Below are 57,671 nucleotides of genomic sequence, written 5' to 3' on the forward strand. Positions count from 1 at the left end.
AAGCTATCCTTTAGGGTTGAACCTCGAACCATACCCCGTTTTGCGAGGCACTCTATCTCAATTAACCCCGGCACGCGAATTCTTCACGAATCTTGATTCCCTCATCAGTGAGACACATTCTGATACGATCAAACTATACCGGACAGGTGATGAAAAAACGACGACCCAATACCTCGTCCGGCAAAACGACGATGGCGAGCAGGACTTGATGGTCGCTGTCATCGTCCTGGACCCCTATGAAACGCTACTTGACGGAGCACAGCCAGAATTTTTATCTCCTATAAAACCAGTCGACAATGAACCGAAGACTCAACACTTTCTCGCATCTCAACAATTTGCTAGAGGCGAAATCGCCCTCTTTGAATCTTGTCCTGGCAAAAAGCCTGATATCGCGATAGACGCCTACAGTCTAGCCATCAAATTTGGCCTCGGCGATGCCAAACAAGTCGCTGAAGCCCATCATCGCCTGGGGCTTGCCTTGCGGGATGAAGGAAAACTGACAGAAGCACGGGAAGCCATCGAAGAATCATTAACGATCCAACCCTATTCGCCTCATGTATTAAATAGTCTGGGCATCGTCCTCATACAATTGAAAAAACCTTCGCAAGCGATTACGACGTTCGAAAAAGCCATCACCTTACAACCCAACTACGCGCGAGCACGGTTTAACTTGGCGCAGGCCTATGAACAGACCAATCCTCGTCGGGCCATCGATGAGTATGAAACCTATCTCGCTCTCGTCCAACATATCCCCGAAGAATCCACTCGCGCCGCGCTCGCCAAAGACCGTCTTGAGAAATTGAAGTGAAAAAAAAATATTATGCCGTTCGACGGGGCCGTCAGGTTGGTGTCTTCCTGACATGGCCGGAATGTCAACGACAGATCGCCCAGTTCTCCGGGGCCGAATACCAATCATTCCCAACCAGGGAAGAAGCGGAAGCGTATGCTTTTCCCGATTCTTCAAACATTGTTGAAGACTCGGAGGATATTCAAAATACGATTGACATTTGGGTGGATGGATCGTGCATACCGCGCACTGACGGCTCACTACGTCTCGGATGGGCCTACCTTGCTCGTAAGAATGGACAGGAAATTCATCGTGATCGCGGAAATGACATCCCTCAGAGCGCCTGTCACCATCGAAACGTCGCTGGCGAAATCATGGCTGTTCGTAAGGCGATCGAATGGTGCCAAACTCAACCTATCACCAACCTCCGCGTTCATTATGATTACCAAGGACTAGCCAGCTGGCCAACCTACGCCTGGAAGAGGAATACTCCGTTCACTCAGGAGTATGCAGAAATGGTTCGAACGTCAGGGATGACCATAGAATGGGTTAAAGTTAAGGCGCACAGCGGAGATCTCAATAATGAACTCGTCGACCAAGAAGCGAAGAAAGCTGCCTTAGAGTGACAGTCATTCCCATGAACTTCACCACATGTGAGGTTGGAACTGCACAAAATGGATTGATGCGTGTCAGCTAAATCTTATGGGAATTCACGAGAATTGAGGGGAAGGGGTAAGGGGAAATCAAAGGTATGTCAGAGAGGAACGTACTAAAGCTTGCCTTCACCCTTGAGATAACTACGGAAGCGTCCCATGAGTTCTTCACCGAGAACGCCAACGTCTGGCTTGGTCTTCATGTAATCACGAATTTCTTCTAACCGGTGTTCGGCTTGGTCATTCCCTTTCAAACGTTTGACCTTCACCAACGCATCATCAAACGCATCAAACGTCAGCTCTTTGTACCCGAACGCGCGAATACGTTTCACTGCTTTCATCATGGCTTCGTTTCGAAACACGGTGAGGTGTTCCGAGTCGATTTCTTCAAGCCCTAGCTTTCGCGCTCGCCGTTCCGCGGCTTTTCGAATGCCGCTTCGCACAAAGTCCGGCGAGGTCTGAAGCCGTTTCCAGGCCTCATCTGACCATGCCACTCGAGATTGCGGAGCTTCCCATAGACAAAGCAAAGACTCTGCGTCAATGAGCGTGATGCCTTGCTCTCGGGCCAGATCTTCGGCATCATGCTTCAACATGTCCGAGACAAACTCCTTAGCCATGGGGGGAGAATCCTCGATTTTTTTACCCAACAGCGCCACCGCATCCTCGGTCCATTCCAATGGGGGACCAATCTGCTCCTGTATATCGCCTAAAGCCTCTACTTTCTCAAAGAGCTCGACGTTCACTTCCATGTGCCCACGTTCTTTTGCGATATCTGCCGCAATTCGCTTAATCATATCCCGCATAAACTCGGGGACTGTTTCAAGCCGTTTTTTCGCTTCAGCCGTCCATGGAAGTTGACCCTGTTCTATATCTTGAGCAGCCTGACTGAGACCCGCTTCGCCACCCATCTGCCCCATCATCTGCTGTTTAAACTGATCGAGAATCTCGACCGTAATTTGAGGATAGCCAAGTTCTTTGGCTTTTTTGATGGCCAACCGCTTGACCATACCTCTCAAAAAGAATGGAGCACGCTCCAGACGCTTCAGCGCATCATCCGTCCAGACGACTTCCTGGTCAGTGATGTTTTGATCAGATGAACTCATGTTTAGACATTCTCAACTTACGATTTATTTTATTGGTTTAATAATTCCTTGATTTCTTTCCCGGCTTTAAAGAATGGCATACGCTTCTCCGGCACTTCTACCGTTTCCCCGGTCTTCGGATTACGACCTTCCTTCGTTTGCCGAACTCTCAGGCGGAAGCTACCGAACCCGCGTATTTCAGTTTTTTCACCATTTTTCAACGAATCCCGAATGGAATCAAACAGGGTATTGACCACAAGCTCCGCTTGTCGATGGCTAAGCGTGGGAGCCTGCTCACTTAACCTTTCAATCAGGTGAGCTTTTGTCATTCATGCCTCCTTCAATAACATTCAGGCACACGCTGATTCAAGAACTTCCGAGAAGCATACCAGACCAATCCGTCAAAAAACCATTAAGTACATCAATGGATTCCAAGATGTTTGCAAAATGACCGATGACGCGTTTCCAAGAAAAGAGCTTTCCAGGAAATCTCTGAAAGAAAACTGCCTGGTCGGCTCCACGACCCGAGGTTCACCTTCAATTCCGCTGAGTTTACCTGCGAGCTGGATCGCGTCAGTCAGATCACCCAGTTCATCAACCAATAAGGAATCTTTGGCTTGACGTCCGGTAAAAACCCGCCCATCCGCCAACAGTTCGACATCCGCGATATCCAAGGACCGCCCCTCCGCCACCGCTTCAATAAACTGCTGATGCACATCATCCATGACCGACTGCAAAATTTGGCGATCTTCGGGCTTCATTTCTCGAAAGGGTGAACCAAGATCCTTGTAGCGTCCACTCTTGATGACAAAATTTTTGACCCCGACTTTCTTGAGCAATTCTTCAAAATTCGCCATTTGCATGATCACGCCAATGCTTCCAGTCAACGTGCCCGGGTTGGCCAGCACACGATCACTCGCGACAGCGATATAATATCCTCCGGAAGCCGCCACAGTTCCCATGGACGCCACAACGGTTTTGTTGTAGTCAGATTTCACGCGTTTGACCGCGTTATAGATCTCCTGGGATGGCGCCACTCCCCCACCAGGACTATCGATTCGAACCACGATAGCCTTCACCATAGGGTCTTGGCTGAAATCCTGCAGTTCTGTGATCGTTTGCTTGGAGTCAAGGATCGGACCTTCGACCCGAACGACAGCAACCTGCTCTTTCCCATAGGAGGCCATGTCGGGCAAGAGCGCTTTTCCCAGCCACGTCAAGACGACCGCCGCAAGAAAAATCCACAGCACGCGCCTCCACCAGGAATGGCGTGGTCGTTCATGGGGATGAGAATCAGACATAAGTGCTGCAGCCCCTTCTTTTGTGTTTTGTGGCCCTGATAATCCAATCGGATCGGCTACTCTTTATCCTGCGTCATCCGACCAACACTTTGGTCTATTTCTCCCTGAGAAGAATGAAACGCATCCAGCTGATCTTGATCAGACTCTCGAAGATGCTCCGACAAACTCAAGGCGATTTTTCTTTCATCACAGTCAACTTTGACGATTTTGGCCGTGACTTCTTGCCCTATTTCAAACTTGCCCTCAACACGTTCTTGTGGGTCAAGGTTAATCTCACTGACATGAATCAACCCCTCAACACCGCCATCCAACTCAATGAACACACCAAAATCAGCAATCTTGGAGACTTTGCCCGTTGCATTGCTCCCTATTTGGAAGCGAGAGGGAATCTCAGATTCCCACGGATCAGCGACGAGCTGCTTATAGCCCAACGATAAGCGTTCCTTGTCTTTATCGATCCGAAGGATCACCGCTTGGACGGATTGACCTTTTTTAAATAATTCCGACGGATGTTTAATATGTTTAGTCCAGGACATATCCGAAATGTGGATCAACCCGTCAATGCCTTCGTCCAGACCGATAAAAGCTCCGAAGTCCGTGACGCTTTTCACTTTTCCTTCAATATGCGTCCCTTCGGGATACTTCGCTTCGATCACATCCCAAGGATTGGGAGCGGTCTGTTTCATACCTAGCGAGATCTTCCGGCTTTGCTGATCGACATGGAGAACTTGTGACTCAATCTGATCCCCGATAGAGACCACTCGCGAGGGATGCCGCACTTCATGCGTCCATGACATTTCCGATACATGCACCAACCCTTCGACCCCGGGTTCGAGTTCCACGAATGCGCCATAATCCGTCAGGCTCACGACTTTGCCTGGCACACGACTTCCTTCGGGATATTTCTCTTCGACCTTGCTCCAGGGGTCAGCGGTTTTTTGCTTGAGCCCCAGGGAAATGCGTCCCGTCTCTCGATCATACTTTAAGACCAACACTTCAATTCGATCGCCGATCGAAAACATATCCGAGGGATGACCAACTCGGCCCCACGAGATGTCCGTAATGTGGAGCAATCCGTCAATCCCGCCAAGATCCAGAAACGCGCCATAGTCAGTAATGTTTTTCACTGTCCCCGTAATGAGTTGACCTTCCGTCAATGTTGACAGTGTCGTTTGACGTTTTTTATCACGGGTTTCTTCAAGAAGTGCGCGGCGGGAAACCACGACATTGCCTCGACGATGGTTCACCTTGATGATTTTAAAGTTAAACGTCTTACCCACCAATCCATCGAGGTCACGAACCGGGGTTAGATCAATCTGTGAGCCCGGGAGAAAAGCTTTGACTCCAATATCCACCATCATTCCACCCTTGATGCGGGAGAGGACTTTGCCTTCGACCTCTCTATCATCGCGATGAGCCACCTCAAGGTCTTCCCACACTTTCATCTTATCGGCTTTTTCCTTCGACAACAGCAAATTGCCTTCGGCATCTTCACACTGTTCAATATACACCTGCACAGGGTCGTTCACGGCAAGGGATCGTAATTCCTCACTGGAAAATTGATCAGCCGGAATCATGCCTTCAGACTTGTACCCGATATCCACGACCACGCGCTCACGCTGGATGTTCACCACTCGACCTTCGGTGATGGTTCCTTCTTCAATATTGCGAAAGGTCTCTTCGTACAGCGCGGCAAGGGCCTCTCGGTCCAGTTGTTCGGGTTCTTCTGAAACGGTATTCATGATGTGCTTACGCCTCCACTCTGTTCAAAACACGGCTGAAGTTAACAATAATGCCTTGCGCAAACCCTTCAGCTTAGGTTCGCGCAAAGAACGCCTTCTCTTCTCTAATCATCTATTCGTTATGAATGACTTTCTTTCGACTGATGTCCATTTTCCAATCGAGCAATGTGAGTCATCACGGTTGAACTCACCGTATGATAATACTCTTTGGCCTCTTGCTCCTTTGAATACGGAAACATCATCGGTTCCCCGAAAAACACTTGAATGGGGTTCAACCGAAGCCAAAACGAACCCATGGGCAACACCTGATACGTTCCATTGATGTACGCCGGTACTACCGGACATTGCGCCTGGGCCAGGATCAATCCAATTCCAGGCCTGCCCTCTTGCAGCCGTCCATCCGGAGTCCGAGTCCCTTCAGGAAATATCACGACACATTTACCCGCCTTTAACCGAGTCACCGCTTCATCCAATGCCACCCGATCAATACGATTGGTTTTGAGTGGAATCCACGCTATTTTTTTGAACATCCAGTTAATCACTGGATTCGCAAACAGGTTCGCCCGCCCTAAAAACGACACGCGTCTGGGGATACCGCATCCCAAGAATGGAATATCGACATAGCTGGCGTGATTGGCTGCGAATAGAACCCCTCCAGTTTTCGGAATGTGCCTGACTCCATGGGCACGATATCGAAAAAACAATCGACCAAGAATGTTGAAAACCGCCCAAATACAGGCGTACACAAGCCCGCTCACAGGCGTGTGGCGACAACGGCTGTCATTCGGTCCAACACCTGATCAATCGACAAATTGGAGGTATCAATCATCATCGCATCAGTAGCTGGAAACAGTGGAGCAACGGAACGAGAACGGTCGCGTCTATCTCGACTAGCTATCTCCTCTTGAACATCGGCCCAATTCTTATTGCGATCCTGGTCCTGCAATTCTCGATACCGACGGCTAATTCGGACATCGAGGTCGGCATCAAGAAAAAATTTCACCTCAGCATCAGGAAAGACAGTCGTACCCATATCCCGCCCCTCGACAACAATTCCCCTGGCGTGGGCAAATTCACGCTGTATGGGCAACAACCAAGCACGCACTTCGGGGAGTGCAGCAACTTTTGAGGCTAATTGTCCAACTGCCAAGCTTCGTATTTCATTAGTCACGATTTCCCCGTCCACCAGGACGGATAGACTGCCCTCACAGGTTGAAAGCTTAAGTGAGGTCGCCGCCAATAACTCGCCAACCTGTTCGTGATCCTTAAGATCAACGGCTTGACTTTGAGCTTTCCATGCGACCGCCCGATAAAGCGCGCCCGTGTCGAGGTAGGTATATCCCAACTGAGTGGCAAGCTTTTTGGCCAAGGTACTCTTGCCAACCCCAGCAGGACCATCAATGGTGACGACTAATTGGCGTACATCGCCTTTCAGGCTCTCACCATGTTCCTGACATTTGCGTATTATAGTGCTCAATGGGAGTTTGTCAATAAATCCAACAACTTGCCCTGGAAACCAGGGAAGGAAGTTTCAATACAGTCCGTTTCATCGATGACAATCGGAGATTCAGCGAGCAGCCCGGCTATGGCCAGCGACATGGCGACTCGATGGTCCCCATAGCTTTGGCATTGGGCGCCCGAAAGAATATTGGTCCCTTTTATACAGAGACCATCCGGCCTTTCTTCTACAAACACGCCGAGCTTTGATAACTCAACGGTCATAGCACGAATCCTGTCGGTTTCCTTGACTCGTAATTCTTGCGCTCCAGCAATCGATGTCTCTCCCTCGGCAACAGCCGCCGCCACGCATAAAATCGGGAATTCATCGATTGTTTTAGGAACCAGGTCAGGACCGATCGACACTCCCTTCAGCTTAGCAGACTTGACAACAAGGTCCGCAACCGGTTCCCCTGAAATTTCTCTTGGGTCTTGAATCTGGATATCGGCGCCCATGTTCTTTAACACTTCGAGAATCCCGGTCCGTGCGGGATTCATCCCAATACCTGGCAAACACAGTTCTGACCCGGGGACAATGGAACCCGCGACCAGAAAAAATGCCGCCGCAGACATGTCCCCCGGGACAAAAAGCGGTTTTCCTTGAAAAGTTTGCTGCCCCGTGATGGAAACCGTACAGTCACGGACCTCTATTCCTAGGCCCAAATACCGAAACATACGTTCAGTATGATCCCTAGATAACATGGGCTCGGTAACACTGGTTATCCCTTCAGCAAGCAATCCCGCCAACAACACGGAGGATTTAACCTGAGCACTCGCCACAGGTGAGGTGTAAGCGCAGCCTTTCAAGCGTTGGCCCGTAATCGCCAAAGGCGCGCATTCTCCCGCCTTACGGCCTGTGATCGAAGCTCCCATCAATCGAAGGGGATTGGCCACCCGGCCCATCGGTCGATTGCGAAGCGAGGCATCTCCCGTCAACACGGAAAAAAAGTCTTGACCGGCTAACACACCGGCGAGCAGCCGCAACCCCGTTCCTGAGTTTCCGCAATCAAGGACATCTGTTGGCTCTGTAAGTCCCCTAAGCCCCTTTCCCAAGATGCGGAGATTCTCATCATCAACTTCTTGGACGGAAATGCCTAAGGCACGGACAACGCCGAGTGTATTCAAACAATCTTCACCACGACAGTATCCTGAAACCTTCGTTTCTCCTTCAGCCAAGGCACCCAGTATGAGGGCCCGATGCGTGATGGATTTATCACCAGCGACATACACCGTTCCGCGAAGCGGCTTACTGGCAGGAATCGTGGCCCAAGAGGAAGAATTCACTGTAAGTGCTCTCGTGCTTGTTTAGCCTGTTCAATAATCTTCTCAAGTCCTCCACCATCGCTATTTTCCACTGAAGCCCTAAACTGTTCGAGATGCCGGATATAGACGGAAATCATATCGAGAAGATTATCTCGATTAGCAAGACAAATATCCCTCCACATTTCAGGCGAACTGGCAGCAATCCTCGTCGTATCACGAAGGCCTCCACCAGAGTACTCGAGAAGCGTCGCCGTGCTCCCGAGTTTCCCCTGAAGCTCAGAAAGTGCCTGCATTAAGGCAAAAGCGGCGACGTGAGGTAAGTGACTCACGCCTCCCAACACAAAGTCATGGACATAGGGATCGAGTGAACTGACGACAGATCCCGTCGACTCCCAGAGCTTCCAAACAGCCTCCAAGGCTTCGGAATCGGTCCGCTTGGTGGGAGTGACAAGACACCGCGCGCCACGAAATAAATCCAATGCGGCGTAGGCGACCCCAGACTTCTCTCGACCAGCGATCGGATGCGCTCCGACGAAACGAACATGTTCTGGCAACAGTCTTTCCGCCTCTTCCACTAATGCGCCTTTGACACTCCCGACATCACTGACGATGGAACCAGACGGAAGTCGGTCTCCCCACTCACGTATATGCGTCGCATAGGTATCAACCGGCGTGGCTAAGATCACACAATCTGCATCGTTCACGGCATTAACTGCCTGCGATTCATAGGCATCGATCGCCCCAAGCCTAACGGCGAGTTCAAGGTTTTCAACACGGCGACCGATGCCGATCACGGTTCCGGCCAAACCCTGCTGCTTGATGATTAACCCGAGCGAGCCACCGATGAGCCCAACTCCAATAATCACGACTTTCTGGAAAAGGCGGTTCATCCTACGTCATCTCTTCGAATAGGCAAGACTCACTGCGGACGCTACAATTCCCGACCGACAGCTTCGGCTATGGCCTTCAAGTCTGACATCAGATCTTTAAAGCGGGTAGGCTTCAGAGATTCCTCACCATCACAGAGCGCACATTCCGGGTTTGAATGAACCTCTAAGAGCAGTCCATCCGCTCCACAGGCAATGGCGGCTTTGGCCATTGGCGCGACCAGATTCCACTTCCCGGTCGCATGACTTGGGTCGACAATGACCGGAAGATGTGACATTTCTTTGAGGGTGGGAACCGCGGTGAGATCGAGGGTATTGCGGTATTGCGTTTCAAAGGTCCGAATGCCTCGTTCGCACAACATCACATTTCGATTTCCACGAGACATCAGATATTCGGCCGAGAGTAAAAATTCTTTGATCGTAGCTGATAGTCCACGTTTCAGTAGCACAGGTTTATCATAGTCACCGACTTCCTTTAGCAATTCGAAGTTTTGCATGTTTCTGGCACCAATCTGAATAATGTCGGCTTTTTCCAGAAAATGTCCAAGATCTCGGGCATCCAAGATTTCACTCACCACGGGAAGCCCCGTGTGCTTGCGTGCTTCGACCAGATAATCCAGGCCCTCCTGCCCCAGCCCCTGAAATGAGTAGGGCGAGGTTCGAGGTTTATAAGCGCCGCCTCGAAGAATCGACGCTCCAGCCGATGCTACTTCCTTGGCAATGCCAACGGTCAATTCACGTTTTTCGACCGCGCATGGACCGGCCATAATGGCAATTTTCTTGCCGCCGATTTTAACCCCGTGGACATCGATCACACTGTTGTGTTTCTGAAATTCACGGCTCACAAGTTTCCATGGCGCCAACACCGGAGTCACACTTTCGACGCCCGGGAACACGGTCAACGGCTGGTTTTCCAGGATTCGATCATCGCCAATCACGCCAACGACCGTACGCTCTTCTCCTGTCGAAACCTGAGCTTTCAGTCCCAACTCACGAAGCCGTTCAACAAGATGATCAACATCATGCTCCGTCGCATCTGGTTTCATCACAATGATCATATCGTTACATACCTTGACATTGGCTCAGGATTCACGACTCAAGACGACTTCCAGCGCCTTCAAAAAACGTTGATTTTCTTCAGGTCGTCCGACGGTGACCCGGATCATGGATCCCTTGATATGGCGAACGATCACACCCTGCCGAAGGAGATCGTCAAAGACCTGTCGGCCATCTCGTTTCGCGTCAAAGTAGAGAAAATTAGCTTGACTGGGGATAACATCCATACCCAACGCCGCCAACTCTTTCTCTAAGAACGCCATTTCCGACCCATTCACGGATCGACTCGTCGCGACATGCTCCTCGTCTTCCAACGCCCCCAACGCGGCCAATTGCCCAAGACTATTCGCGTTAAACGGAGGACGAATCCGATTAACATACCCCACGATTTCTTCCGTGGTCAGGCCATACCCTACGCGCAGACCCGCTAGCCCATAAATCTTCGAAAAAGTTCGCAAGACGACAACTGGACGACCTTCTTTCACATATTGGAGACTGTCCGGATAATCGGTGGACCGAACATACTCATAATAGGCTTCATCAAAGACCACGATGACATGATCCGGAACTTTGTCCAGGAACGCTTCCACCTCCGTACCCGTCACCATCGTCCCCGTTGGGTTGTTCGGATTACAAAGGAAGAGGAGACGCGTGTTGTCGGTGATCGCTTCGGCCATCGAAGCAAGATCATGACGCCAATCCTTCAGCGGCACCTCCACCGATACCCCATGCGCCCCCTGAACAGAGAGTTTGTACATGACGAACGTGTGATCGGCCATCACCGCTTCTTCGCCTGGGGCCAAAAAGGCTTTAATCAAGAGGCTGATCACTTCATCGGAACCATTGCCGACGATCACTTGATCTGCCGATACTTTCCACCGTTCCGCGAGCGCTCGCCTCAGGTAATGGGCACCGCCATCCGGGTAGCGGTTCAGAATGGCAACCCCGTCGGCCAGAATTTTCTGCGCCTTTGGGGAAGGCCCTAAAGGATTCTCGTTTGAGGCAAGTTTAATGGCATTGCTAATGCCCAATTCACGTTCCAGTTCATCCAGGGGTTTACCGGGAGAGTACGGGACCAGCGAAGCAATATTTGGGTGAACGTGCAGTGCCATAGGGTTACAATCTCATGTAGGCGTCATTAATTCGCCGACGGATAGGAGCCAAGAACTTTCAGGAACAAACAGCGGCCTTTGACTTCTTCGAGAGCTTTCTTGACCCGATCGTCATCTTGATGGCCCTCCAGGTCCATAAAGAAGAGGTACTCCCAAACTTTTCGGCGTGTGGGTCTGGATTCAATTTTCGTCATGTTGATGCCATACGAAGAAAACGGCCGGATCATATCGTACAGCGCACCCACCCGGTCTTTGGCAGATACGATGATCGAGGTCTTATCTTTTCCCGTTCGTTCTGACCCACGTTGCGATAAAATCAAAAACCTCGTGGAATTGTGGATATTATCTTCAATTCGTGACCGGAGGATCTTCAACCCATACAGCTCAGCCGCCAATTCCGCCGCGATGGCTCCGGCCGTTGGAGCCTCGACGCATCGTTCTGCGGCCCGAGCCGTGCTAGGCTCTTCAGAAATCTTTGCATGCGGGAGATTGGCCTCCAGCCATTCTCGGCATTGGGCTATCGCTTGAGGATGTGAATACACCGTTTTGATCTGATCGAGCGAATCAGCTTTGGAGAGGAAGTGATGGGCGATCTCGAACATGATTTCGCCATAAATCAGTAACGGCGAATCCACCAAGAGATCCAGCGTATGATTCACCACCCCTTCGGTCGAGTTTTCGACTGGAACGATGCCAAACCGAATGCGTCCGCGCTCCACTTCATCAAACACTTCCTTGATACTGCCCATGGGCAGGTATTCCGCTGAACTCCCAAATTTATTGACGGCTGCCAAATGCGTAAAGGTGGCTGGCGGTCCAAGATACGCAACCGTTTGCGTACCTTCCAGGGAAAGCGAAGCGGACATAATTTCACGATAGACCGGCCGAATGGCAGAACTAGGAAACGGGCCGGGATTCTTGGCGGCCAAACGCTCGACAATCGCGTTCTCACGCCCTTGGGTATGCAGGTGAGCCGAGGCGTCTTTTTGCTTTTTCAAATGTCCCACTTGGATAACGTACTGAGACCGTTCATTCAGAATACGGAGAATGTCGTCATCTAAACGATCTATGGCATCTCGACAGGAAGGAATGTCGTTAGGCAGTTCCACAAACTTGCTCCATCGTTGGATTTATGGGCATCTCTAAAAACTAGGATTTTCTATGAGGGCAAGGAAACCGCGCACGGAACACCGCAGTGTATGCGGGAATACATGAGGATTTGAGCACGCGGTTGACGCCACCATCGCGGAAAAGGACAGTTTTCTAGAGGTGCCCTCTATGATGATCTGCCAGCATAGCCGGAAACCAAAGGGTTTTCAAGAAGGCCAAGCCATGCAGCTCAAAGGATCGTATGGGCCTGGCTCTTTGACATGTCGTGAAATAATGAAATGTTAAAAGCCCGCCAACGATACCAAACCAAAGCTACCTGGCAATAGCCTCGGCTCTCAGTTTGTTATAGGCTTATGGGTAATCGAATTACAGTGAAAGGGAGATTGTCGGAGGCGATGCGATTGGTTGATCTTGATAATTTGCCCATGATCGACCACATCACCGAGCAAGAAACTAACGAGCGACCTTCAGGATGAAATCGCCCCTTATCACAGATGAATTAGCGAAAGTGGCTCAGCGAGTCATTTGGGTTGAAAGTTCCGAAGAAGCTGTAGCCGATCCAGTACAGCTCGTCGCATACGCGATGACGTACGGAACACATGAAGACATGAAAGTGATACGCCGATATTTTTCTGATGATGAATTGCGAGAATACCTCGCCCAAGCCCGATCCGGTATTTTCGATGCGCGCTCTTGGGCCTACTGGCACCTAAAGCTAGACCGGTATCCTCCCCCACCGCTCCCTACCCGCGTTTTTAGATAGTCTCTATGTAACAGAATGGGCCGTTCGTTTACATTTTCTTATCGGACTGGAAAGTGCTTATCAAGTCGTGTTGCGGTTGTTTCATTCCGGAAGTGGCTCAAGGTATGGGCTGTTGTCCCAAGTGCGAATGCGAAATGAAGCACCGTAGGTTACAAGGTAGTACCATAGAAAACCTAACGCAGCCGCCTTAGCATTAAATCGAAGAAACTCGTGATTACGGGGATGGGTTAAGAGTCTGTCCTTCGCCACCAATGCCCCTTGATCTAATATGCAGACTAGGTCAAAAAGATTGTGCCAACTTCTGGAGCAAATCTCCTCGGCCAATGTGTCGAAGGTTGCGCCTTTGTAACCAAATGCTATACGCAATGGCCGATTTAGGGTTGCGTCTTTGCCCATTTTTATACCTGTGCATGGAAGCACTTTAAGATGAGAAACGCGCTCGAGACTTTCACCAGCCTCTACGAGCTTTGTACGGGTTAGATTTGATTTGACCTCGATTACGGCGAAGACACCCTCGGCCAAATAAGTTCGACGGTTCCCAGAAAAATCAAGCGGAATGGCGTCATCACGGACAACGATTAAATCAAGCTGACCAGTTTTTGCCCTTTCTGAGTCCCATATCTCACCAGATGAGATTCTCAGGTGGTTTGGCAGAACACCGGAAAGAAATTTTGAGCAGAATACTTCACGATTGTGGCCTAAATTGTCTGAGGCGTTTTGTTCGCAGCTTCTAGAATACTCCGTCAGAAGCAGCTCAGCACTTTTTCTAAAGTACGGTAACAACAATGGAGATTCGGTGGTAGTCATCGATTTGTTAGACACATGTAACAGAATCGGTTATTCGGTTACCTATTTTAAACAATTTGCAAATGCTATCCAAATGGCATGTCCCTGTATTCCCAAAGTGTCATAAATCTCCGATGGCAGATGTAACAGTTCTCCTAAGCGAGGTGTAACATTTTTAGAATCTGAGATACTTTCTTAACCGCGAAACGCTGCTTTGCCAGACCAACCTATTATTAGCTGGATTCTTTTAAAAATCTAGATCTCGCCTTCGGTGCAATTGACATCAACGTCCATACAGCACTCGCCAGACTATCTTGGGATGCATCAGACTCGCGGGCGGGGCCATGAGGTTCATGACCTTGAGGAACTGTGCGTAGACCACGGTATCGCGCTGGGTCGCGCGGTGGACTTTTGCGAGGTACGCATTGGTGAAGTCCGTCAGCGGAGGTTTCTTTCCGACTGCTTCCGGGTACCGAAAATCCTCACATGCGGCCATTTGCCAAGGAATATCGACGACTTTCCCGATCCGCTCGAAGAACGGTCGCCAGAGATCCACGAGCGTTGACCGCTGCCGTAAGAGCCTGTCGAGCTCTTGAGCCTGCATCACCGCTGACGTCATCCCCTGCCCGTAAATGGGATTGAAACTCGCAATGGCATCCCCCAAGACCAGATAGCCTTCAGGGAATCGTTTGAGGGTTTCGTACCGGCGGCGAAGGCTTGATGGGAACTTATACGTGAAAATATCCGAAAGCGGCTCTGCCTGACGAACGACATCGTAGACATCCGGGACTGGCAGGCGACGAATAAACTCCAGATATTCGTTCTCATCCGTTGGTGGATGATCCCCGAAACACCCACCGGCTGCGACGATCCAACGATCGTTTTCGACCGGAAACATGAAGGTCATATGCTTTTGCTGCGGGGGCGTGGGAGAGATCATCACGAGGTTCGCCCCAACCAAATCGTTCGGCCGTCGTCGATAGAGACGCGTGGCATACCCCACTCCAACCTTAATTTCCTCCTCGTGCGGTCGCTCAAACCCCAAACCTTCAAGCCATTTGCCTGATGACGACCCGCGGCCTGAGGCATCAATCACAAGATCCGCCTCTACGGTTGAGCGTTGCATTTCATCCTTACCATGAACGATGTCTACTCCCAAGATTCGGGCTCGATCATCATCCAGCGATACGCCACGCGCACTGGCTGACGACCGGATAGTCACGTTGGGCAAGGCCGTGACATAGGAGCGAATCTGCCATTCGAAAAATATGCGACTAACAGCCACGCCGACGAGGCCGCTGGCGAATTGTTTTTTGTATCCCCCAAAGTGATACCACCGTGCGTCTTCTCCCATATCCGTCATCACGGCTCCGGCCTTGACGAGATCTTGCTCGATGTCGGGGAAGAGCTCTTTGATAATCCGGAACCCTTGGGCTAATAAACCATGCAGATGACGTGCTTGGGCTTGCCCTCGCCTGGATTCAGGCTGATCGCTCACCGGATCGCGCTCAAGAACGGTGACATGCTCGAAATGATCGCTGAGAACACGAGCAGCGAATAAACCAGCCAAGCTACAACCGATGACCACCGCATGTTTCCGTTGATCTTGGAAGCTATTCATCATGAACGCATTAAATTTTTAACAGACGTACCGAGGTCACAAAGCCCGTCAATGCTCAATTAAATGTACGAGTTCAACCCCGCTTCTAAATTCCGAATCGTATCCGATCGATACAGACGACACACCCCGCGCGGGACGACCTTGAACCATACGGAAGTTATTTCAAACGGCTATAACTAAACTTTAAACGAGCTATTGTTAGGACAGTTTGCGGATATACGTGAAGTGGTCGATCCTGAACGTCGTCACTCTTCGTTAGTGGTAACTTTCAGAATCGGAGGGAAACTTAGCGCATTCGACTTCTTCTTTAAATCGTTTGAGCGCTTGAAGAGCATCGGCTTTAAGGTGCGCGTAGGGCTTAACGAACTTGGGAACAAAGTCGTCGAACAACCCGAGAAGATCATGAAGCACGAGCACCTGTCCATCGCAATGTGGACCTGCCCCTATCCCAATCGTCGGGATCGACAGACATTCGGTGATGGTTTTGGCTAAGGATACGGGCACGGCTTCGAGAACCAACGAAAACGCGCCCGCTTTTTCGATTGCCCTGGCATCGGCCAGCATCGCGTCAGCCTGCTCCTTCTCCTTCCCCTGCACCCTGTACCCGCCATATTGGTTGACGGATTGAGGGGTCATTCCTATATGTCCCATGACAGGAATCCCGAATCGTGACAACGCTTCGATGCGATCAATCACCGGACTTCCTCCTTCCATCTTGACGGCGGAGGCTCCAGCCTGCAGTAGTAGACCGGCGTTCCGGATCGCATCTTCGATGCTGGCCTGGTAGGACATAAACGGCATATCGCCTATCACCAAGGCTTTTTCAGCCATGTGTGCTACTAACTTTGTGTGATAGAGCATATCGTCCATCGTCACCGAAAGCGTATTGGGTTTCCCTTGAACTACCATCCCGAGTGAATCGCCGACCAGAATGACTTCAATCCCGGCCTGCTCCACGATTTTCGTAAACAGCGCATCATAGGCCGTGACGACGACAAGCTTTTCTCCACTGGCCTTTCGTCGTTTAAACTCCGGAACATTCATCGTGCGTTCTCGCTTCTTCCGCCGTATTCGAACATCACCCTGCGAATCGTTTCGCAGACTCCAGCGTGTTTTGCAGAAGCATGGCGATTGTCATGGGCCCTACGCCTCCCGGCACAGGAGTGATCCATCCGGCTTTTTCCTTTACTGGCTCAAAATCCACATCTCCGACCAAACTCCCATCTTCTCGTCGATTGATCCCGACATCGACGACGATCGCCCCATCTTTGATCATGTCAGAGGTGACGTACTGTGCCCGGCCGATCGCGGCCACGACAATATCCGCGTCCCGACACACGGCCGGCAAATCCTGAGTTCGGGAATGACAGACTGTCACGGTGGCATGTTGATGCATCAACAGCAATGCAACCGGCTTTCCCACGATATTACTTCGCCCGATGACCACCGCTCGCTTGCCGGCGATAGCCTGGCCGGTCGAGTGGATCATCTGAATGACCCCTTTCGGCGTACAGGCCGTAAATACGGGATCTCCTTCGACCAGCCGGCCGACATTGTAGGGATGGAACCCATCGGCATCCTTATCGGGAGACACGGCCTCTAGAATCACTTTGCTGTCAATCTGTTGCGGCAAGGGCAGCTGAACGAGAATGCCATGAATGTTGGAATCGTTATTGAGCTTATTGATAATGGCTAACAACTCCTCCTGTGTCGTCGAAGCCGGCAAAATGTACTCTTCCGGGTACAGTCCCGCTTTTTCACAGGCAATCTTTTTATTTCGCACGTAGATCGCCGAGGCTGGGTCATCGCCCACAAGCACCACTGCCAACCCGGGCCTTATTCCGGTGGCCTCATACAGCTTCGTCACTTCATTCCCAATCTGAGCACGAATCTGTAAAGCAAGACCTTTTCCATCAATAATCTGAGCAGACACAGGACCTCCTTACCATGATTGTATGATTCGCCATATGCGTAGAAATCACGATATCAAGCCATAAAAAACTTCGTCAAACGGAGACGAGGCCAATCATCACCGATTTGGCATTCAGAGAATCATCAAAAATCATCGCCATATCGGCACTTAGGACACTAGATACCTGAATAGTCATTTGGATTCGTGATCATTCTTGACAGGTTTGGAAATGGTCACTTACCATGGCACGTGATTTTACTTGACTCTTCTTCGCCCACTTGTACCGCCTTACGAGTTCAGTATTTCCCGCGCTATAAGAACCCTTCGCTAACCGGCCTTGTCCTCTCACCCCGCTTCGTTCTATTCCTGATAACGTGGGCTTGCTGCCTCATTGTGCCCACTCTTTCCTTGGCTCAGGCCATCATTAATAATCTATCAGCCCCCCAGAGCATCATCGCGAATCCAGGGCTTGGGTATCTTGTGGCGAACGCGAATGGAGAGCCTGGCAATCGCGACAATAAAGGATTCATCTCACGAATCGATGAGGACGGGAAAATAGTTCAACTGCATTTTATTCAGGGAGGGCATGGCGACACGGTTCTTCACTCCCCAACCGGTATGGTGATCGTTGGGGATATCTTATATGTTGCCGATATCGATACCGTTCGAAGTTTTTCCCGAAAATCAGGAGCCCCCATTGCGTCGGTTTCATTGTCGAGACACCACAGCTCTTCACTCACCGGTCTCACTGCCGACAAGTCCGGGAATCTGTTCGTATCGGATACGAATTCAAATGCCATCTATCGCATCGATCCGGCCAACAATTTTGCCGTGACGTTAGTCGTGCAAGATGAGGCATTAGCGGGGCCACGCGGCCTGGCCGTGCATCCCCGGACCGGACGCCTGACAGGAGTGAGCTGGGATGGGGGGAAAATTTTTGAGGTGAGCGAATCTGGCGTCATCACCGAATTGCTCGCCAACTCTTTCTTCTCCCGTCGCTTCAACAATTTGGACGGCATCGCGTTTGACCGGTTTGGAAGCATGTACATTTCTGATATGACCGCCGGGAAGGTCTGGCGAATCCTCTCAAATCTCAAGAAACAAGTCATCGCCGAATTCCTCGTCTCCCCGGCCGGCATCGGCGTTGACCGGGAAAAGCACCTCATCCTCGTTCCCTATTTATACGCCAACGGCGCAGAAATTAATGGTCTCGAACTACCGTCAAATTCCGGAAAAAAGCGCAAGCCGCGTGATTTGTCCGATTATGGACTTGGATGGACGAAGAAAGACGAACCCAGTGAGTAAGTGCCTGTCTTGCGAACAACGAAAGGGTAAACGGCCTTGCCCTGCGTTAAACGGGCTGATCTGCAGTCAATGTTGCGGGACCCATCGGATGAATAAGATTTCCTGCCCCCCGGATTGTGTGTACCTTGACTCCAACGTGGAATACCAGCAAAAACGTGTCGGCATCCACTTCGAGCACGATCGCCGGACATTCTACCGCGAGTTGATGGAATTAGGGGGAGAACGAGCCGCAGAAGTCTTCTACGTGCTAGAAGCGATTACCTACCGGTTTTTTCAATCTCGACCCGAAGCCCAGGATGGCGAGGTGATCGATGGGATCAAACATCTTCGACAATCCTTTAGCCCCATTCATATTCCCGGTAATGCTCCAGCGGCTTTCGGGGAAGAATTAACGAAAGAATACAAAACGTTGGATGACCGCCAACCTCTGGATACACATATGGTTAGCCAAGTTTTGGATCGAGCGACTCAATTTATCGAAGGGTTTTCGGGAGATGGGCTTCGATCCAGCCGTTTCCTCAATGGATTGATTGGATACATAAAACTCCGTCATCCTGACGTTGCAGAACAATTAGCTCGACAATCTGGAGCCGGAGGCCGAATCATCATTCCCAGTGGCTCCCCTCTAGATGAGACCCCATCTCCCATTCAGCAACCATAGTCCCGTGGCTTCTCAATTCCCATGGACGTGAACGCCTCCCAACTCGGTTTTCCTTATTCTACGATGGTAACGGTCATTTCTATTCGCTCGAGAGGATTATCTCTTGGGTCTCGCGGCTGACTGACGATTTTATCGATGATGTCAAGCCCCTTGATGACTTCCCCGAACACGGTATATTGCCCATCGAGATGTGGAGCCTTATCAGCCATGATAAAAAACTGAGAGCCGGCGCTATTCGGGTCTGCCGTTCTGGCTGCCGATAAGATGCCTTTTTCATGAGCCACCTTACTGAACTCCGCTGGCAAGGTATACCCTGGTCCTCCTGTTCCGTACATCCGAACTTTACTGGGGTCTTTCGTATTGGGATCTCCACCCTGGATCATGAATCCTGGGATCACACGATGGAAAATCGTCCCATCATAAAATCCTGATTTGGCGAGCTTCACAAAACTTTCGACATGCTTGGGAGCCAGTTCAGGAAAAAACACGATTTCCATCTCACCAAACTTCGTTTTCAAAATCGCATGAGGCGCCTTGGCATCGTGAGACATGCTTTCATCGATTAATACAGTATGTTGAGAACCGGCCCACGTAACTGTACTCAGCATCGTCACCAGCAACCATGCAACCAGACTTACCCTCTTTACCCTCTCCATAGACCTTGCTCCTCCCCTTACCCTTGAAATGAATGGTTCCTAGGAACCATGTTCGGCTAATCCACGTTTTAAGGCTTGGCGAGCCGCGCTTTGCTCGGCTTGCTTCTTCGTTTTTCCGGTCCCTCTCCCGTACACCTTGCCGTTGATCGATACTTCCATCTCGAAGACTTTTTGATGATCAGGCCCCGATTCATGAACGACACGGTAGTCAGGATTCACATCAAACTGCTTATGCACCCGCTCTTGCAGATGAGACTTGTAGTCTCCACGGAATTCATCAGCCCCGAGTGTCCCTAGATCTGCGAGTTCAGGCTGAAAGACTCGTAAGATAAACGATTCAGCCGCCTCCCCTCCTCCATCAATATACACCGCAGCAATAACGGCTTCCAGAGCGTTCGCTAATAAGGAACTCTTTTGCCGACCATTGGTCGCTTCTTCTCCGCGTCCTAACAGGAGTGAACCGCCTAGGTCCAACCGTCTGGCAACCTGTGCCAATGAGGATCGGCTGACCAAAAAGGCTTTGACTTTTGAGAGTTCTCCTTCGCTCGCCTCAGGATATTTCGAGACAATATACTTACTGACAACCAAAGCCAAGACCGCGTCACCTAAAAATTCAAGCCGCTCATTGTCTTGATGTCCGGTTGGCTGACTTCCCTGACAGAATGATTTGTGCGTGAGCGCGGTTTCCAAGTATTCGGGGTTACGAAATTCATACCCTAACCTCGCTTGCACCTCCGAAAACACCACATATCCTCACTCACGCTCAAGGACCATTTCTTGACAGGACGAACTCCAAACTGAGTGATTATATCACATAACATTCTGTTGGTTGCCGTTGGTTGGCTTTTGAGTCGCTTCCCCCATTGATTCGAATACAGTGCGACCATCTCCATCTTGCGAATATAAAACAACGCATTCCATTTCTGTCCTTAATCCGTCCACGCTTTAAAGACGAGACAGGCATTCACTCCGCCAAATCCAAACGCATTGGACACGGCGGCGCTAACGTGTATATCGCGGGGTTTGTCAGGAATATAATCTAAATCACAGTCGGGATCCGGAGTCTGAATGTTGATCGTTGGCGGCAATCGACCTTCTTTCAAGGCCAGTGTGGTAAATACTGACTCGATGCCTCCGGCCGCGCCTAACAGATGACCAGTCATGGACTTCGTCGAACTGACAGGAATGGAATACGCTCGCTCACCGAACACTTGTTTGATGACACGCGTCTCAACGGCATCTGCAAAGGTGGATGTTCCATGGGCATTGATATATCCGATATCGGCTTTCGAGACGCCCGAATCCTTGATCGCTTTCTCTAAACATTTCGTGGCGCCCCCTCCATCGTCAGGCGGGGCGGTGATATGATAGGCATCACTATTCATGGCGTAACCAGCGACTTCCGCATAGATGGTGGCCCCACGGGACCGGGCCTGCTCGAATTCCTCCAACACCAAAATTCCAGCTCCTTCGCCGATGACGAATCCGTCTCGGTCTTTATCAAACGGGCGACTCGCATGTTCCGGATCGTCATTTCTTCTGGACAAGGCTTTCGCCGAGGCAAACCCGGCCAGCGCCGTTGAGCAAATCGTACTTTCCGCTCCACCAACGATCATCGCATCAGCTTCTCCGTATTGGATTAAACGAAACCCGTCACCGATACAGTTATTGCCCGATGCACAGGCCGTCACCGCGCATGAATTGGGGCCTTTGGCTCCAAATCTCATAGCAATTTGCCCAGAGGCCAAATTGATGATGACCATGGGAATATAGAACGGCGTGACCCGTTCCGGCCCTCGCTGGAGTAAGACTTTGTGGTAATGCTCAATCGCCGGCAACCCGCCAATTCCCGATCCCACATAGACCCCGACACGATCCTCATTGTCCGACGTGATCTCAAGCTTGGCATCATCCATCGCTTCCTGACTTGCGGCCAGCGCGTAATGGATGAAGGTATCCATTTTTTTAATTTCTTTTTTTTCGATGAAGTCCGCTGGATCAAAGCCCTTGACTTCACCGGCGATACGAGAGGGAAAATTCGTCGCGTCGAAACGTGTAATATGTCCAATCCCGGACTTCCCCGCACACAGCGCATTCCAGGTTTGACCCACTCCGATACCCAGTGGGGTAACGAGTCCTACTCCAGTCACGACCACTCGTCGTTTCGCGTGATACGTCATGACATCATCTAACCTCAATATTTAAAAACGTGAAATATAGATACCCGGCAGGCAGGTCGCAACACGACTGGCTCGTATGTGGCACCTCACTCTCGAAAGCCTTCAGTCCAAGCCCAAAGCCCATTCTCCGTTCGATTATTAGACCTTATCTTTGATGAAATCAATAGCTCCGCCGACTGTCTGAATTTTTTCTGCATCCTCGTCAGGAATCTCAACGTCAAACTCTTCTTCTAACGCCATAACCAATTCAACGGTGTCGAGCGAATCCGCGCCGAGATCGTCAACAAACTTAGCTTCAGGAACAACTTCCTCTTCTTCTACGCCCAATTGTTCAGCGATAATTTTCTTAATCCGATCTTGCACTTCCATAACCCATCCTCCTCCTGTCAGTTTATAACTTGAGTAGCCATTCACCGGAAACGTTGTTATACCACTTTACCGTGAATCATGCCATGTGCATGCCTCCATTGACATGCAGCACCTGACCTGTAACATAACCCGCCGCATCAGATGCTAAAAAACACACCGCCTCTGCGACATCAGACGGCTGCCCCAAACGTTGTAACGGAATTTGCTTCAAGAGCGCATCTTTGACATCTTGAGAAAGCCCCTGCGTCATCGCGGTATCAATGAATCCTGGGGCGACGGCATTCACCGTGACGGTGCGACTGGCATATTCTCGCGCGACGGTTTTGGTAAATCCAATGACGGCTGCCTTTGATGCCGCATAGTTGGCTTGACCGATATTCCCGATCGCTCCCACGATTGAGGCGATATTGATAATTCGGCCCGAGCGTTGTTTACTCATTGATGTGAGGCATGCCTTGGTGCAATGAAAGGTTCCCGTCAGATTCACTTGCAACACAAGATTCCAATCTTCCTCTTTCATACGCATCAAGAGGCCATCTCTAGTAATACCTGCGTTATTGACCAAAATATCTACATGACCCCATTCTTTCAGTACTTGGTCTATGTGCGACTTCACTGAATCCCATTCTGCGACATTAACAGGAAGGGCTAGCCCTCGCCGCCCTTTCTCGTGAATAGCCTCGACCGTTTCTCGACAGCGGTCGACATCCAGGTCCATGACCACGACATCGGCTCCATCCCGAGCCAGGCATATAGCAATCGTTTGGCCAATGCCCTGTGCGGCACCTGTCACAACTGCAACTTTTCCTTCCAAAGACATCATGATATCTCCGTAAGCCTTACAACATTCCCGTGAAGCCCATCACAGACCCAGTGATGAGCGAGCGGTCTCGAACGATTGAGGATCCTCCACGTTCATGAGCTTGGCTTGAGGAAGAATCCGCTTCACCAACCCAGACAATACTTTTCCGGGCCCAACCTCAACAAATGTTTCAACTCCCATTTCGCCCATTCGCTGAATTGACTGCGACCATAAAACCGGAGAGGGCAATTGACGAATCAATGAAGCACGCAGCTCTTGAGCGTGCCGCAAAGGTTTCGCCTCTGCATTATTGATGAGCGGCACCCGCAAATCCGTCCAATGAAGAGCGTCTATGTCTGCCCGTAGACGATCAGCCGCGATTTGCATGAGCGACGTATGAACCGGAACGCTCACGGGAAGCGGCAGAACCTTGCGTGCGCCTCGATCTTTTAACAGCGTCGCGGCATGCTCGACAGCGACTTTTTCTCCAGCGATCACTGTCTGCCCAGGACAGTTAAAATTGGCAGGCGAGACAATCCCATGCGATTGCGCATCCTGGCAAGCTCGCTCAACCTCTTCTGTCGATATTCCTAGCACGGCCATCACAAGACCTCGCCCTGAGGTCACTGCCTCGGCCATATACTGTCCTCGTTTCTGTACCAATCTGACGGCATCAGCATATCCAAGGCCTCCTGCCGCAACGATAGCTGAGTATTCACCAAGGCTATGCCCTGCCACGGCTATAGGCTTCAATTGAACCTGATCGAATAGCGACAACGCAGCAAGACTCACGACCAACAGAGCTGGTTGCGTATATTCGGTGAGATTGAGTTTTTCCGAAGGCCCTTCAAAGCATAATTTGGCTACGTCATATCCCAAGACATCGCTGGCCTCTTGATAGCGCCTTCGAACATTCGGTTCAGTTTCATACAACGCGCGGCCCATCCCCACGCTCTGAGACCCCTGTCCGGGAAACAATAACCCTACGGCTTGCATCAGTGATTCACCCATCGAGCAATATGCCTCTCATGATTTTTCTCTGCCTTCTCATGAGACGTGTTGCGTTGCTGCACTCCGCCCGAATACCCTGTATCACCGTACGGACCTTTCCAGGGATAATGAGACAAAAAGCTAGTCAACGATAAACTCTCCTCCATCAACACAAATGACATTGCCCGTAATCCACTGACTCTTCGGTTGACTCAACAGTCCGATGGCATCCGCAACATCTTGTGGCAGCGTTAAACGCCCTGATGGATTTTTCCGCTTGGCAAGGGTAAGCATCTCATCAGAACCGGGAATTTTTCGCAAGGCCGGAGTATCCGTCACGCCGGCCATGATTGAATTCACGGTAATGCCCAAAGGCGCAAGTTCAAGGGCAAGCTGTCGGGTATGCGATTCTAGCGCAGACTTAGCGGCAGAGACGGCCCCGTACGTTCGCCACACCCTGGCCCCGCCTGCACTGGTCATGGAAAAAATTCGACCACCTCGCCCCATCAAGTGCTTTTCGAGAAGGTCCTGCGTCCAATACACTAAACTATTCGCCATGACATCCAGGGTCATATCGACTTGCGACTTCGAAACAGCTTCGGCTTGCGACTGTGCGATAAAGGGTTTGAGCGTCCCAAAAGCTAATGAATGCATTAACACACGGATCACGATGGGAGACCCTAGCTCATCACCCTTAGCTTGAATCGCCGCAAGAATTTCCTGACGTTTCTCAGCATCTGCCGCGTTGGCGTTAAAAAAGATCGCCGATCGGCCGCGGTTACGAATCTCTTGCGTAATGCGTTCAACGTTGGGAAGCGTTGATTTCCGGTCCAAATGCACACCAAAGATATTGAGTCCTAACGAAGCCAATTCCAAGGCCACAGATTCACCGAATCCACTCGAGGCTCCTAATATCAGCGCCCATTCCCCCTCTAACGGCTTAATGCTCTCTGTCATGACTCCCCCTCTTCCCAGGCGAGAAATTCTTCACCATTACTTTTCCAGTTGGATTATTGTTCGTTCGTTGATCCGTTACCAGCGGATCAGCGCGGAAGCCCACGTCAGTCCTGCGCCAAAAGCGGCCAACAAGACCAGACTACCAGTATGAATTTTCCCTGTTCGAACGGCTTCATCCAGCGCTAAAGGAATCGATGCCGCAGACGTGTTTCCGAATCGATCAAGATTCACGACAGTTTTTTCGATTGGGAACTTCAGTCGTTGGGCCACGGCTTTCAGAATCCGGATGTTGGCTTGATGCGGGACAAAAACGTTAACATCCGCTATCGTTCGTTGATTGAACGCTAAGACTTCCCTGACGGCTTCTTCCATCGTTTTGACCGCCACCTTAAATGTTTCGTTCCCTTTCATTTTGACAAACTGCAGCTTTTGCTTCATGGTGTCTTCCGATGCAGGATAACGCGATCCGCCACCGGGAACCTCTATTAATTCCGCATGCTCCCCATTCGCATGCAGATGAATGGATTCAACGTGGCTGGTGCCTTCCGATTCCCCGACCACGACCGCGCCTGCGCCATCGCCAAACAAGACACAGGTATTACGGTCTGTCCAATCCGTAATCGAGGACATGACTTCGGCTCCAATAACAAGCACATATTTCATGCCTGTTCTCACATACGAATCAGCCAGAGCCAGAGCGTAGACAAATCCACAACAGGCTGCGTTCAGGTCAAATGCCGCGGCTCGAGTCGCTCCGATCTTGTGCTGCACGAAACAAGCCGTTGAGGGAAGGGGAGCATCTCCGGTACAGGTCGCCACGATAATCAGATCGACCTGAGACGCCTCTATCCCCGCTTGTTTTAAGGCATGACGTGCCGCATGCGAAGCCAAATCGGAACAGGCTTCCTCTTTTTCAACTAGTCGGCGTTCACGAATGCCGGTTCGCTCCACAATCCATGAATCAGACGTATCCACCATTTTTTCGAGGTCCGCATTCGTCAGAATACGGGCAGGAACGTATGAACCCGTCCCAAGAATTTGGCTATTCATGACTGTGCTATTGGTGAATTTTCCGGTGTGGAAACCTTCAGACCTTCTGCTATATCGGCACGTAGCTGCTCGACGAACCCGCCATCAGCTAGTTTGTGAGCTCGGCATATCGCATTTTTAATCGCTTTGGCCGATGAACGTCCATGACAAATCATGCTGATCCCGTTTACTCCGAGTAACGGCGCTCCGCCAAATTCCGCATAGTCAGTCCTCCGACGCAATCGAAGCAATGGACCGGCGATAAACAGATAGGTCATGCGTCCAAGACGCGATTGAGCGATTTCTTTCATCAACATTTTCTTAATGGCGTCAGCAAGACCCTCAGAAATCTTCAAAGCCACGTTTCCCAGAAACCCGTCACACACGATCACATCGGCATTGCCGCTATAGACGTCACGCCCTTCAATGTTACCGATGAAATTAATCGGACTGTTTTTCAACAGACGGAATGCTTCTTTTGTGACTTCGTTGCCCTTGGTATCCTCTTCTCCAATGCTTAAGATTCCGACTCTCGGCTTCTCCAAGTCCAATACATACTTCCCATACTCATTCCCCATTATCCCAAACTGATACAACTGTTCAGCCGTGCAGTCTACCGTCGCACCGACATCTAACATCACTGCATTTCCTTGACGTGTTGGAAGACTCGCCGCGATAGCCGGACGTTCCACACCTGGAATTTTACTCAGCAAAAACACCGCTGACACCATCGTCGCACCGGTATTACCAGCACTTACGACGGCTTGGGCTTCACCCATTTTCACGAGGTTAGTCGCGACCCAGATTGAAGAATCTCGTTTTTTCCGTGCAATAGAGGCGGGAAGTTCATGCATGCCGACTGCTTGTGATGCATGACAGACTTCTAACGAAGATTTCCTCCCCTTGATGGTATCAAGATGAGCGTGAATCTTCTCCTGGTCTCCAACCAAAATGATTTGGTCACCAAGCTCTTTGGCGGCTTGTATCGCACCATCAACGAGTGGGGCTAATCCGTGGTCTCCCCCCATCGCGTCGAGTGCAATTTTCATAGTCCTTGTGAAATTCGGTGGGTCACAAGATGGGAAGATCTACGTCTTATCCCTCTTCCACTGCAATGATGGCCATTCCCTTGTATGTTCCGCAATTCAAGCATGTCGTATGGGGCAGCTTTGGTTCATGGCATTGTGGGCAGAGAGAAAGATTCGGGGGTGTCAGCTTAATTTGACCTCGCCGCTTATCACGGCGAGCACGTGAGATTTTATGTTTGGGATTCGCCATTGGACATGTACCTTCCTATCTGAGGGAGTGGTCGCTCTGTACTAAACAGCCATTCTACTTGCACGTATTAAAGAGTTTCTTTGAATTGCCGTAAGGCCGTCATCATGGGGGAAAACTGTACAACCTCATCGCAGGTACATGATGCATGATTGCGGTTTATACCACAACGTTCGCATAATCCTCGACATTCAGGCTGACAAATTTTTTGAATTGGGGTATTCAGTATACACTGTTCACGTAACATTTCACATAATGTAATGTGATGGTCACGATACGTATACACATCGTCGAGATGTTCAAGCCCAATATCCACTAATTCTTCATCGAGTGCGTTCACGTCCACGTTCGGTTCCGACGCGATGGAGGCGTCCTGGAAAATCCCTACACAAGGGAGAACGATTTGGTCTTCATATTCACTTAAACATCGTACGCATTGACGTATCATCGTCCCCGACAATGTACCCTTTACACCGATCCCATCAGTCCCCTTCTGCACGTCGCAATCTACATGCAAGGCATCGAGTATACGTCCTTCATCCGCGGTTAGTTCGAGATCTTCCTGAGTGACATCACAGGATAAATGAAAACCGTCTTCAGGAACATCCTGAACCCGAAATTTTAAGGAATTCGGTGTAGGCGCGAGATGTTTTTTAGCCATCATCACGACTCCCAACGTCTAACTCCCCGACAGAGGTATGAGTCTACTATCATCGAGGAGCGAGGCCTCTATCGTTCTTCAGCGAACGAAAGCAACGCAATCTGCCTCGCTCGCTTGATCGCAACCGTTAAACGCCGCTGGTGTCGCAAGCAATTTCCAGACGTTCGTCGTGGAATAATACGACCACGCTCTGTTAAGAAATTTCTAAGTAACCCTACGTCCTTGTAATCCAGCGGGGTGCTATCGTGGCAAAATCGACAGAGGCGTCGTCGTTGAAATAATCGTCCACGTTCCACTAATAGATTCTCCTCATTTAGTCTCTAGGAATAATATTCCGATTCGTACGAATGATGGTCTTCTCCAGGATCCGTCTCTCCAACCCCTTGCTGTGGACTACGTTTTGGCAAGAATGTGACATTTTGAGCCACGATTTCATGCTTGCTACGCTTTTGCCCATCTTCGGTTTCCCAACGACGTTGTTGAAGGCGTCCATCCACGATCGCCCCATCGCCCTTGCTCAAATATTGGCCGCAATGTTCGGCCTGACGTCCAAAAACAACGACGTCAATATAACAAACTTCTTCCTTAGGTTCGTCGGCCTGACGATAACGCCGATTGACCGCTAAAGGAAAATTGACGACTGGCGTCCCACTAGGGGTATATCGCAACTCGGGATTTCTCGTAAGATTCCCAATAAGAATGACCTTATTGAACCCGACCATCTGCTGATCCCGCTCCTACTTCGGCCTTCTCAACTTTTTCGCCCGCTGATTTCAACAACTCTGGTTGAATTTCCACTGTCAAGAATTTCATAATTCCATCTTCCATACGATGGAAACGCTCTAATTCATTAACGGCATTACCTTTTCCCTGAAATTGTATGATTAGATAGGTTCCTCGTCGTTCATGCTGAACATCATAAGCCAATTTCTTTTTCCCTTCATTGATCACATGAAGGACGGAAGCTTCAGCTCGTACAATGGTTTCAGAAATTTTTTCGATTAATTTCGAAACGTCGTCATCAGGCAGTGACGGAGAAAGAATACAGACTGACTCATAAATCTTCATAAAGTAATCCTCAACCGAATCGCTTAGATAGTTTCGTCAAGTTGGAAGGACAAGAAATGGACGGTATCACAGGTAAAAAGAAAGTGTCAAACCAATAAGTTATGGAGATTTTCTCCCTGACACTTTCACGCCCCTCGAGTCACAGGGTTATCTCAGGCAATGTCCCCTGGATTCCGCCGAGTATGAAACTGATTCATAGCTTGCTCAACGCCGTCACGAGCGAGCGTCTCCAGAGCATCGGCCGTTCGTTCGAAAATTTTGGGCAACTCCGAGCATTCCGCGGAAGAAAATGGAGTAAGCACATAATCCACCACCTCAACGCCAGTAGGAGGGCGGTCGATACCAATTTTCAAACGGCTAAACTCATCGGTTTCTAAGCCTGACAAAAGAGACCGTATGCCATTATGACCTCCAGCCCCGCCTCGCGTCTTAAAGCGCAATGTCCCAAAAGGTAAATCCAAATCGTCATACACAATAACCAGCTCGCGGGTCTCGAGAGCGGCATGACGAACCAGTTCCCCAACGACTACGCCCATTTGGTTCATCCATGTTTGAGGCAAGATAAGATGAACGGGTTTGCCACCGATTATCCCCATTCCCTGATAGGCCTGAAAGCTAAGACTCAGCGAGATGTGCTGCTTTTCAGCAAGATACTCGACGGCCATTCGTCCAATATTATGACGAGTCGACGAATACCCAGGGCCTGGATTGCCAAGACCAATAATTCGGAGCAACGACTACTTTTTATCCTCCTTGCCCTTGCTCTCGCCCTTACCATCACCAGCCGCAGTGGCTTCTCCCTTATCAGCAGCTTTTGGATCAGTAGAGGCGGCCTCCGCTGTCTCCCGGGCGAGGAGCGCTTCAAGTTTCGCTTCAGACATCTTGGTGACGACATGGGTGACCATAAGCTCTACATCATCCATGACTTTTACACCCTCTGGAACCACAAGATCTTTTACGTATACCGCTTCCCCGATTTGCAAGTTTTCTGCGTCCACTTCGATATGATCCGGCAGCTGGGCTGGCAGACATTCGATATGAAGCTCCCGAAGCACATTTTGCAGCACACCACCTTCTTTGACGCCAATCGGCGTCGCCCCGACCGTCGTGACCGGAACTTTTACGCGAAGTGGTTTGTCCATCGACACTTCAAAAAGATCAACATGCAGAAGCGTTCCGGCTACAGGATCAATTTGATAATCTTGCATAACAGCTACACGCTGCTCTGGCTTACCATCTCCCGTGAGATGGACGGTTATGAGACCCGTGTGGCCAGCCTGCGAGAGGATCACGTGCCTGGCGTCTTTCGGGTCCATCGAAATCAATAAAGACGTGCCTCCTCCATATAACACAGCAGGAATTTTCCCATTACGACGTAACTCACGTGCTGGCCCTTTACCAAACTTTTCTCGCCTTTCGACGGTCACCTCAAATTTCATTGGCTGTCCCTCACTTTAGACTCATTCAAAATAATCAATCGTACTTCTATCTCGCGCTTTCCCTGCCCAAAGGGATTCATCCCTGCATCTGCGTTCGTATATCTAGACTCATCCTGACAAATATCAAGTTAATGGTGTTTAGACAAACAACGACGTCACAGATTCTTCATGATGAATGCGTAATATCGCTTCTCCTAAGAGCGGAGCCACCGACAGCGCTCGAAGCTTCGAACATTGCTGATCTCGGCCGTCGAGTGGAATGGTATTCGTCACGATTATTTCACGAAGACTCGAATTCTGTAACCGTTCGAGTGCCGGCCCCGACAAGACCGCATGTGTACATCCGGCAATGGCGCTCAACGCGCCATTATCGATACAGGCCTGGGCCGTTTGAACGATCGTTCCTGCCGTATCGATCATATCGTCCAGAAGAAGGACATGCTTACCTTTTACTTCACCGATGATATTCATGACTTCAGCTTGATTGGCAGCTTCTCGCCGCTTATCGATAATCGCCAGAGCTGCATCCAGTCGCTTGGCGAATGCTCGGGCTCGTTCCACACCGCCGGCATCGGGAGAAACCACGACAACATCCTCATAACACTCTTTGCTAAAGTGCTCTAACAATACCGGCGTGGCATAGAGGTGATCGACCGGAATATTAAAGAACCCTTGAATGGGCCCGGCATGCAGGTCCATCGTTAGAATCCGCTGAGCACCGGCGACGGTGAGTAAATCGGCCATGAGCTTTGCACTGATTGGCACCCGCGGCTGATCTTTTCGGTCTTGCCGGCCATACCCATAATAAGGAATCACCGCCGTGATTCTAGAAGCCGAAGAACGTTTCACCGCATCAAGCATGATCAACAATTCCATGATTGACGTATTGACCGGAGCACAACAGGATTGAATGAGGAAGACATCGGCTCCTCGCACATTCTCTTCAATTCTGACGCGGATTTCGCCGTCACTGAAGGTGGTCACCGTCGCGTCACTCAACTCCTGGCCAACGTAGGTAGAAATTTCCTTGGCCAAAGCGGTATTCGAATTGCCGGTGAATAATTTCAGAACCTTAGACATGCTTTACCTACAGATCGTCGCGAGACTCCGTTTTAACCTTACGTACCCGCAAATTCTCCCAAACACATCGCAAAACTCTCTAAGCTAATTCCGTGTTCCCCTTGTTGTCAACTTGCCATTCGCAAAATGCTCTAGAGGAGGTCTGCCTGGGAACTTTTGTGTATTTTGATCAAAATTCACATTATTGCAAGACCTACCGAACTGGTCTTGACACAATACACGGTTATTTGAGGGTTTTCCTCTAACGTCTTCCCGGCCCGAAGTGCTCCCGCTTGGTCAGCGAAAAGACCGAAGAGCGTCGATCCGCTTCCAGATAGCAGTGCAACGTCCGCCCCTAAATCGTATAACTGTTGCTTGATCTCCGCTAATCGTGGAATCGCTGGAAACAAGGCCGTTTCAAAATCGTTTTTCATCAACGGCATGAGCTCACCAAAATCCAGAGTTTGTTCCTGCTGGACTTGTTGCAATTCAGGAGGCAATGAAGGTACGCGAGTTCTCGATTCTGCCACTCGTTGATATGCCCATCCCGTCTCAATAGGGAACCCCGGATTCACCAACAGAACCCAACGATTCCCGGTCATCGTGACGGGCTCGACGATTTCTCCCCAACCACGGATACAAGCCTGTGGTGCATAAAAAAAGAATGGCACGTCACTGCCGATCTCTCCACCAACATTAGCCATTTCCTGGCGCGACCACCCTAACCCCAAGAGCTGAACGAGTCCCAAAATCGTGGCGGCCGCATCGCTACTCCCTCCGCCCAATCCGGCCCCCATAGGGATATGCTTTTCAAGGTGAATATCGACGCCAATAACAAGATGAGCTTTCTCTAAAACCCTCGCTGCGGCTCGATAGACCAGGTTGTCTTCCCCGACAGATAAACTATCAAGCTGACAGGTTAATCGAATGCTCGTTGAAGATGGATTGCGTTGAATGGTCAGATAGTCAAAAAAGTCGACCGTATGCATGATCGACCATAATTCATGATACCCGTTCGGCAAACGTCCGAGAATTTTAAGGATAAGATTCAGTTTTGCTGGAGCGCTTACTCGTACTTCATCAAGTGCTGACGCAGTCATAACCCACTCGCAAGTGTGATCGATTTTCTCGGGTTAAATGAGCGAACCCATCGTGAAGAGTGGGAGGTACATCGCAACGACCAAGACACCGATTCCCAGACCGATGAACAGAATCACCGCAGGCTCCAACATCGAGGTAAAGATCGCCACCGTTCGATTCAACTCTTGCTCATAAAAATTGGCGATTTGCTCTAAGAGCGTATCAAGCGCACCGGTTGTCTCTCCTACGTGAATCATCTGTGTGACCATGGGCGGGAACACGTGGCTCCTAGCCAGAGGTTTCGCGATGGTTTCCCCTTCACGAATCCGTAGACGAACCTCCTTGATGGCCTCCTCGACGATTCTATTGCCTGAAACCTTCCCGGATATTAGCAAGCCATCGAGAATCGAAACCCCGCTGTTCAACAGCATTCCGAGTGTACGGGTAAATTGAACCACCGTCGAGGCCCTAACCACTCTCTGGACGAGGGGAAAGTTGAAGAGTAACTGATCAATCACATGTTTTCCTTGACTGGTATGTCCCAATCGTACGCCAACAATAATCAACGACAGTACCACCGTGCCGATGATATGAGCATACGACTGCATCCAAACGCTCACATCCAATACGAATTGAGTCAGCCACGGCAACGCATCTCCTAACTCCGCAAACATCTGATCAAACAACGGGACAACCCAGATAAGCATGAAGAGAAAGACCAAAATCGCAACTCCTAACAAAGTCGCCGGGTATGCCAAAGCTGACAACACCTTACCCTTCATGGTCGCTTGCCGCTCTATATACGTCCCGAGTCGATTCAAGATGGAATCCATCAGACCGGTAGCCTCTCCCACTTCGATCATATTGACGTAAAATTCGTTAAATACAGACGGATGTTTTTTGAGGGCTTCCGCAAACCCAACCCCTCTTTCTATTTCTTGTCGAACCCCGGCAAGGATCGGTCGAAGCGCCGAACTCTCAGAATGATGTTCGAGCATGGAAAGGCATTCAAGAAGCGGAATACCGGCTTTGAGCATCGTGGCAAGTTGTTGGGTGAACGCTAAGAGCTCTTGGCTTTTGACTCTTGGAGCACGCAACGTTTTCAGCCAATTGCCTCCATTCAGCAACCCGTTGCACTTTTCTTCAATGCGTGTAACCAGTATGTGACGCTTTCGTAAGAGAGAAACCGCTAATTTCTCGGTATCCGCGGCAACTTCACCCTGCAACACTTGTCCTCTCAAGGTTTTTCCGGTGTAGACGAATACAGCCATTTTATCTACCAACAACAGCGAAAAATACTTGAAGAACACACATGAAAATAGTGACCCGTCCCATGCGTTAACGTAACCGTACATGCGTCAGGCGAGTCGCCCCCCGCTCTCCACGATTCCGGTCCAGAATACGCATCAATTCTTCTGGCTGGGGTGTCGACGCGATGGCGACCTGAGAAGTAATCAACCCCTGCCGACAGAGATCGGCCAGCGCCTGGTTCATGGTCTGCATGCCATGTTTCGCCTGCCCTGTTTGCATTATTGAATAGATCTGATGAATCTTGTCTTCGCGAATTAAATTACGAATGGCGGGAGTAGGAATCATCACTTCCACGGCCAACACACGCCCCTTGCCCCCCGCGTTCGGGACTAATCGTTGAGAAATAATTCCCGCCAATACCATGGAAAGTTGTGCTCGAACTTCGTCATGTTGATGGGGAGGATGCGCCGCAATCAATCGATTAATGGTCTGGACGGCTGAATTCGTATGAACGGTTGCTAAGGTCAGGTGACCAGTCTCTGCGATAGTCAACGCGGAATGAATCGTGTCAAAATCTCGCAGTTCTCCAAGACAGACAACATCCGGATCTTGACGCAAGACACCTTTTAAAGCTGAAGAAAAATCTCGTGCGTCTTCGCCGATTTCTCGTTGTGTGATAAGAGCTTTCTTGGGGACGTACGAAAATTCAATGGGATCTTCAATCGTAACGATGTGGGCAGCTCGTCTTGAGTTGATCTCATCGATCATCGCGGACAGCGTCGTGCTTTTCCCACTCCCTGTCGGGCCGACGACCAGGACAAGGCCCTGGGGCCGATCGATCAACTCGGCGAGTACCGGAGGAAGCGCTAATTCCTCAAAGGAAGGAGGTTGCCGCGGAATCACCCGTAACGCCAAGGCGATAGCTCCCTGTTGCTGATAGACATGACATCGAAACCGTCCGATATGCTCCAATGTCATTGAACAATCGAGTTCTTTCACAGCAGAAAGCTCAAGCTGCTGTTGCGGAGTCAACAGTTCCTCAACCATACATTGAATCTCTTCACGCGAAAGCGGTACGTCTGAGAGGAGCTGTAAACGTCCATCCTGCCGAATACGTGGACAGCTTCCGACGGTAAGATGGAGATCAGACCCGGAGCGTTCCGTCACCGACTGACAAAATTCTTGCAAGGTCCGCATACAATCCCCACTCCTCTGCCGCTACTCATCGGCAGACGTCACAGCCAATACTTCATCAACAGTGGTCACACCGAGCTTGATCTTTTGCAGACCGCTCGCACGCAAAGAGTTGAAACTCGAACGACGTGCGCAGGCCTTGATCTCATAGACCGGCGCTCGTTGGAGAATTTTGTCGTGCAGTTCATCAGAAAAAGAGAGGATTTCAAATAACGGGATTCTCCCTTTAAATCCCGTGCCCTGACACTGCGGACAGCCGGCCCCTCTCATCGGCGTCACTTCAACGGCTGCTTCTCTGGAAAACCCTAACGTCGTCAGTTGATGGATGGAAATTGAATCGGGTTCACGACATTCTTCGCAAATTTTACGAATCAAGCGTTGGGCGATGACAAGCGATAGAGCCGATGAGACGAGAAATGGCTCGATACCCATGTCCAGTAATCGTGTCACGGCGCGTATGGCATCGGTCGTATGGAGCGTCGAAAACACGCGGTGACCGGTCAATGCGGCTTGGACCGCAATACTTGCCGTTTCACGATCACGAATTTCTCCAACCATGATCACATCGGGATCTTGCCTGAGGAATGAACGAAGACCCGCGGCGAACGATAGACCAATATCGTCCTTGGTCTGCAATTGGTTAATCCCCGGAATTTGATATTCGACGGGGTCCTCAACGGTCACGATATTCACGCCGGGAGAATTCAAAAACTGAAGTGCTGAATATAATGTCGTCGTCTTTCCGCTGCCGGTTGGGCCCGTGACCAGCACCATCCCATGTGGCACTTCCAGCGTCGTCATCACTTTCGAAAGACCAGCTGCATCAAAACCGAGTTGCGTCAGGTCCAGATTGAGGCAAGAACGGTCCAGAATCCTCAGCACCACCTTCTCTCCGTAAACACAGGGAAGAATGGACACTCGGATATCACAATCGCGAATGCCTTCACTCTTCGCTCTCATGCGACCATCCTGAGGAAGTCGCTGTTCTGCAATATTCAAACGGGACATGATTTTGATGCGAGCCACGATCGCCCGTTGCACGCTTTTGGGGAGATGCATTACCGTGCGCAACACACCATCTAGCCGGAATCGCACTCGAACAAAATCCACGTACGGTTCGATATGCACATCGCTCGCCTCGGATTGACGCGCCTGCTCAATCAGGCGATTGACCAGATGAACGACAGGTGCTCGATCTTCTCCACCATCCGATCCTCTTTCGGCCTCCTCTCCTACAGGCAAGGATGAGGTGACTTCTTCCAGACATGCCTGAAGCTCAGGGAATGAAAAGGAAGGATTCTCACTCACGCGCACATAGCCTTTGCCGGATTGAGTCTGTCGCTCTGAGGTAGAAGCTGAAGCCACTTGAGACGAACGTTGCTCCCGGACTGCTCTCCTGCGTTCATGTGGACCAGTATCCTGCTGATACAGGCGGTGAATCGCTGACAGAATATCTGACTCCATGGCCACGACCGGGACGACGTGGACCCCAACAAGAAATTTAATCTCATCGAGGACACTCGTATTGGACGGGTCCACCATCGCCAATATGAGCCGCGACTCCGTCTTCCGCACAGGAATGACCGTATACTTTTTGGCTATCTCGACAGGAATGAACCTCAAAAGCTCAGCATCGACCTGACAGGTCGATAAATCGATCGTTGACACGCCATATTGCTGACTCAAGAACTGCAATAATGTGGATTCAGACACCGCTCCCATTTCGACGAGAATACTCCCGAGTCGACTTCCACTGACCTCTTGAACCTGCAATGCCGCACGGACTTGCTCCTCAGAAATTAATCGAGCCTCTAACAATCGTTGTCCCATGCGCTCTCGTACCATGGTTGTCTCTGTTTCTAGTCCTGATAATTGAGGCTCTTGATGCCTCGATAGAGGTAATGAGTCCCCGACGCGACCGTCAGCGTCGCCATCAGCCCCAAAACAGGTTGAATGGTGTGGTCTTGGACATACCCCGTCGTCATCAAGACCACCATCGTGATGTACACAAATTGCACGAGCGTCGTTCCTTTTCCGAGCGCCGTCGGCGTGATGTCGATCGAAGATTCCGTTAGGCGGGCCAGAAGCGTACCCGACAAAAGAATCACATCACGACTCACAACCATGATCACGGCCCAGACCGGGACTAAATGTAATATGGCTAATGTCAGGAATGACGACATTAACAAGAGTTTGTCCGCAAGCGGGTCGAGATAGGCTCCGATCCGGGTCTGCTGGTTGGCCATCCGGGCGATGGCTCCATCTAACCCATCGGTAATGGCTGCGATGATGAGAACCAGAAGAGCGTGATCATAATGTTCATAGACCAAGAGGCCCACAAACACGGGAACCAAGAGAATTCTCAGAACTGTCAGACTGTTGGGAATGTTGATCGGAATTCCATCTGAGATCGATACACGGTCCATTTGGCATTCCCAACGCTTACATGAATAGCGTGCCAGGCTTGCTTCTACTGTTGAAAGGGTAAGTGTTGCTTCTTGGGGAAGTCAACCGAAGAAAAGTGTATCATACAGAGAGCCACATACAACTTGCGAGTCTGTCCATTCATTCATATAATGACGCTCACGATACGATTGCTTGGGACTGAGAACGTTCTGCACCCATATAAGGAGCTTCCCCTGAATGAGCACACTGCCCTTGTCATTCCGAGTGCGCAATGCCGTCGTTGAAAAACACCAACTAGAGGGAACGGATCCCAGTGAACGCTATTTTAACCGCCTCATGCCGGTCAAACGGGTGGATCGAGGCTACACAACGAGTGTGATGTACGAAGCCTTAACGGTGGAGAGCGACACACACCAAACGGTTCACGCCGCCATTGCTGATGTTGTCGCGAAATTGCAAGAATTTGGATTCACCAAAATTCGAACCAGAGTAAACTTTAAAGGTCAACGATACCTGGCGGAAAAAGAATCTTGGATTGATTATCCTGATTCATAATCGAGCATCAACTTCGATTGCCTTCCACGATCACCAGCGCCTTCACACTCTTCATCCATTATGTTTCGAATGATTGATTTACGATGATCATCAAACAACTGTTGTCTCTCACGATATCCGCCATGACACTCATGCTAGTGACCTTGGGACTCACGACCGGAAGTTTTGGCGAAAGTGGGTTCCTCGACTTTAAGAACAATGGACTCTCGTTTCAATATCCTTCGCACTTAAAGCTGATGAATTCCACCAGTACAAGAAAAATCCAACACATGCTCAACCAACAATTACAAGGTATGGGCAACACGCAAGTCTCGGTCGTGGCCCTTGATGTGCTGCTCAATCTACCGGCCTTCCGTGTCATGATCGCCAAAGAGCGTTTCCTGACAGCCCCTACTCCAGACTACCTGATCGAAGAGCGAAAGCACTTTCTCCATGAAGCGCAACAACGAGGCATGGTTCAATCCTACGGAGCAATCAAAAAAACGAGGATTGCCGGACACCCAGCAATCGAATTTCATGACCTTGATCAAGGTGCGCAGGGATACGGCAGTCGTGTGAGAATCCTCTGCGGCAAAGACACGTGGAATATCAGTTTTACCGGCAGCAGTTCCCACACGTACAGACAGAATCAGGAAGCGGTGACCCAGATCATTAACTCCATGACTGTCCTAGAAACTTGTTAATTCTGTTTGGTGGGTATTGAGATAACTTGAAGATGGGAGCCAATTATTCGTGATTTCTCCACTTTCGACCATCCTTTGCCAATAAGACATCAGCTTCAGGCGGTCCCCAGGATCCGGCAGGATAGGGATGTATAGCATGTGTCCCGAGACTGTCCCAGACTTTCAATACAGGATCCACGACACTCCATCCTAATTCAACGTTGTCGCTTCTCTCAAACAGGGTCGCATCTCCGGCCATAACATCATGCAGCAGCGTTTCATATCCCGTACTGGGAGCATCTCCAAAGTACTTGGAATATTGAAAATTCATATCCACATTCCCGACTTGGACTTGGGGCCCAGGAATTTTCGCCCCAAAACTCAAGGCAATGCCCTCGTCTGGCTGAATACGGATCACCAGCATGTTGGGGGTCAAATGATCCACCGGCGTCTTGCGAAACAGCATCAATGGCACAGATTTGAACTGAATGACCACCTCCGTCAAACGCTTATTCATTCGCTTGCCTGTGCGCAAGTAAAATGGCACGCCTTCCCAACGCCAGCTTTCGATGAACAGCGTCATGGCCGCATACGTTTCTCGCAATGAGGTGGGCGAAACATTCTCTTCCGAACGGTAGGGCCGGCAGTGATTTCCTTGAATGACACCAGACTCGTATTGTCCCGCCACCGTCGATTGCAGGACATCCACCGGATCCATTGGCTGAATAGCGCGAAGAAGCTTCGCTTTTTCATCGCGAACCGCATTTGGGTCGAATGCGTTGGGTGGTTCCATCGCCACAAAAGCCAAAATCTGCAAGAGATGGTTCGGAACCATGTCCCGCAACGCTCCAGCTTTATCGTAATAGAGACCGCGATGCTCAACCCCTAACGTTTCTGCCACCGTGATTTGCACATGATCAACGTACTGGCGATTCCAAACCGGTTCAAAAATACCATTGGCAAACCGGAACACTAAGATATTCTGGACTGTTTCTTTTCCCAAATAGTGATCGATTCGATAAATCTGATTCTCCTCGAGCACACTACGTAGCTCGCGATTTAAGGACCGGGCTGATTCCAGATCATGTCCAAACGGCTTTTCGATGACGATGCGTCGAGAACAATTATTTTCCTGCCTCACAAGGCCATGGCCTCCCAGATACTGCACGATTTCCCCAAAAAATGCCGGTGAGGTGGCCATGTAGTACAGATAGTTCCCGCGAGTCCCGTACCGTACATTCAACTCCTTTAAGACTTTCTTGAGATTCATGTAGGTTTGAGGCTTTTGAAAATCGCCGGTGAGGTAATGCAATCGATCAATAAGCCACTCCCTGATGCTCGCGTCGATCGGGGTCATGGAAAGCTCTTGGATATCTCGGCAAATTTTTTGGCGGAAATCTTCCGTGTCCATCTCAATCCCATCCACGCCAAGAACCGCGAATTCCTGAGGCAGGTGGTGGCTTGCCGCCAAGTTGTACAGAGCGGGAATCAGTTTTCGTTTGGTCAAATCCCCCTGTGCGCCAAAAATAACAAAGAGCGTGGGAGGCCGTGTTTTCCCTGAGCCTCCTTGTGGAGACACCGTATGATCAGTCTGATGCATATTTTCAGTCCCTACGGCAGACAACTGTTCGGCAACCTGAGATTCCAACTCCTGCGACTCATGAGACAAGGAAAACTTCGAAGAAAGCGTTGATTTAGAGGAAGACATGACGATCAGTTAACATGGAGGGAACCCGATGACGAAGAACGCACGCCCCCTCGCCATCGACACAATCTGACCCTATTATACTACAAATCCATTAGATTTACAGACAGGACTCCTCCCAGACCATCACATTGGTCCTCATCACACTGAGATGTTGAGTTCTTCCTGCATGTTCCGGTGACACGAAAGCCTTCTGATGTATCTTCCCCTTCCTATTCGGTTAAGATGAACGGGATTCATGAAGACATTCGTAAAACCATGAGCCTCAACAAATAGTTGTTCATGACATAAAAGGCAAAAGAAAGGAGCACCCATGACATTAACAATCGGAGAGCGTTCAGTGGTCAGCATGCACTACAAATTGACGGACGATAAAGGCACCGTCATCGATACCTCAGAAGGCTCGAAACCACTCGCGTATTTACATGGAGCAGGGAATATCATCCCTGGATTAGAAAAAGCCCTGGTTGGCAAGACTGAAGGAGAGTCTTTGCGAGTGCGAATCGAGCCATCAGAAGGCTATGGCGATGTCAATCCTGACCTGATCAAGATTATTGAACGGAAGGCCTTCGAAGGCATTGAGAAACTTGAAGCCGGAATGACGTTTCAAGCCAAAGCCCCTGACGGCAGTACGCAGAATATTATGGTGACGAAAGTCGACGGGGACGACGTGACGATCGACAGCAATCATCCCCTTGCCGGCATCACGTTAAATTTCGACATACAAATCCTCAGCGTCAGAGAAGCGACAAAAGAAGAACTCGACCATGGGCATACACACGAAGGAGGGCATAGTCACTAGCGTATAAGACCCTTTAACTACAGCCGATTTTCATGCAAGTAAAGATTTGATTATCATGACCGATGGCCTGTTTTTTCAATCTTCATACCTACATTAACCATCAATAATTTTTTCATACACCACATCATGAATCATGGGACGGAATTCACGAATGTTGTTGTTCTCACGAGTCGGATGTACGCGATTGGTGAGCAGAATGACTTCCAACTCAGCTTCGGGATCGATCCAGATGGATGTCCCGGTGAAACCCAGATGCCCAAAAGACGAAGCTGAAAAATATTTTCCTGACGAGGAGGGAGACGACGGCGTATCCCAGCCCAAAGCCCAACTCGAATCGCATGGCATTGCTTGCCGCGAGACAAATTGACGGACGAGTTGGGAATCCAGCAGTGACTCACGTCCATGATAGGCGTTTAGCCACGCCTGTGTAATCGAACTTACCGCGAGCGCCGTCCCGAACAGCCCCGCGTGACCTGCCACACCTCCCAGCACATAGGCGTTTTCGTCGTGCACTTCTCCCTGCAAGAGACGGCCACGCCAAGGATCCTGCTCCGTGGGCGCAATAGGGGATGTGTGATCAGCATCGACAGATAAAACTTCGCGATAGGCTAGCGGATACGCTCGCAATGGGCCAAAGATACGCTCCTCACAATACCGCTTTAAGGACTGTTCTGTTCGCCGTTCGATCGCAAACCCGAGAAGCATGAACCCCAAGTCGCTGTAGAGGCTTTTTGTTCTTGGTTCATATTCCAAAGGCTCTTTCCCGATGAACGCCAACATAGGCTGGCGAGACGTTTCTCTTCCTGCTCCAATGACGGATTGATAATAGGGCCGATACCCGGGCAATCCTGATCGATGACACAAGATATCCCGTACAGTCGCTCGAGCAATGAGCGTCCCCCGTAATTCTGTGAGTATGGTTCCGATGGACTCTTCTAGATCCAGCCGGCCATCCTGCACCAGACACAAGATGCCCGTGCCCGTCGCTAAGGGTTTAGTTAATGACGCTAAATCATAAACGGTTTCACGATTGGCGGGACGTAAGGGAAGAATGGGGGAATGGGACCCCACAGCCTGATGATATCGAACCTCCCCTGCACACCTGACCAACAACACGGCGCCAGGAAATACCCGGTCACGAATGCCTTGTTGTAATGCCCCTGTGATTGGATTGGTCGTGTCCATCGGACATGAGGCGGGACGTAACCCTGAGCTGGCAGCTAGACTTCCGGCAAACTTTCCTGATCGGCAGTAAACGTCGTTTCTTCGACGACATCGGGGATTGGATCGGCGTTTTCTTCCACTTCAATCAAGCGATGAAACGCGCCAAGCGTCGAACGTAATCGTTCCAGGACGAGCGCTCGTTGACGACGAAGGTCAGCGATCATTCGCCTGAGTTCCATGAGATCGCTCCGGCTTTGCGCTAAAATCTCTTCAGCCTTGAGCTCGGCTTCCTTGACGATGAGTTCCGCATCACGTTCAGCCCCACGCTTCAACTGCTCCACGAATGTCTGCGTGGACAGCAACGTACTGGTTAACGTGTTTTCGGTCTTTTTGAGGTTTCCCAGTTCTTCTTCTTTGGACGCCACTTTTTCTTTCAGCACCGTATTTTCACGAGTGAGATTTTCGACGGTTTCAGCGACTTCTTCAAGGAACTGATCGACCTGCCGTTTTTCATACCCTCGAAATTGTGCGTCAAAGACTTTATGTTGAATGTCGAGCGGGGTAATTTTCATGATAAATTCTCTCAGTGCATTCCCGGAACCGATTCACACAGGTCCAGGACTGCAGTGCAGTATGATGATGATCTGGGTCGCAACGATCAGTATTTTACCAGCGGCAGAATAGGAAAAGCGAAGGATCATTCCTTATTGCGATCAGACAATGCCATGCAAGAATACTCGCCTCCCATTGCTTGGGAACAGGTCCATTCCCTTTAAAGGATTTGAGGCATACTGCTGGATAATCGATACCCTAAGTCTTCAATGGGAGAGACAAGTAAGATCAACGCTAATTGTAAACACACCAAAACGACCAACACTGACCAGTCAAAACCGCCGGCAGGAGGGACCAGACGTCTGGCCGGCCGCAGGAGCGGTTCCGTGACCTGGTACATCAATCCGGTAATGGGGTTATACGCCCCGGGATTAATCCAACTGATCACCACCTGAATGATCAGCAGAAAAATATAGATGTAGATGGCAAGCTTCAGCAATGAGGCAAGGGTTAAAATCAGAAGTCCTGGCAACGGCAGCAAATGGCCACTGCCTAACCAGGCGATTAAACTGAGTTCAGCGCCCTGCACGAGGAAGAGCAGGACGATGGTAGCCCAATCAATCCCCCCCACAGCAGGAACAAGACGACGGAGCGGTTGAAGCGCGGGATTCGTAAGACTGTATAACAACTGAGAAATCGGATTGTAAAAGTCGGCGCCAGCCCGTTGCAGGAGAAAACGCAACAGAATCGCCAGGACATAGAGCCCGAATATGAGATCAATGAGAAAGATCGCGGCTTGAGAAAAATACCCCATTATCCCTTCCTTATGTTCTAAGACGTACGGCGTGCTCCGAAAAGCGATGTCCCAACCCGCACGAGCGTCGCCCCTTCTTCCACGGCAATCACGTAATCATGCGACATGCCCATGGACAAGTGTTCCATCTTCAGCCGATCAAAGCCTTGAGACTTGATACGAACCGCTAACTCCCGTAATTCCCTGAAATAAGGTCTCGCCGTCTCAGGATCTTCCGACCAGGGCGGAATGGTCATCAACCCTAGCACGTTGAGATGCGGCATGGAAGTGAGTTCAGGCAGAGCCTGCAGTAACGTAGCGACGGAATAGCCTCCCTTTGTGGACTCCCCGCTAACATTCACTTCCATGAGAACCGCCTGAACAATCCCCAACACCCCGGCCCGTTTGTCCATCAACCGAGCCTGTTCAAGGCTTTCAACGGAATGAATCAGGGCAAACGCTCCAACTACCTCCTTAATCTTTCGACGTTGGACTTGCCCGATAAAATGCCAGGAACCGGTCGTGAGGTCATCCAGCGCACGACGTTTTTCCAGGGCTTCTTGAAGTCGGTTTTCCCCAAACACCCGAATGCCGGCGGCATGCGCCTCTCGCATTCGCTGGGCCGTAACGGTCTTCGTGGCCGCGACAAGACCAACGCCCTGAGGGTCTCGTCCAACGCGCCGTGCCGCCGCTTCGATCGATCCTAAAACCTGACGAAGACGATCGGCAATCGAACAAGGCGGCACACTCGTCTGTTCCATGATAGCCAGGGCGTAAACGCCCGTTTTCTCCTATTGTAATCTTGAATCGACATTGCGTCACTTCACGAGCGAGTCAATGTGCCCGCATCATGATTCCACTGTTCATTGTCCCGTTCACGCGCCCCTCTCTCCTGTACGAGAAGTAGCGAGTCGCATCGCAGTTCGTACAATGCGTGCTCTGACTGATGGACGCGGCGGAAACCCCCGCCTCGATCAGTTGATATCCAATAAGTTTTTTCAAGTCTACCATCGCATGGGTCGGAGATGTCGGCTTCAAAACCTCGCAGGCGTCGGCCCACTGTTCCTTGATCGGGTCAATGACAGGCCGATCGACTTCGAAGCAACACATCCCAATCGATGGGCCAATCGCCACGCGAAGATTGCTTGGCTCTGTCCCATACTGCTCTGTCATGACCCTAATAGTTTGTCGAACGATTCCCGCGACCGTACCACGCCAACCAGCATGAACCGCAGCGACAGCGTTCCGTTCGACATCGGCCATAAGAACCGGAACACAATCGGCGGTCCGAACGACCAGCAGGACGTCAGAACAGGACGTCACCAACGCATCGCCTTCCAGTCCATGAACGGTTTTCAGGTCATCCGGATTCTCACACACCAACACATCAGTCCCATGGACTTGTTTGAGAGAAATCACGCAGGGGTAGTCCGGAGGGACAGCCGTGACCTGGCCCACACGGACCGTATTGATGAGCGGAGCGGGGCTTTGTCGCGTCCCGAAGAAATGGACAAAGCCGCGCTCGGCAGGAATGTGCTCAGGGAATGAAAGGGATTCCACGGCGACCTTGTCCTTCTGCTCTGGATGGTGCCCTGGCCGCCTCTCTACGAATCAGACGGCTTTCGATAATAAGTAGGGATCTCCCAATCCTCATCGACGAGTAAATTGCCGTTTTCTTGAGTCGAACGCCTAGGCACGTAGCGTCTCATGAATGTCGGTCGATCCAATTCCTCATCCCGGTACGACGACTCGGAGGAAACAGACGCCAAGAGGGGCTCACTGGCCGGCTTCACGGCAAGGGACGGCGCTTCGCGAGGTGGAGATTCCCGAACGGCTTCTCGTGCCTGATCTCGTAACTGATGCCGAGCAAACCCCGAATCCTTTTGTTCAAAGCCTGTCGCGATCACCGTGACCACGATTTCGTCGCCAGCATTCGGATTGATCACTTGGCCCACGATGATGTTCGCTTGCGGATCGGCCGCTTCCTTGGCGATCGAAGAAGCTTCGTCAACCTCATGAAGCGTTAAGCTTGGCCCACCACAAATATTGAGGAGAAGGCCTCGTGCTCCCGCAATACTTCCATCTTCAAGCAGCTGGCTAGATATGGCCTGTCTGGCTGCTTCACTAGCACGATTCGGGCCTCGGCCGACACCTAACCCCATAACGGCTCGACCGGAATAACTCATGACGGTCTTCACATCGGCAAAGTCCACATTGACAAAGCCGGGCGTGGTGATCACGTCCGAAATGCCCTGAATGGCTTGTCGCAGCACATCATCGGCCACTTTGAACGCTTCCAGGAGCGGCGTACTTTTATCCACCAAATTCAATAGTTTTTGATTGGGAATGACGAGCAAGGAATCCACGTGCTTTTTTAATTCCCGCAGACCTTCTTCGGCATAGGCTGTTCGCCGATGACCTTCGTACTGAAACGGTTTGGTCACCACACCAACCGTGAGAATGCCCAGCTCGCGAGCGATTTTGGCCGCGATTGGGGCTCCGCCAGTTCCCGTCCCGCCTCCCATGCCTGCTGTCACAAACACCATTTCGGCATTTTCGAGCGCGTCACGAATTTGCTCCTCGCTTTCCAGTGCCGCCTCCTTTCCCACATCCGGTCGCGCACCTGCGCCAAGCCCTCGAGTCCGCTCGGGACCGAGTTGAATCTTGAACGGGGCCTCAGACTTTTCAAGAGCCTGAACATCCGTGTTGGCGACGACGAACTCAACCCGATTGAGTCCTGCAGAGATCATCGTATTCACTGCATTACATCCTCCTCCACCTACTCCAATCACTTTTATGCGAATGGTAGAAGATTCTTCCTCTGATAACGAAATCATGATGGCCTCCTTTCGCCAGGCTTAGCAACCGAACGGTAATGGAATTCTTGGACATGTATGGTTTTCTCAACGGACAAACGCTTCAATGTTCTCCCTGACTCCTTTCTCCTCTGAAATTTTTGTTCTCAGAAAAAGCTCATGACCCGGTCTTTCATCCGATCCAATACTGAAGACCAGATACCTGCTCCGGAACCGACAGCGGCCACGCCCATTCTCGACATCCCATGTTCATGTCGAATGGCGTGCAAGATCAATCCAACCCCGGTCGCGCAGGTCGGACTACTGACCTTTTCCTGCAACCCGCTAATGCCTGTCGGACCTCCACACCGAACAGGCAGGTCCAAGATTCGTTCTGCAGCCTCGGCCATCCCCGGGAGAAGCGACGTTCCACCGGTTAAGACGCCACCGGCCACGAGCAACCCATCATACCCGGCGCGACGAATTTCCCTTCGAACCAGTTCAAACATCTCCTCAACTCGAGGCTCAAGCACCTCGGCGACATAACTACGGGGAACGAGCCGCGGAGGCCTTCCTCCCACGCTCGGGACTTCAATGGACTCCTCCTGATCGACCTGCTCTGATAGCGAAACGCCATGCTGCACTTTGATCCGTTCGGCGTCTGCATGAGACGTGCGAAGGACCTGTGTCAGATCTCTGGTGAGATGATTCCCTCCAATGGGAATGACAGCGGAATGGCGGATGCTCCCATCAACATAAATCGCCACATCCGACGTTCCACCTCCCAGATCAACCATGACCACACCAAGTTCTTGTTCCTCAGCGGACAAGACGGCCGCACTGGAGGCCAATGGCTGCAGGATAATGTCGGCAACATCAAGGCCCGCACGATTCACACAACGGACCAAGTTCTGAGCAGACGTGACCGCGCCGGTGACGATATGCACATCGACTTCCAAGCGTGATCCGGCGATTCCAATCGGGTCGCGGATACCCTCTTGATCGTCGACGATAAACTCACGAGGCAGAACATGGAGAACGCGACGGTCAGCGGGAATGACGGCTCCACAACGAGCGGTCTCGATGACACGCGTGATGTCCCCATTCAACACTTCCCGTTTTTTCAGCGCCACGACTCCATGGGTGCTTTCACTCGAGATGTGACTCCCCGCAATCCCGGTATACACGGAATTGATTTGCACCGCCGCCATGAGCTCGGCTTTTTCAACCGCTTCTTTAATCGATTCCACCGTACTCTCGATATCAACCACGACCCCTTTTCGAAGACCCCGAGACAGACTCGAACCGACGCCGATCACGTTGATTGAGGTCTCGTCATCCGTTGCCTCAGCCACCACAGCACAGATTTTGGTCGTTCCGATATCTAAGCCGACGATGATCCGTTCTTTCTTCGGCATGACTCTTACTCCCTTTTTCGAAGAATCACTTTTCCGGGATACCGCATATCCACTTCCAAATTTTCTCGCGCGAACCGCTCTTGAATCGATGGATAGAGGGATTCAAAACGTTCCCATTGCTCGTTGATATCTTTCTCGAACTGAAATCTGATCTTATTCACCTCCGCCACGATCTCACCAGTAGGTGAGTGCACATCGACAGTGGGATTCACGCCAAACCAATCCGCCAAGACCATTCCCACTAGTACGCCATGACGCACCCGATCTCGCACCCGCTCATCATGAGTGGTCGGAAAGTCCTCAGGAATGCCGGCCACGGTTGGCAAATCCGACATGGGCGTATCGTGGACCGGAGGGAAAAGATGGGCCTCACGGTCCAAGAAGTAAGTCTTGCCCGACGATCGCCAAATCGCCACAGGTTCACGTTCTTCAACTCGTATCGCCAACGTCTGGGGGAAAACCCGTTCGACAACAGCCCTCCGGATCCAAGGGTGCGACTCCAGACGAGCGGCAAGAGACTCCGGCTGAATCTGTAAGAGGCTTGTCTCGGAGGAAAGCGCAAGCTCGGGCGCGATATCCTTTCTTTCCAATTCATTCAGGCCGACGACGCTCACATGCTGCACCGTGGTCCAACTCATGGCGATCGACTCGACTCGATCGAATTCCCATGCACCGACAATCAATACGACTGACACGATCACAAACACCGCCCATCGAAGCAGTTTCTGCCGGAAAGAAGGTTTCTGACTCCGTCGACGGCTTGCCGATGTTTTCATCACGCGGTTTTTTCGTACTTTATTTTGTCTATAGCGCATAACAAAGCCATGTCTTGAGTTTGAAGATTGTATACGGCTCAATCATGTGTGATGCAGTCATTTGTGAAGCGCGCTTTTCAACATGCGTTCAACCAGCTCATCATACGTCAGCCCTGCCTGCGCCGCTGCCATCGGCAACAGGCTTCGTTCGGTCATTCCAGGAATGGTGTTGATTTCGAGCACGTATGGACGTCCTTGGAGACTCAATCGAAAATCGACGCGCGCCGCTCCTTCACAGCCAAGAATGTGATAGGCCTCGACCGCGAGCGTCTGTAATCGATTTAATCTTCCCTGCATCAACGGTGCGGGACAGGTATATCGCGTCTCAGATTTTTTGTATTTTGCCTGATAATCATAGAAGCCTCCGGGGGCTTCGATTTCGACGGCGGGCAGCGCTTTCCCATCCATGACACCAATAGCAATTTCACGACCTTCGATAAAACGTTCGACGATCGCTTTCGTATCATATTGATAGGCTCGACGAAGTGCCGACCGCCAAGTCTTCGCGTTTCGCACGATCGACACCCCAATCGTCGACCCCTCGTTACTCGGCTTCACTACGACCGGCCATTTCAGTCCTCCCGGTGGCTCCCATTTGGGAGAGTCCCTCTGCAAGACGATTCCCGGAGGCATAGGAATCCCATTGGCTTGCAATATCGATTTCGTTGAAGCTTTATCCATCGCGATCGCACTCGCTCTGACATTCGATCCGGTATAGGGAATTCCGAGGACTTCAAGAAGTCCTTGAACCGTTCCATCTTCTCCCCCACGACCATGGAGAGCCATGAATGCCACTTCGACTTTTTTCGATCGCAATGCCCACGGTAACCTGGCATCCGCATCAATGGGTCTCACGCGATAGCCTCGTCGAGTCAACGCGGCGCAAACAGCCTGTCCCGTCAACAGAGAGATTTCACGTTCTGCAGACCGCCCTCCCATCAACACGCCAACACAGAGTGATTTTTTCTTCATAAGTTTCAATCCTAAATACAAGACAACATCTTCAACGCCACGATGACGGTCGCCTTATCTGTTTGTCAGCCTGTTCACCATCTCTAGGACTCTCCCACTATCTTCAGCTCGAGCTGTAATCTGACGCCCGTTTTGGCGAAGACGATTCGCCGCACGTTTCGAATGAGACGAATCACGTCAGCCGCTCCCGCCCGTCCGGTATTGACGATGAAATTTCCATGTTTGGAGGACACTTGTGCATCTCCAACTTGAAGACCTTTCAGACCCGTTTCTTCAATCAGCGACCCTGCCGAAGTTCCTCGAGGATTCTTGAAAATGGATCCCGCATTGGGCAAGGTGAGCGGTTGCGTCTGCTTCCGGTAACGGAGGTAGTCCTTCGTCCGCGCTTGAACATGCTCTCGTGTCGCCAAGGCCAATTGAAACCAGGCTCCAAGGATGACTCGCTTGGGGACGCGAGCGTAGCGATACGCGAACGATAGATCCTCCGCTTCAACTCGTTTAATACGTCCAGTATCTGTCACGACTTCGATCGCTTTCAGCACATCACTCATCTGCCCGAGCTTTGTCCCGGCGTTGGTGACCACTCCTCCTCCAACGGTTCCCGGAATACCTGCTGCCCATTCAAGACCTGACAGGCTATGGCGAATGGCATAACCTAATAGTGTGGGCATCCGTATGCCGGCCTCCGCATAGAGCATGTGTTTGAGCTCTATCTTCATTCGGGTGAGATGGCTCAACTGAACTACGACCCCTCGCACCCCGTGTTCTCTGACCAAGACGTTGGTCCCGCCCAAGACAAGGACAGGGACGTTGTACGTTTTAGCTTGACGCACGAGCCGGCAAAGGTCCTCTCGCCGAGAGGGCGCCACCAAGACATCGGCAGGGCCACCGATCTGGAGCGATGTATAGGTCGCCAATGGCTCGTGAAATTTAATGTCGCCTTCAATCCCATGCAGCGTTTTCTGAAGCATTCGTTGATTGAAAAGGCGATGTCGTCCCATCGGTTCATGACAACAGACTGTTATGACACGCTCGCCAATAGGTCTTTCCCGAATTTCCAGATATCTCCGGCTCCGAGCGTGATGACAATGTCGCCCGACCGCAGTTCGCTCTTCACCCGCTCGACCAGGTCAGGGGCGCCATTGACCCAATGAACGGATGGATGACCGGAGGATCGAATTTTTTCGGCCACAAGCTCCCCTGAAACCCCGGGAATTTCGGTCTCGCCAGCCGAGTAGATGTCCGTCACGTACACGACATCCGCCAAGTCAAAGGCTCGAGCGAATTCTTCGATGAGGTCGCGGGTCCTCGTATACCGGTGCGGCTGAAACACCGCTACCACACGTCGATCCCATGCCGATTTCGAAGCGGCAAGCGTGGCGCGAATCTCTGTCGGATGATGACCGTAATCATCCACGACCAAGATTCCCGCCTTCTCTCCACGAATATGAAATCGCCGTTCGACGCCCGAGAAAGCCGCCAATCCGGTACGTATCAGGTCGATCGAGACATCCAATTCCAGCGCCACGGAAATCGCGGCCAAGGCATTCGATACGTTGTGCGCGCCAGGAATAGGGAGACGAAAGGGACCCAATTTTTTGTCCCGGAAATGTGCGCGAAATTCGATGGCCCGGTCGTTTGCCCTGACATCCGAGGCATACACATCTGGGGTGAGGACACCGGAAAAATCATGCAACCCGTAGGTTTGATATCTCTTTGTGACACGCGGCAGAAGACCTCGGATCCATTCATCATCCGCGCAGAGAATCGCCAGGCCGTAAAAGGGAATTTTATTGATAAATTCCAGGAATGCCTCTTGGATCCCTTCCATCGTGCCATAATAATCGAGATGCTCACGATCCAGGTTGGTCACCACCACGATCGATGGAGAAAGCCGCAAAAAAGATCCATCACTCTCGTCGGCTTCCGCAATCAGCAGATCGCTTCGTCCCAGTCGAGCATGGGTCCCGACCGCGTTGACTTTTCCGCCGACGACAAAGGTGGGATCGAGCCCCGCTTCCGCCAAGATCGTCGCGACCATTGATGTCGTAGTGGTTTTTCCGTGAGCACCAGCGATAGCCACGCCAAATTTCAACCGCATCAATTCCGCTAACATCTCAGCACGTGGGATAACTGGAATGACCCTGGCCTTTGCCGCCCTGACTTCGGGATTATGATCAGGAACAGCTGAGGACACGACGACGACTTGAGCGTCTTCGACGTTCGACTCCTGGTGTCCGATAAAGACTTTACCCCCAATCGACTCTAAATGCCTGACCGTTTCCGATTGACTGATGTCGGATCCAGTCACATGATAGCCCAGGGTCAGCAACACCTCGGCGATACCGCTCATACCGCTACCGCCGATACCGACAAAATGAATATTTTGAATTTTTCTGAACATTCGTCGTCCTTCCGTCTTAGGCGACACGTTCCTTTTTTAGACCATTGCGTTCATTAAATCCCGGCATTCCTGAATCATGAGCGCGGTTGCGTCAACTTTTCGACCGGCAAAACTCTTTGCTCCCATCTCACCCAAGCGCTCCGGGTGACTCATCAGACGTTCAATTTCGTGAGCAAGGCGTTGACCAGTGAGTTCGGCTTCAAGGATGACCACTGCCGCGCCCGTTTGTTCCACCGCTCTCGCATTGTGTTCCTGATGGTTGTGCGTGGCGTGCGGGTACGGGACCAAGATTGAGGGCTTCCCGCACACGGCCAGTTCCGCGAGCGTGCCGGCCCCAGAACGCGCAACCACAAGAGTGGCTGCCTGCAGGACTTGGGGCATGTCATACAGAAATGGAACCACCTCAACGTCGACCCCAGATGACGCATAGGCAGCCTTCACTCGTTCATGGTCTACCTCGCCTGTCTGGTGAATGACTGCGAAGGTTTCTCGCATGATGGAGGAGGCCTTCAACGCATCAATGACCGCCGTATTAATCGCTTTGGCTCCCTGGCTTCCCCCGAAAACCAAGAGGGTGTCTTTCCCGCCTTGTTGCCGTGCCGTCGTCTCACGAAAGAACTCTTCTCTGACAGGAGTTCCGACGACTCGAACCTTGGCTTCATGAAAATAGTGTTTGGCACCGTCAAACGCTAAAAAGACTCGATCAGCGATCGGTCCCACTACTCGATTGGCCAACCCGGGGACGGCATTGGGTTCCATGATAATCCGTCTAATTTTGAGAAGTGCGGCGGCACACACAACGGGCGGGCTAAAATATCCACCCGTTCCAATGACCAGGTCCGCTGAACGGTCGCGCAAGATTTTCATCGATTGCCAAACCGCTTTGGGCAGTAAACACACGTTTTTTAAGCTGGCCCAAAGCCCTCGCCCAACGATTCCCTTCACATGAATGTGAGCGACCGAAAACCCTTCATGGGCCAAAATGGAATTTTCCAACTGCTTTCCCGAACCGATAAACGTAACCATATTCTCACGATCCTGCCGTTGAAATTCTTTCGCCAGAGCGATGGCCGGATACAAATGTCCTCCCGTCCCCCCTGCCGCGATCACGATGTTCACTTGAGCACCTGTCATCCACACGTCAACAATTCGCCATCCCGTCCCCCTTACACCCTTCCTTCCCGTTGCCGCGCCACGCTCAGTAACAACCCGATCGCCATCAAGCTCGTAACCAGGGAAGACCCGCCATAACTGACCAATGGCAGCGTGAGCCCCTTCGTGGGCAACAGACCACTCACCACCCCCGCATTCATGAGCACTTGCACGCCAATCAACAGGGTGATGCCAAGAGCCAAATACCTGCCAAACATGTCAGGCGCTTGCGCCGCAACCCGAAAGCCTTTCAGGATCAGCACGACAAACAATCCGAGAAAACCAATCGTGCCAATAAACCCCAGCTCTTCTCCGATTAAAGACAGCACGAAATCTGTGTGGGCCTCGGGAAGATAGCCAAGTTTTTGCCCTCCCGCCCCCAACCCCTGTCCGAAGACTCCCCCGTTGTTAAAGGCGAGGAACGATTGACGGAGCTGATGACCCGCCCCCATAGGGTCAACTTCAGGATGCAAAAAACTGGTTAAACGTTCCCAGCGTTCCGGGGAACTCATGACCAGCCAGGCGGCGGGCGGGATCACCGCGCACACAATCCCGGAGAGATGAAGCATGCGGGCTCCGGCCAGAAACAACATGCACACGAGCACCGTACCCAGGACGACCGGCGTGCCGAAATCTTCGAACACCAACAACATGCAGAGTACCCCGACTACGAGAAGCGGTTGGAACAAGCCATCTTGCCATGTCGTGATGCGCGTGTCGGGTTTCGCGAGATAACTGGCCAGATAGAGGACAATCACCAGTTTACTCAACTCTCCCGGCTGCACCGAGAACCATGGCAATGCAAGCCAGCGTCGGGCCCCATGGCTCTCCGCCCCAATCAGCAACACCATCGCCAGAAGAACCATGCATCCCACTAGAATACGAGGGATATAGGGGCGTATAGCCGCATAGTCCAATCGAGCCAGAAACAGCAACAGAAAAACCCCCATGATCAACCAGAGGAATTGCCTGAGGACGAACAAAGTCATCGGAGAATCATACCGTTCCGTCGCGGTGTACCCACTGGCGCTAAAGACGGCAATCAGCCCTCCGAGCGCCAGCACAATCGTCACTCCCAGGATGACTCCATCGAGAGAGCGGAAAAAACTTTTCCGATGCGGTTGTTCGAAGAGCCCCCTCCAATGAGGGGTCACGCTTTTCAGATGTTTTTTTCGAAACGCCATGTTGGGTCAACCGATGTCCGGCAACTCGTGAACGAGACGCTTAAACTCTTTGCCGCGATGATCGTAATTTCTAAACATATCGAAGCTCGAACACGACGGAGAAAACAGGACGACATCCCCCGCACTCGCCATGCGCTGCGCATACCTCACGGCTTCCTGCAAACTCCCCATCGCCTCGACAGACTTGATCCCGGCTAACGAGCGGGTGATTCGTTTCGTGGCTTCTCCGATCGCGACGACGGCTTTCACGTGTTGCCGAATGCGATCACCAAGCAGACCAAAATCACCGCCTTTATCTTTTCCTCCAATGATCAGGATGACCGGCTCATCAAAACTCGCCAGCGCTTTTTGTGTCGCGTCAACATTCGTCCCCTTCGAGTCGTTGTAATATTTGACCCCCTGATACGTGCGAACGTATTCCAAGACATGCTCAGTCCCTTGAAACGATTTCATGACCCGGCGCAAGTCTTCCAGAGGACATCCACACAAGAGACCAACCACCGTGGCGGCGAGAACATTCGCCAAATTATGCACACCGCGAAGTGCGATGTCTTCACGACGGACCACTTCATGGGCCTGACCGTGAACCCGCGCCATCACGGTCGAACCCTCAAGCCACACCCCGGCCGGCAAGGTTCCGCGAAGGCTGAACGCCATAACCGTTCCAGCCATCATGCCTGCGCGAACGGCAAGAAGAGAATCATCAGCATTGATGATCGCGAAATCTTCACGCGTTTGATTCTCAAAGATCTTCCACTTGGCCTCGAAATATTCCTCGAAGGTGGCATGACGATCAAGATGATCGGGCGTGACATTTAAGATCGCGGCAATCCAGGGTCTAAATCGTTGAATCGTCTCAAGTTGAAAGCTAGAGGCTTCGACGACAGCATACTCGTAGAGTTGCTCAGAAGAACCCGCTCCGTGAGAGCTTGCTCTCTGCGCAAGGACTGCTTCACAAAGAGGAATGCCAAGATTGCCTCCGACAAACACATGCTTCCCGCTGGCTTGCAAAAATTCGCCTATAAGCCTTACGGTCGTGCTCTTGCCGTTGGTCCCTGTGATAGAGATGATCGGGATATTCAGAAACCAGCTTGCCAACTCCATTTCGCCAACGATGGGAATACCCTGTTCCCTCGCGAGCACAAGCTCGGGAAGATTGACGGGAACGCCTGGACTCAGGACGATCCACTCGGCCTGTTCGAGAGCGGTACGCCACATTTTTCCTGTTAGACAGCGGATGGATTCTTTCGCCAACGCCGCCTCAGTCTCACGTATGGGTTCAGTCTCATGCTCGTCCACAACAGTCACAACGGCATCGATGGCTTTGAGTAGTCGAGCCGCAGCCACTCCGCTTTTTCCCATGCCGATCACCACACAGGATTTACCGGAAAGATCTGGAGTCACTTCTTGATTGGAAGCCGTCATCGTGTGTGCAGGTTCTACGATTGCCAACATTGGGCCACTGCTACCGAAGCTTGAGCGTACTGACAGCTAACAGACAGAGAATAAACGCGATAATCCAGAGCCTCACGACCACCTTAGGCTCTTCCCACCCCTTCATCTCGAAATGATGATGGAGGGGCGCCATGAGGAAGATTCGTTTCCCCCGCGATTTATACGAGAGTACTTGAAAAATGACAGACACGGCCTCCATGACGAACACACCGCCGACCAGCAAAAGCAACAGTTCATGCTTACACACGACCGCCACCGTCCCCAGGGCCGACCCAAGTGGCAAAGACCCGACGTCCCCCATAAAGACCGATGCCGGATACGTGTTGAACCACAGAAATCCCAGGCTCGATCCCACGATTGACGCGGTCAGGACCGCCAGTTCCCCGGCACCATCCACGTACGGAATCAACAAATAATCAGAAACCAGCTTGTTGCCGACCGCCCAGGCCACCACGGTGTAGGCCACCGCCGCGATGATCGTAGGTCCAATCGCCAGCCCATCGAGTCCATCCGTGAGGTTTACCGCGTTCGAGCAGCCGACGATGACCAGGATGGCAAAGGGGATGTACAACAGGCCAAGATCAGGGTTGAAATTCTTAAAGAACGGGACGCTCAACTGCGTTGAGTACCCGGGAGAGAAATAAAAAAACATGGCGATGGCCAGCGCGACAGCCACCTGACAGATCAGCTTTTGCGCCGGAGACAATCCCTTCGATCGCCCTCTCAGAATCTTGATGTAATCATCGACAAATCCGACAAGACCGAACCCGACGATCGCGAGCATCACCAACCACACATAGAGATTCCTGATATCCGCCCATAACAACGTCGTTAACAGCACCGAAAAAATGATGAGAATGCCACCCATCGTCGGCGTTCCGGTTTTTCCCAGGTGCCCGCTCGGCCCATCATCCCTCACTCGTTGCCCAATCCCTAATTCTTGAAACTTTTTGATCATGGGCGGAGCCAGCACAAACGCGATAAGAAACGCCGTAATCGTGGCGTAAATTATGCGAAAACTTAAGTATCGAAACACATTGAAAATTGCGTAATCGGTGTGCAGCGGATAGAGCCAAAGATACAGCATTGATCAGGATGAACTTTCTACGGGTGGAAACCAACGGGACGATACCGCCCCGTCGCGGAACCATATTTTTATCATGTGCTCACGACTCCATCGCCCCGCGTACGAGACGAATCCATGAAGTCCAACACGTTTTCCAACTGCACGCCTCGAGAGGCTTTGAGCAAAACAACGTCCCGAGGACGAACGAGACGCTTCAAGGTTC

61 protein-coding genes and 1 pseudogene (2 of these 62 only partly in view) are annotated in these 57,671 nt (G+C 51.1%); 8 read left to right on the forward strand and 54 right to left on the reverse strand.

What is annotated here, in order from left to right; all coding sequences use genetic code 11:
• Both MRJ96_03020 and MRJ96_03025 read left to right on the forward strand, forming a co-directional pair.
• On the forward strand, window positions 1-808 hold the 3' portion of the coding sequence (locus MRJ96_03020) for a tetratricopeptide repeat protein (GenBank protein MDR4500409.1). Its footprint begins 134 nt before the window's first position; 808 of the gene's 942 nt are visible here — the last part of the coding sequence; the start codon falls outside the window, past its left edge; its stop codon occupies window positions 806-808.
• Window positions 805-1,413 carry a ribonuclease H family protein gene (locus MRJ96_03025; protein MDR4500410.1) on the forward strand — a complete coding sequence of 203 codons (609 nt, stop codon included), beginning with the start codon at window positions 805-807 and terminating at the stop codon, window positions 1,411-1,413. The genes MRJ96_03020 and MRJ96_03025 overlap by 4 nt, the downstream gene beginning before the upstream one ends.
• A 143-nt stretch (window positions 1,414-1,556) precedes the next feature.
• On the opposite strand, the gene MRJ96_03030 is transcribed toward MRJ96_03025, so the two are convergent.
• The 11 genes from MRJ96_03030 to pheA form a co-directional block, all read right to left on the reverse strand.
• Window positions 1,557-2,543 (reverse strand): PCP reductase family protein, encoded by a 987-nt coding sequence (locus tag MRJ96_03030; protein MDR4500411.1) that lies wholly within the window; start codon window positions 2,541-2,543, stop codon window positions 1,557-1,559.
• 29 nt (window positions 2,544-2,572) lie between these two features.
• Window positions 2,573-2,851, reverse strand: a complete 279-nt coding sequence (locus tag MRJ96_03035; GenBank protein ID MDR4500412.1) for an integration host factor subunit beta — start codon at window positions 2,849-2,851, stop codon at window positions 2,573-2,575.
• A 72-nt stretch (window positions 2,852-2,923) separates the two neighbouring features.
• The gene (sppA, locus tag MRJ96_03040) at window positions 2,924-3,823 is read right to left on the reverse strand and encodes a signal peptide peptidase SppA (GenBank protein MDR4500413.1); all 900 of its coding nucleotides are present in this window, start codon (window positions 3,821-3,823) and stop codon (window positions 2,924-2,926) included.
• A gap of 56 nt (window positions 3,824-3,879) precedes the next feature.
• Window positions 3,880-5,565 carry a 30S ribosomal protein S1 gene (locus MRJ96_03045; GenBank protein MDR4500414.1) on the reverse strand — a complete coding sequence of 562 codons (1,686 nt, stop codon included), beginning with the start codon at window positions 5,563-5,565 and terminating at the stop codon, window positions 3,880-3,882.
• A gap of 119 nt (window positions 5,566-5,684) precedes the next feature.
• Window positions 5,685-6,311 (reverse strand): 1-acyl-sn-glycerol-3-phosphate acyltransferase, encoded by a 627-nt coding sequence (locus tag MRJ96_03050; protein ID MDR4500415.1) that lies wholly within the window; start codon window positions 6,309-6,311, stop codon window positions 5,685-5,687.
• 8 nt (window positions 6,312-6,319) lie between these two features.
• A complete protein-coding gene (cmk, locus tag MRJ96_03055; protein MDR4500416.1) occupies window positions 6,320-7,042 on the reverse strand; it encodes a (d)CMP kinase in 723 nt (240 codons plus the stop codon).
• Window positions 7,039-8,346 carry a 3-phosphoshikimate 1-carboxyvinyltransferase gene (gene aroA, locus MRJ96_03060; protein MDR4500417.1) on the reverse strand — a complete coding sequence of 436 codons (1,308 nt, stop codon included), beginning with the start codon at window positions 8,344-8,346 and terminating at the stop codon, window positions 7,039-7,041. Before aroA ends, cmk begins: the two co-directional genes overlap by 4 nt.
• Window positions 8,343-9,215, reverse strand: coding sequence for a prephenate dehydrogenase (locus MRJ96_03065; GenBank protein ID MDR4500418.1), 873 nt, complete (start codon window positions 9,213-9,215; stop codon window positions 8,343-8,345). The genes aroA and MRJ96_03065 overlap by 4 nt, the downstream gene beginning before the upstream one ends.
• Before the next feature lie 41 nt (window positions 9,216-9,256).
• Window positions 9,257-10,258: a 3-deoxy-7-phosphoheptulonate synthase gene (gene aroF / locus MRJ96_03070; GenBank protein ID MDR4500419.1), complete on the reverse strand. Its 1,002-nt coding sequence runs from the start codon at window positions 10,256-10,258 to the stop codon at window positions 9,257-9,259.
• 36 nt (window positions 10,259-10,294) lie between these two features.
• Window positions 10,295-11,380, reverse strand: coding sequence for a histidinol-phosphate transaminase (gene hisC / locus MRJ96_03075; protein ID MDR4500420.1), 1,086 nt, complete (start codon window positions 11,378-11,380; stop codon window positions 10,295-10,297).
• Between the two features lie 26 nt (window positions 11,381-11,406).
• A complete protein-coding gene (gene pheA / locus MRJ96_03080; protein MDR4500421.1) occupies window positions 11,407-12,489 on the reverse strand; it encodes a prephenate dehydratase in 1,083 nt (360 codons plus the stop codon).
• A gap of 473 nt (window positions 12,490-12,962) precedes the next feature.
• Between pheA and MRJ96_03085 the strand changes: the two genes are divergently transcribed.
• On the forward strand, window positions 12,963-13,253 hold the full coding sequence (locus MRJ96_03085) for a hypothetical protein (GenBank protein ID MDR4500422.1): 291 nt from the start codon (window positions 12,963-12,965) through the stop codon (window positions 13,251-13,253).
• Window positions 13,254-13,334: 81 nt separating this feature from the next.
• Here MRJ96_03085 and MRJ96_03090 read toward each other — a convergent pair whose 3' ends face one another.
• The 4 genes from MRJ96_03090 to folD form a co-directional block, all read right to left on the reverse strand.
• Window positions 13,335-14,060, reverse strand: coding sequence for a hypothetical protein (locus MRJ96_03090; protein MDR4500423.1), 726 nt, complete (start codon window positions 14,058-14,060; stop codon window positions 13,335-13,337).
• A 262-nt stretch (window positions 14,061-14,322) separates the two neighbouring features.
• The gene (locus tag MRJ96_03095) at window positions 14,323-15,663 is read right to left on the reverse strand and encodes a hypothetical protein (GenBank protein MDR4500424.1); all 1,341 of its coding nucleotides are present in this window, start codon (window positions 15,661-15,663) and stop codon (window positions 14,323-14,325) included.
• Between the two features lie 252 nt (window positions 15,664-15,915).
• Window positions 15,916-16,704, reverse strand: a complete 789-nt coding sequence (panB, locus tag MRJ96_03100; protein MDR4500425.1) for a 3-methyl-2-oxobutanoate hydroxymethyltransferase — start codon at window positions 16,702-16,704, stop codon at window positions 15,916-15,918.
• Between the two features lie 34 nt (window positions 16,705-16,738).
• Window positions 16,739-17,593, reverse strand: coding sequence for a bifunctional methylenetetrahydrofolate dehydrogenase/methenyltetrahydrofolate cyclohydrolase FolD (gene folD / locus MRJ96_03105; protein ID MDR4500426.1), 855 nt, complete (start codon window positions 17,591-17,593; stop codon window positions 16,739-16,741).
• Between the two features lie 372 nt (window positions 17,594-17,965).
• Here folD and MRJ96_03110 point away from each other — a divergent pair, with 372 nt between their 5' ends.
• Together MRJ96_03110 and MRJ96_03115 are read left to right on the forward strand one after the other, a co-directional pair.
• Window positions 17,966-18,877, forward strand: coding sequence for a hypothetical protein (locus MRJ96_03110; protein MDR4500427.1), 912 nt, complete (start codon window positions 17,966-17,968; stop codon window positions 18,875-18,877).
• Window positions 18,878-18,965: 88 nt separating this feature from the next.
• Window positions 18,966-19,538 (forward strand): hypothetical protein, encoded by a 573-nt coding sequence (locus tag MRJ96_03115; protein MDR4500428.1) that lies wholly within the window; start codon window positions 18,966-18,968, stop codon window positions 19,536-19,538.
• A gap of 53 nt (window positions 19,539-19,591) precedes the next feature.
• Here MRJ96_03115 and MRJ96_03120 read toward each other — a convergent pair whose 3' ends face one another.
• The 22 genes from MRJ96_03120 to MRJ96_03225 all read right to left on the reverse strand — a co-directional run bounded on the left by MRJ96_03120 (window position 19,592) and on the right by MRJ96_03225 (window position 37,974).
• On the reverse strand, window positions 19,592-20,194 hold the full coding sequence (locus MRJ96_03120) for a peptidylprolyl isomerase (protein MDR4500429.1): 603 nt from the start codon (window positions 20,192-20,194) through the stop codon (window positions 19,592-19,594).
• A gap of 39 nt (window positions 20,195-20,233) precedes the next feature.
• The gene (rnc, locus tag MRJ96_03125; GenBank protein ID MDR4500430.1) at window positions 20,234-20,938 is read right to left on the reverse strand and encodes a ribonuclease III; all 705 of its coding nucleotides are present in this window, start codon (window positions 20,936-20,938) and stop codon (window positions 20,234-20,236) included.
• Window positions 20,939-21,123: 185 nt separating this feature from the next.
• The gene (gene fabF / locus MRJ96_03130) at window positions 21,124-22,374 is read right to left on the reverse strand and encodes a beta-ketoacyl-ACP synthase II (protein MDR4500431.1); all 1,251 of its coding nucleotides are present in this window, start codon (window positions 22,372-22,374) and stop codon (window positions 21,124-21,126) included.
• 138 nt (window positions 22,375-22,512) lie between these two features.
• The gene (acpP, locus tag MRJ96_03135; protein MDR4500432.1) at window positions 22,513-22,743 is read right to left on the reverse strand and encodes an acyl carrier protein; all 231 of its coding nucleotides are present in this window, start codon (window positions 22,741-22,743) and stop codon (window positions 22,513-22,515) included.
• 76 nt (window positions 22,744-22,819) lie between these two features.
• Entirely contained in the window at window positions 22,820-23,566 is a 747-nt protein-coding gene (gene fabG / locus MRJ96_03140; protein ID MDR4500433.1) for a 3-oxoacyl-[acyl-carrier-protein] reductase, read from the reverse strand.
• A gap of 39 nt (window positions 23,567-23,605) precedes the next feature.
• Window positions 23,606-24,556, reverse strand: a complete 951-nt coding sequence (gene fabD, locus MRJ96_03145) for an ACP S-malonyltransferase (protein MDR4500434.1) — start codon at window positions 24,554-24,556, stop codon at window positions 23,606-23,608.
• A gap of 120 nt (window positions 24,557-24,676) precedes the next feature.
• A complete protein-coding gene (locus MRJ96_03150; protein ID MDR4500435.1) occupies window positions 24,677-25,492 on the reverse strand; it encodes an SDR family oxidoreductase in 816 nt (271 codons plus the stop codon).
• A gap of 75 nt (window positions 25,493-25,567) precedes the next feature.
• Window positions 25,568-26,542: a ketoacyl-ACP synthase III gene (locus MRJ96_03155; protein MDR4500436.1), complete on the reverse strand. Its 975-nt coding sequence runs from the start codon at window positions 26,540-26,542 to the stop codon at window positions 25,568-25,570.
• Window positions 26,539-27,570 carry a phosphate acyltransferase PlsX gene (gene plsX, locus MRJ96_03160; protein MDR4500437.1) on the reverse strand — a complete coding sequence of 344 codons (1,032 nt, stop codon included), beginning with the start codon at window positions 27,568-27,570 and terminating at the stop codon, window positions 26,539-26,541. The genes MRJ96_03155 and plsX overlap by 4 nt, the downstream gene beginning before the upstream one ends.
• A 46-nt stretch (window positions 27,571-27,616) precedes the next feature.
• Window positions 27,617-27,799 (reverse strand): 50S ribosomal protein L32, encoded by a 183-nt coding sequence (rpmF, locus tag MRJ96_03165; GenBank protein MDR4500438.1) that lies wholly within the window; start codon window positions 27,797-27,799, stop codon window positions 27,617-27,619.
• Between the two features lie 67 nt (window positions 27,800-27,866).
• The gene (locus MRJ96_03170) at window positions 27,867-28,460 is read right to left on the reverse strand and encodes a DUF177 domain-containing protein (protein ID MDR4500439.1); all 594 of its coding nucleotides are present in this window, start codon (window positions 28,458-28,460) and stop codon (window positions 27,867-27,869) included.
• A gap of 65 nt (window positions 28,461-28,525) precedes the next feature.
• Entirely contained in the window at window positions 28,526-28,753 is a 228-nt protein-coding gene (gene rpsR / locus MRJ96_03175; protein MDR4500440.1) for a 30S ribosomal protein S18, read from the reverse strand.
• A gap of 24 nt (window positions 28,754-28,777) precedes the next feature.
• Window positions 28,778-29,179 (reverse strand): single-stranded DNA-binding protein, encoded by a 402-nt coding sequence (locus tag MRJ96_03180; protein MDR4500441.1) that lies wholly within the window; start codon window positions 29,177-29,179, stop codon window positions 28,778-28,780.
• On the reverse strand, window positions 29,163-29,525 hold the full coding sequence (gene rpsF, locus MRJ96_03185; protein MDR4500442.1) for a 30S ribosomal protein S6: 363 nt from the start codon (window positions 29,523-29,525) through the stop codon (window positions 29,163-29,165). The genes MRJ96_03180 and rpsF overlap by 17 nt, the downstream gene beginning before the upstream one ends.
• A 152-nt stretch (window positions 29,526-29,677) precedes the next feature.
• Window positions 29,678-30,259: an aminoacyl-tRNA hydrolase gene (gene pth / locus MRJ96_03190; protein MDR4500443.1), complete on the reverse strand. Its 582-nt coding sequence runs from the start codon at window positions 30,257-30,259 to the stop codon at window positions 29,678-29,680.
• 3 nt (window positions 30,260-30,262) lie between these two features.
• Window positions 30,263-30,964 (reverse strand): 50S ribosomal protein L25, encoded by a 702-nt coding sequence (locus MRJ96_03195; GenBank protein MDR4500444.1) that lies wholly within the window; start codon window positions 30,962-30,964, stop codon window positions 30,263-30,265.
• Between the two features lie 138 nt (window positions 30,965-31,102).
• Complete coding sequence (locus MRJ96_03200; protein MDR4500445.1) at window positions 31,103-32,044, reverse strand: ribose-phosphate pyrophosphokinase; 942 nt, start codon at window positions 32,042-32,044, stop codon at window positions 31,103-31,105.
• Between the two features lie 176 nt (window positions 32,045-32,220).
• Window positions 32,221-33,123 (reverse strand): 4-(cytidine 5'-diphospho)-2-C-methyl-D-erythritol kinase, encoded by a 903-nt coding sequence (ispE, locus tag MRJ96_03205; GenBank protein ID MDR4500446.1) that lies wholly within the window; start codon window positions 33,121-33,123, stop codon window positions 32,221-32,223.
• A gap of 33 nt (window positions 33,124-33,156) precedes the next feature.
• Complete coding sequence (locus MRJ96_03210) at window positions 33,157-34,374, reverse strand: type II secretion system F family protein (protein ID MDR4500447.1); 1,218 nt, start codon at window positions 34,372-34,374, stop codon at window positions 33,157-33,159.
• Window positions 34,375-34,441: 67 nt separating this feature from the next.
• Window positions 34,442-35,551: a type IV pilus twitching motility protein PilT gene (locus MRJ96_03215; protein MDR4500448.1), complete on the reverse strand. Its 1,110-nt coding sequence runs from the start codon at window positions 35,549-35,551 to the stop codon at window positions 34,442-34,444.
• 21 nt (window positions 35,552-35,572) lie between these two features.
• On the reverse strand, window positions 35,573-37,378 hold the full coding sequence (gene tadA / locus MRJ96_03220) for a Flp pilus assembly complex ATPase component TadA (protein MDR4500449.1): 1,806 nt from the start codon (window positions 37,376-37,378) through the stop codon (window positions 35,573-35,575).
• 29 nt (window positions 37,379-37,407) lie between these two features.
• Window positions 37,408-37,974: a CDP-alcohol phosphatidyltransferase family protein gene (locus MRJ96_03225; GenBank protein MDR4500450.1), complete on the reverse strand. Its 567-nt coding sequence runs from the start codon at window positions 37,972-37,974 to the stop codon at window positions 37,408-37,410.
• A 217-nt stretch (window positions 37,975-38,191) separates the two neighbouring features.
• Here MRJ96_03225 and MRJ96_03230 point away from each other — a divergent pair, with 217 nt between their 5' ends.
• Together MRJ96_03230 and MRJ96_03235 are read left to right on the forward strand one after the other, a co-directional pair.
• Window positions 38,192-38,509 carry a hypothetical protein gene (locus tag MRJ96_03230; protein ID MDR4500451.1) on the forward strand — a complete coding sequence of 106 codons (318 nt, stop codon included), beginning with the start codon at window positions 38,192-38,194 and terminating at the stop codon, window positions 38,507-38,509.
• 83 nt (window positions 38,510-38,592) lie between these two features.
• A complete protein-coding gene (locus tag MRJ96_03235; GenBank protein ID MDR4500452.1) occupies window positions 38,593-39,192 on the forward strand; it encodes a hypothetical protein in 600 nt (199 codons plus the stop codon).
• 43 nt (window positions 39,193-39,235) lie between these two features.
• Here MRJ96_03235 and zwf read toward each other — a convergent pair whose 3' ends face one another.
• Window positions 39,236-40,879, reverse strand: a complete 1,644-nt coding sequence (zwf, locus tag MRJ96_03240) for a glucose-6-phosphate dehydrogenase (protein MDR4500453.1) — start codon at window positions 40,877-40,879, stop codon at window positions 39,236-39,238.
• 310 nt (window positions 40,880-41,189) lie between these two features.
• On the opposite strand from zwf, the gene MRJ96_03245 reads away from it, so the two are divergent.
• The gene (locus MRJ96_03245; protein MDR4500454.1) at window positions 41,190-41,678 is read left to right on the forward strand and encodes a peptidylprolyl isomerase; all 489 of its coding nucleotides are present in this window, start codon (window positions 41,190-41,192) and stop codon (window positions 41,676-41,678) included.
• Between the two features lie 93 nt (window positions 41,679-41,771).
• Here MRJ96_03245 and MRJ96_03250 read toward each other — a convergent pair whose 3' ends face one another.
• From MRJ96_03250 to MRJ96_03325, 16 genes and pseudogenes are all read right to left on the reverse strand, one after another.
• Window positions 41,772-42,863 (reverse strand): serine hydrolase, encoded by a 1,092-nt coding sequence (locus MRJ96_03250; protein ID MDR4500455.1) that lies wholly within the window; start codon window positions 42,861-42,863, stop codon window positions 41,772-41,774.
• Window positions 42,864-42,898: 35 nt separating this feature from the next.
• A complete protein-coding gene (locus MRJ96_03255; protein ID MDR4500456.1) occupies window positions 42,899-43,414 on the reverse strand; it encodes a DivIVA domain-containing protein in 516 nt (171 codons plus the stop codon).
• Between the two features lie 200 nt (window positions 43,415-43,614).
• Window positions 43,615-44,208: a YggT family protein gene (locus MRJ96_03260; protein MDR4500457.1), complete on the reverse strand. Its 594-nt coding sequence runs from the start codon at window positions 44,206-44,208 to the stop codon at window positions 43,615-43,617.
• 17 nt (window positions 44,209-44,225) lie between these two features.
• Window positions 44,226-44,948, reverse strand: a complete 723-nt coding sequence (locus tag MRJ96_03265; GenBank protein MDR4500458.1) for a YggS family pyridoxal phosphate-dependent enzyme — start codon at window positions 44,946-44,948, stop codon at window positions 44,226-44,228.
• Window positions 44,949-45,021: 73 nt separating this feature from the next.
• Window positions 45,022-45,747: a peptidoglycan editing factor PgeF gene (gene pgeF / locus MRJ96_03270; GenBank protein MDR4500459.1), complete on the reverse strand. Its 726-nt coding sequence runs from the start codon at window positions 45,745-45,747 to the stop codon at window positions 45,022-45,024.
• A gap of 323 nt (window positions 45,748-46,070) precedes the next feature.
• A pseudogene (gene ftsZ / locus MRJ96_03275) lies at window positions 46,071-47,024 on the reverse strand (cell division protein FtsZ).
• Between the two features lie 125 nt (window positions 47,025-47,149).
• Window positions 47,150-48,400: a cell division protein FtsA gene (gene ftsA, locus MRJ96_03280; GenBank protein MDR4500460.1), complete on the reverse strand. Its 1,251-nt coding sequence runs from the start codon at window positions 48,398-48,400 to the stop codon at window positions 47,150-47,152.
• A gap of 5 nt (window positions 48,401-48,405) precedes the next feature.
• Complete coding sequence (locus MRJ96_03285) at window positions 48,406-49,176, reverse strand: FtsQ-type POTRA domain-containing protein (GenBank protein ID MDR4500461.1); 771 nt, start codon at window positions 49,174-49,176, stop codon at window positions 48,406-48,408.
• 96 nt (window positions 49,177-49,272) lie between these two features.
• Entirely contained in the window at window positions 49,273-50,187 is a 915-nt protein-coding gene (locus MRJ96_03290; protein ID MDR4500462.1) for a D-alanine--D-alanine ligase, read from the reverse strand.
• A gap of 83 nt (window positions 50,188-50,270) precedes the next feature.
• Window positions 50,271-51,188: a UDP-N-acetylmuramate dehydrogenase gene (gene murB / locus MRJ96_03295; GenBank protein ID MDR4500463.1), complete on the reverse strand. Its 918-nt coding sequence runs from the start codon at window positions 51,186-51,188 to the stop codon at window positions 50,271-50,273.
• A gap of 20 nt (window positions 51,189-51,208) precedes the next feature.
• Window positions 51,209-52,591, reverse strand: coding sequence for a UDP-N-acetylmuramate--L-alanine ligase (gene murC / locus MRJ96_03300; protein ID MDR4500464.1), 1,383 nt, complete (start codon window positions 52,589-52,591; stop codon window positions 51,209-51,211).
• A gap of 36 nt (window positions 52,592-52,627) precedes the next feature.
• Window positions 52,628-53,725, reverse strand: a complete 1,098-nt coding sequence (gene murG, locus MRJ96_03305; GenBank protein MDR4500465.1) for an undecaprenyldiphospho-muramoylpentapeptide beta-N-acetylglucosaminyltransferase — start codon at window positions 53,723-53,725, stop codon at window positions 52,628-52,630.
• Window positions 53,726-53,757: 32 nt separating this feature from the next.
• Window positions 53,758-54,927, reverse strand: coding sequence for a putative lipid II flippase FtsW (gene ftsW / locus MRJ96_03310; GenBank protein ID MDR4500466.1), 1,170 nt, complete (start codon window positions 54,925-54,927; stop codon window positions 53,758-53,760).
• A gap of 6 nt (window positions 54,928-54,933) precedes the next feature.
• Window positions 54,934-56,382, reverse strand: a complete 1,449-nt coding sequence (gene murD, locus MRJ96_03315) for a UDP-N-acetylmuramoyl-L-alanine--D-glutamate ligase (GenBank protein ID MDR4500467.1) — start codon at window positions 56,380-56,382, stop codon at window positions 54,934-54,936.
• 10 nt (window positions 56,383-56,392) lie between these two features.
• Window positions 56,393-57,469 carry a phospho-N-acetylmuramoyl-pentapeptide-transferase gene (gene mraY / locus MRJ96_03320; protein MDR4500468.1) on the reverse strand — a complete coding sequence of 359 codons (1,077 nt, stop codon included), beginning with the start codon at window positions 57,467-57,469 and terminating at the stop codon, window positions 56,393-56,395.
• A 71-nt stretch (window positions 57,470-57,540) separates the two neighbouring features.
• Window positions 57,541-57,671: the 3' portion of a UDP-N-acetylmuramoyl-tripeptide--D-alanyl-D-alanine ligase gene (locus tag MRJ96_03325; protein ID MDR4500469.1), read on the reverse strand. 1,321 nt of this gene lie beyond the right edge of the window; 131 of the gene's 1,452 nt are visible here — the last part of the coding sequence; its start codon lies beyond the right edge, outside the window; the stop codon is at window positions 57,541-57,543.

Source organism: Nitrospirales bacterium, assembly GCA_031315865.1.
GTDB lineage: Bacteria > Nitrospirota > Nitrospiria > Nitrospirales > UBA8639 > JAGQKC01.

What these genes read in the sequence shown, in the direction of transcription:
- acpP (MDR4500432.1), bottom strand. Translation starts at nt 22,743, where the DNA reads ATGGAAGTGCAAGATCGGATTAAGAAAATTATCGCTGAACAATTGGGC.
- fabF (MDR4500431.1), bottom strand. Translation starts at nt 22,374, where the DNA reads ATGACGTATCACGCGAAACGACGAGTGGTCGTGACTGGAGTAGGACTC.
- MRJ96_03215 (MDR4500448.1), bottom strand. Translation starts at nt 35,551, where the DNA reads ATGCGGACCTTGCAAGAATTTTGTCAGTCGGTGACGGAACGCTCCGGG.
- MRJ96_03030 (MDR4500411.1), bottom strand. Translation starts at nt 2,543, where the DNA reads ATGAGTTCATCTGATCAAAACATCACTGACCAGGAAGTCGTCTGGACG.
- MRJ96_03035 (MDR4500412.1), bottom strand. Translation starts at nt 2,851, where the DNA reads ATGACAAAAGCTCACCTGATTGAAAGGTTAAGTGAGCAGGCTCCCACG.
- murD (MDR4500467.1), bottom strand. Translation starts at nt 56,382, where the DNA reads ATGTTGGCAATCGTAGAACCTGCACACACGATGACGGCTTCCAATCAA.
- sppA (MDR4500413.1), bottom strand. Translation starts at nt 3,823, where the DNA reads ATGTCTGATTCTCATCCCCATGAACGACCACGCCATTCCTGGTGGAGG.
- fabD (MDR4500434.1), bottom strand. Translation starts at nt 24,556, where the DNA reads ATGGGTGAATCACTGATGCAAGCCGTAGGGTTATTGTTTCCCGGACAG.
- MRJ96_03120 (MDR4500429.1), bottom strand. Translation starts at nt 20,194, where the DNA reads ATGGAGAGGGTAAAGAGGGTAAGTCTGGTTGCATGGTTGCTGGTGACG.
- MRJ96_03085 (MDR4500422.1), top strand. Translation starts at nt 12,963, where the DNA reads ATGAAATCGCCCCTTATCACAGATGAATTAGCGAAAGTGGCTCAGCGA.
- MRJ96_03150 (MDR4500435.1), bottom strand. Translation starts at nt 25,492, where the DNA reads ATGACAGAGAGCATTAAGCCGTTAGAGGGGGAATGGGCGCTGATATTA.
- fabG (MDR4500433.1), bottom strand. Translation starts at nt 23,566, where the DNA reads ATGATGTCTTTGGAAGGAAAAGTTGCAGTTGTGACAGGTGCCGCACAG.
- murC (MDR4500464.1), bottom strand. Translation starts at nt 52,591, where the DNA reads ATGTTCAGAAAAATTCAAAATATTCATTTTGTCGGTATCGGCGGTAGC.
- ftsA (MDR4500460.1), bottom strand. Translation starts at nt 48,400, where the DNA reads ATGCCGAAGAAAGAACGGATCATCGTCGGCTTAGATATCGGAACGACC.
- MRJ96_03200 (MDR4500445.1), bottom strand. Translation starts at nt 32,044, where the DNA reads ATGTCTAAGGTTCTGAAATTATTCACCGGCAATTCGAATACCGCTTTG.
- MRJ96_03250 (MDR4500455.1), bottom strand. Translation starts at nt 42,863, where the DNA reads ATGGACACGACCAATCCAATCACAGGGGCATTACAACAAGGCATTCGT.
- hisC (MDR4500420.1), bottom strand. Translation starts at nt 11,380, where the DNA reads ATGGCACTGCACGTTCACCCAAATATTGCTTCGCTGGTCCCGTACTCT.
- MRJ96_03235 (MDR4500452.1), top strand. Translation starts at nt 38,593, where the DNA reads ATGATCATCAAACAACTGTTGTCTCTCACGATATCCGCCATGACACTC.
- MRJ96_03225 (MDR4500450.1), bottom strand. Translation starts at nt 37,974, where the DNA reads ATGGACCGTGTATCGATCTCAGATGGAATTCCGATCAACATTCCCAAC.
- MRJ96_03155 (MDR4500436.1), bottom strand. Translation starts at nt 26,542, where the DNA reads ATGAATAGCCAAATTCTTGGGACGGGTTCATACGTTCCTGCCCGTATT.
- plsX (MDR4500437.1), bottom strand. Translation starts at nt 27,570, where the DNA reads ATGAAAATTGCACTCGACGCGATGGGGGGAGACCACGGATTAGCCCCA.
- murG (MDR4500465.1), bottom strand. Translation starts at nt 53,725, where the DNA reads ATGACAGGTGCTCAAGTGAACATCGTGATCGCGGCAGGGGGGACGGGA.
- mraY (MDR4500468.1), bottom strand. Translation starts at nt 57,469, where the DNA reads ATGCTGTATCTTTGGCTCTATCCGCTGCACACCGATTACGCAATTTTC.
- rpsF (MDR4500442.1), bottom strand. Translation starts at nt 29,525, where the DNA reads ATGAAGATTTATGAGTCAGTCTGTATTCTTTCTCCGTCACTGCCTGAT.
- MRJ96_03170 (MDR4500439.1), bottom strand. Translation starts at nt 28,460, where the DNA reads ATGATGGCTAAAAAACATCTCGCGCCTACACCGAATTCCTTAAAATTT.
- MRJ96_03065 (MDR4500418.1), bottom strand. Translation starts at nt 9,215, where the DNA reads ATGAACCGCCTTTTCCAGAAAGTCGTGATTATTGGAGTTGGGCTCATC.
- MRJ96_03195 (MDR4500444.1), bottom strand. Translation starts at nt 30,964, where the DNA reads ATGAAATTTGAGGTGACCGTCGAAAGGCGAGAAAAGTTTGGTAAAGGG.
- aroF (MDR4500419.1), bottom strand. Translation starts at nt 10,258, where the DNA reads ATGAAACCAGATGCGACGGAGCATGATGTTGATCATCTTGTTGAACGG.
- MRJ96_03290 (MDR4500462.1), bottom strand. Translation starts at nt 50,187, where the DNA reads ATGAAGAAAAAATCACTCTGTGTTGGCGTGTTGATGGGAGGGCGGTCT.
- panB (MDR4500425.1), bottom strand. Translation starts at nt 16,704, where the DNA reads ATGAATGTTCCGGAGTTTAAACGACGAAAGGCCAGTGGAGAAAAGCTT.
- MRJ96_03090 (MDR4500423.1), bottom strand. Translation starts at nt 14,060, where the DNA reads ATGACTACCACCGAATCTCCATTGTTGTTACCGTACTTTAGAAAAAGT.
- ispE (MDR4500446.1), bottom strand. Translation starts at nt 33,123, where the DNA reads ATGACTGCGTCAGCACTTGATGAAGTACGAGTAAGCGCTCCAGCAAAA.
- MRJ96_03265 (MDR4500458.1), bottom strand. Translation starts at nt 44,948, where the DNA reads ATGGAACAGACGAGTGTGCCGCCTTGTTCGATTGCCGATCGTCTTCGT.
- MRJ96_03180 (MDR4500441.1), bottom strand. Translation starts at nt 29,179, where the DNA reads ATGGTCGGGTTCAATAAGGTCATTCTTATTGGGAATCTTACGAGAAAT.
- rpmF (MDR4500438.1), bottom strand. Translation starts at nt 27,799, where the DNA reads ATGGCGAATCCCAAACATAAAATCTCACGTGCTCGCCGTGATAAGCGG.
- ftsW (MDR4500466.1), bottom strand. Translation starts at nt 54,927, where the DNA reads ATGGCGTTTCGAAAAAAACATCTGAAAAGCGTGACCCCTCATTGGAGG.
- MRJ96_03285 (MDR4500461.1), bottom strand. Translation starts at nt 49,176, where the DNA reads ATGAAAACATCGGCAAGCCGTCGACGGAGTCAGAAACCTTCTTTCCGG.
- MRJ96_03210 (MDR4500447.1), bottom strand. Translation starts at nt 34,374, where the DNA reads ATGGCTGTATTCGTCTACACCGGAAAAACCTTGAGAGGACAAGTGTTG.
- murB (MDR4500463.1), bottom strand. Translation starts at nt 51,188, where the DNA reads ATGGGACGACATCGCCTTTTCAATCAACGAATGCTTCAGAAAACGCTG.
- MRJ96_03045 (MDR4500414.1), bottom strand. Translation starts at nt 5,565, where the DNA reads ATGAATACCGTTTCAGAAGAACCCGAACAACTGGACCGAGAGGCCCTT.
- MRJ96_03230 (MDR4500451.1), top strand. Translation starts at nt 38,192, where the DNA reads ATGAGCACACTGCCCTTGTCATTCCGAGTGCGCAATGCCGTCGTTGAA.
- tadA (MDR4500449.1), bottom strand. Translation starts at nt 37,378, where the DNA reads ATGGGACAACGATTGTTAGAGGCTCGATTAATTTCTGAGGAGCAAGTC.
- MRJ96_03260 (MDR4500457.1), bottom strand. Translation starts at nt 44,208, where the DNA reads ATGGGGTATTTTTCTCAAGCCGCGATCTTTCTCATTGATCTCATATTC.
- MRJ96_03095 (MDR4500424.1), bottom strand. Translation starts at nt 15,663, where the DNA reads ATGATGAATAGCTTCCAAGATCAACGGAAACATGCGGTGGTCATCGGT.
- MRJ96_03115 (MDR4500428.1), top strand. Translation starts at nt 18,966, where the DNA reads ATGAATAAGATTTCCTGCCCCCCGGATTGTGTGTACCTTGACTCCAAC.
- MRJ96_03255 (MDR4500456.1), bottom strand. Translation starts at nt 43,414, where the DNA reads ATGAAAATTACCCCGCTCGACATTCAACATAAAGTCTTTGACGCACAA.
- MRJ96_03245 (MDR4500454.1), top strand. Translation starts at nt 41,190, where the DNA reads ATGACATTAACAATCGGAGAGCGTTCAGTGGTCAGCATGCACTACAAA.
- zwf (MDR4500453.1), bottom strand. Translation starts at nt 40,879, where the DNA reads ATGTCTTCCTCTAAATCAACGCTTTCTTCGAAGTTTTCCTTGTCTCAT.